50 protein-coding genes (1 of these 50 running past the window's edge) are annotated in these 57,671 nt (G+C 50.6%); 33 read left to right on the top strand and 17 right to left on the bottom strand.

From position 1 onward, the window contains the following. On the bottom strand, positions 1-1,251 hold the 5' portion of the coding sequence (locus QCB44_RS08970; protein WP_279409554.1) for a cation-transporting P-type ATPase. Its footprint begins 1,431 nt before the window's first position; the window shows 1,251 of its 2,682 coding nt (coding positions 1-1,251); it begins with the start codon at positions 1,249-1,251; its stop codon lies off the left edge, out of view. Next, positions 1,251-2,018, bottom strand: coding sequence for a universal stress protein (locus QCB44_RS08965; protein WP_279409552.1), 768 nt, complete (start codon positions 2,016-2,018; stop codon positions 1,251-1,253). The genes QCB44_RS08970 and QCB44_RS08965 overlap by 1 nt, the downstream gene beginning before the upstream one ends. Positions 2,019-2,212: 194 nt before the next feature. Between QCB44_RS08965 and QCB44_RS08960 the strand changes: the two genes are divergently transcribed. Continuing rightward, the gene (locus QCB44_RS08960; protein WP_279409550.1) at positions 2,213-3,127 is read left to right on the top strand and encodes an alpha/beta hydrolase; all 915 of its coding nucleotides are present in this window, start codon (positions 2,213-2,215) and stop codon (positions 3,125-3,127) included. A gap of 117 nt (positions 3,128-3,244) precedes the next feature. Here QCB44_RS08960 and QCB44_RS08955 read toward each other — a convergent pair whose 3' ends face one another. The 5 genes from QCB44_RS08955 to QCB44_RS08935 all read right to left on the bottom strand — a co-directional run bounded on the left by QCB44_RS08955 (position 3,245) and on the right by QCB44_RS08935 (position 7,565). Beyond that, complete coding sequence (locus QCB44_RS08955) at positions 3,245-3,715, bottom strand: CopD family protein (protein WP_279409548.1); 471 nt, start codon at positions 3,713-3,715, stop codon at positions 3,245-3,247. 195 nt (positions 3,716-3,910) lie between these two features. Beyond that, positions 3,911-4,354: a cyanase gene (gene cynS, locus QCB44_RS08950; RefSeq protein ID WP_279409546.1), complete on the bottom strand. Its 444-nt coding sequence runs from the start codon at positions 4,352-4,354 to the stop codon at positions 3,911-3,913. Between the two features lie 30 nt (positions 4,355-4,384). Then, positions 4,385-5,236, bottom strand: a complete 852-nt coding sequence (locus tag QCB44_RS08945) for an ABC transporter ATP-binding protein (RefSeq protein WP_279409545.1) — start codon at positions 5,234-5,236, stop codon at positions 4,385-4,387. 8 nt (positions 5,237-5,244) lie between these two features. Beyond that, positions 5,245-6,075: a nitrate ABC transporter permease gene (ntrB, locus tag QCB44_RS08940; protein ID WP_279409543.1), complete on the bottom strand. Its 831-nt coding sequence runs from the start codon at positions 6,073-6,075 to the stop codon at positions 5,245-5,247. Positions 6,076-6,092: 17 nt separating this feature from the next. Continuing rightward, positions 6,093-7,565 carry a CmpA/NrtA family ABC transporter substrate-binding protein gene (locus QCB44_RS08935; protein WP_279409542.1) on the bottom strand — a complete coding sequence of 491 codons (1,473 nt, stop codon included), beginning with the start codon at positions 7,563-7,565 and terminating at the stop codon, positions 6,093-6,095. Between the two features lie 293 nt (positions 7,566-7,858). Here QCB44_RS08935 and QCB44_RS08930 point away from each other — a divergent pair, with 293 nt between their 5' ends. Next, the gene (locus QCB44_RS08930) at positions 7,859-9,742 is read left to right on the top strand and encodes a sigma 54-interacting transcriptional regulator (protein WP_279409540.1); all 1,884 of its coding nucleotides are present in this window, start codon (positions 7,859-7,861) and stop codon (positions 9,740-9,742) included. A 117-nt stretch (positions 9,743-9,859) separates the two neighbouring features. Here QCB44_RS08930 and QCB44_RS08925 read toward each other — a convergent pair whose 3' ends face one another. Then, entirely contained in the window at positions 9,860-10,576 is a 717-nt protein-coding gene (locus QCB44_RS08925; protein ID WP_279409538.1) for a YebC/PmpR family DNA-binding transcriptional regulator, read from the bottom strand. Between the two features lie 207 nt (positions 10,577-10,783). Between QCB44_RS08925 and QCB44_RS08920 the strand changes: the two genes are divergently transcribed. The 6 genes from QCB44_RS08920 (at position 10,784) to QCB44_RS08895 (ending at position 21,012) form a co-directional block, all read left to right on the top strand. After that, positions 10,784-11,902: an efflux RND transporter periplasmic adaptor subunit gene (locus tag QCB44_RS08920; protein WP_279409537.1), complete on the top strand. Its 1,119-nt coding sequence runs from the start codon at positions 10,784-10,786 to the stop codon at positions 11,900-11,902. Between the two features lie 3 nt (positions 11,903-11,905). Then, positions 11,906-15,025: an efflux RND transporter permease subunit gene (locus tag QCB44_RS08915; RefSeq protein WP_279409536.1), complete on the top strand. Its 3,120-nt coding sequence runs from the start codon at positions 11,906-11,908 to the stop codon at positions 15,023-15,025. Positions 15,026-15,127: 102 nt separating this feature from the next. Beyond that, positions 15,128-17,524 (top strand): HD domain-containing phosphohydrolase, encoded by a 2,397-nt coding sequence (locus QCB44_RS08910; protein WP_279409535.1) that lies wholly within the window; start codon positions 15,128-15,130, stop codon positions 17,522-17,524. 92 nt (positions 17,525-17,616) lie between these two features. Further along, positions 17,617-18,057: a hypothetical protein gene (locus QCB44_RS08905; RefSeq protein ID WP_279409533.1), complete on the top strand. Its 441-nt coding sequence runs from the start codon at positions 17,617-17,619 to the stop codon at positions 18,055-18,057. A gap of 144 nt (positions 18,058-18,201) precedes the next feature. Continuing rightward, positions 18,202-20,265 (top strand): copper resistance system multicopper oxidase, encoded by a 2,064-nt coding sequence (locus QCB44_RS08900; RefSeq protein WP_279409531.1) that lies wholly within the window; start codon positions 18,202-18,204, stop codon positions 20,263-20,265. A 21-nt stretch (positions 20,266-20,286) separates the two neighbouring features. After that, complete coding sequence (locus QCB44_RS08895) at positions 20,287-21,012, top strand: copper resistance protein B (RefSeq protein ID WP_279409530.1); 726 nt, start codon at positions 20,287-20,289, stop codon at positions 21,010-21,012. A gap of 122 nt (positions 21,013-21,134) precedes the next feature. Here the strand turns inward: QCB44_RS08895 and QCB44_RS08890 are convergent, their stop codons facing one another. The 4 genes from QCB44_RS08890 to QCB44_RS08875 form a co-directional block, all read right to left on the bottom strand. After that, complete coding sequence (locus QCB44_RS08890) at positions 21,135-23,750, bottom strand: methyl-accepting chemotaxis protein (RefSeq protein WP_279409528.1); 2,616 nt, start codon at positions 23,748-23,750, stop codon at positions 21,135-21,137. A 172-nt stretch (positions 23,751-23,922) separates the two neighbouring features. Next, positions 23,923-24,585, bottom strand: coding sequence for a hypothetical protein (locus QCB44_RS08885; protein ID WP_279409527.1), 663 nt, complete (start codon positions 24,583-24,585; stop codon positions 23,923-23,925). Between the two features lie 73 nt (positions 24,586-24,658). After that, on the bottom strand, positions 24,659-24,811 hold the full coding sequence (locus tag QCB44_RS08880; RefSeq protein WP_279409526.1) for a hypothetical protein: 153 nt from the start codon (positions 24,809-24,811) through the stop codon (positions 24,659-24,661). 84 nt (positions 24,812-24,895) lie between these two features. Next, the gene (locus QCB44_RS08875; protein WP_279409525.1) at positions 24,896-25,867 is read right to left on the bottom strand and encodes a transcriptional regulator; all 972 of its coding nucleotides are present in this window, start codon (positions 25,865-25,867) and stop codon (positions 24,896-24,898) included. 169 nt (positions 25,868-26,036) lie between these two features. Here QCB44_RS08875 and QCB44_RS08870 point away from each other — a divergent pair, with 169 nt between their 5' ends. The 11 genes from QCB44_RS08870 to QCB44_RS08820 all read left to right on the top strand — a co-directional run bounded on the left by QCB44_RS08870 (position 26,037) and on the right by QCB44_RS08820 (position 35,433). Then, positions 26,037-27,032 carry an HlyD family efflux transporter periplasmic adaptor subunit gene (locus QCB44_RS08870; RefSeq protein ID WP_279409524.1) on the top strand — a complete coding sequence of 332 codons (996 nt, stop codon included), beginning with the start codon at positions 26,037-26,039 and terminating at the stop codon, positions 27,030-27,032. After that, entirely contained in the window at positions 27,029-27,994 is a 966-nt protein-coding gene (locus QCB44_RS08865) for an ABC transporter ATP-binding protein (RefSeq protein WP_279409523.1), read from the top strand. Before QCB44_RS08870 ends, QCB44_RS08865 begins: the two co-directional genes overlap by 4 nt. Then, entirely contained in the window at positions 27,991-29,088 is a 1,098-nt protein-coding gene (locus tag QCB44_RS08860) for an ABC transporter permease (RefSeq protein WP_279409522.1), read from the top strand. The genes QCB44_RS08865 and QCB44_RS08860 overlap by 4 nt, the downstream gene beginning before the upstream one ends. Before the next feature lie 84 nt (positions 29,089-29,172). After that, positions 29,173-30,564, top strand: a complete 1,392-nt coding sequence (gene atpD / locus QCB44_RS08855) for a F0F1 ATP synthase subunit beta (protein ID WP_279409521.1) — start codon at positions 29,173-29,175, stop codon at positions 30,562-30,564. Between the two features lie 11 nt (positions 30,565-30,575). Next, on the top strand, positions 30,576-30,974 hold the full coding sequence (locus QCB44_RS08850; RefSeq protein WP_279409520.1) for a F0F1 ATP synthase subunit epsilon: 399 nt from the start codon (positions 30,576-30,578) through the stop codon (positions 30,972-30,974). Between the two features lie 22 nt (positions 30,975-30,996). After that, on the top strand, positions 30,997-31,272 hold the full coding sequence (locus QCB44_RS08845) for an AtpZ/AtpI family protein (RefSeq protein WP_279409519.1): 276 nt from the start codon (positions 30,997-30,999) through the stop codon (positions 31,270-31,272). A gap of 12 nt (positions 31,273-31,284) precedes the next feature. Further along, positions 31,285-31,998: a F0F1 ATP synthase subunit A gene (locus tag QCB44_RS08840; protein ID WP_279409518.1), complete on the top strand. Its 714-nt coding sequence runs from the start codon at positions 31,285-31,287 to the stop codon at positions 31,996-31,998. Between the two features lie 3 nt (positions 31,999-32,001). Further along, the gene (atpE, locus tag QCB44_RS08835) at positions 32,002-32,268 is read left to right on the top strand and encodes an ATP synthase F0 subunit C (RefSeq protein WP_279409517.1); all 267 of its coding nucleotides are present in this window, start codon (positions 32,002-32,004) and stop codon (positions 32,266-32,268) included. Positions 32,269-32,310: 42 nt separating this feature from the next. Further along, positions 32,311-33,066, top strand: a complete 756-nt coding sequence (locus QCB44_RS08830; protein ID WP_279409516.1) for a F0F1 ATP synthase subunit delta — start codon at positions 32,311-32,313, stop codon at positions 33,064-33,066. Then, a complete protein-coding gene (locus tag QCB44_RS08825; protein ID WP_279409515.1) occupies positions 33,047-34,546 on the top strand; it encodes a F0F1 ATP synthase subunit alpha in 1,500 nt (499 codons plus the stop codon). Before QCB44_RS08830 ends, QCB44_RS08825 begins: the two co-directional genes overlap by 20 nt. A gap of 5 nt (positions 34,547-34,551) precedes the next feature. Then, the gene (locus QCB44_RS08820) at positions 34,552-35,433 is read left to right on the top strand and encodes a F0F1 ATP synthase subunit gamma (RefSeq protein WP_279409514.1); all 882 of its coding nucleotides are present in this window, start codon (positions 34,552-34,554) and stop codon (positions 35,431-35,433) included. Positions 35,434-35,479: 46 nt separating this feature from the next. Here the strand turns inward: QCB44_RS08820 and QCB44_RS08815 are convergent, their stop codons facing one another. Then, entirely contained in the window at positions 35,480-35,833 is a 354-nt protein-coding gene (locus tag QCB44_RS08815; RefSeq protein WP_279409513.1) for an antibiotic biosynthesis monooxygenase, read from the bottom strand. A 149-nt stretch (positions 35,834-35,982) separates the two neighbouring features. On the opposite strand from QCB44_RS08815, the gene QCB44_RS08810 reads away from it, so the two are divergent. From QCB44_RS08810 to QCB44_RS08745, 14 genes are all read left to right on the top strand, one after another. Further along, positions 35,983-36,855 (top strand): methyltransferase, encoded by an 873-nt coding sequence (locus QCB44_RS08810; protein ID WP_279409512.1) that lies wholly within the window; start codon positions 35,983-35,985, stop codon positions 36,853-36,855. An 80-nt stretch (positions 36,856-36,935) separates the two neighbouring features. Beyond that, positions 36,936-37,127, top strand: a complete 192-nt coding sequence (locus QCB44_RS08805; RefSeq protein ID WP_279409511.1) for a hypothetical protein — start codon at positions 36,936-36,938, stop codon at positions 37,125-37,127. Between the two features lie 201 nt (positions 37,128-37,328). After that, on the top strand, positions 37,329-38,204 hold the full coding sequence (locus QCB44_RS08800) for a DNA/RNA non-specific endonuclease (protein ID WP_279409510.1): 876 nt from the start codon (positions 37,329-37,331) through the stop codon (positions 38,202-38,204). A gap of 38 nt (positions 38,205-38,242) precedes the next feature. Further along, a complete protein-coding gene (locus QCB44_RS08795) occupies positions 38,243-39,442 on the top strand; it encodes a murein transglycosylase domain-containing protein (RefSeq protein WP_279409509.1) in 1,200 nt (399 codons plus the stop codon). Between the two features lie 94 nt (positions 39,443-39,536). After that, positions 39,537-40,280: a carboxy-S-adenosyl-L-methionine synthase CmoA gene (cmoA, locus tag QCB44_RS08790; RefSeq protein WP_279409508.1), complete on the top strand. Its 744-nt coding sequence runs from the start codon at positions 39,537-39,539 to the stop codon at positions 40,278-40,280. A gap of 119 nt (positions 40,281-40,399) precedes the next feature. After that, a complete protein-coding gene (cmoB, locus tag QCB44_RS08785; RefSeq protein WP_279409507.1) occupies positions 40,400-41,389 on the top strand; it encodes a tRNA 5-methoxyuridine(34)/uridine 5-oxyacetic acid(34) synthase CmoB in 990 nt (329 codons plus the stop codon). 313 nt (positions 41,390-41,702) lie between these two features. Then, entirely contained in the window at positions 41,703-44,147 is a 2,445-nt protein-coding gene (locus tag QCB44_RS08780; RefSeq protein ID WP_279409506.1) for a methyl-accepting chemotaxis protein, read from the top strand. Positions 44,148-44,328: 181 nt separating this feature from the next. Next, positions 44,329-45,300, top strand: a complete 972-nt coding sequence (locus QCB44_RS08775; RefSeq protein ID WP_279409504.1) for a MoxR family ATPase — start codon at positions 44,329-44,331, stop codon at positions 45,298-45,300. A gap of 20 nt (positions 45,301-45,320) precedes the next feature. Further along, positions 45,321-46,295, top strand: coding sequence for a DUF58 domain-containing protein (locus tag QCB44_RS08770; RefSeq protein WP_279409503.1), 975 nt, complete (start codon positions 45,321-45,323; stop codon positions 46,293-46,295). Positions 46,296-46,319: 24 nt separating this feature from the next. Further along, positions 46,320-46,826, top strand: a complete 507-nt coding sequence (locus QCB44_RS08765) for a DUF4381 domain-containing protein (RefSeq protein WP_279409501.1) — start codon at positions 46,320-46,322, stop codon at positions 46,824-46,826. Then, a complete protein-coding gene (locus QCB44_RS08760) occupies positions 46,823-47,848 on the top strand; it encodes a VWA domain-containing protein (protein WP_279409500.1) in 1,026 nt (341 codons plus the stop codon). The genes QCB44_RS08765 and QCB44_RS08760 overlap by 4 nt, the downstream gene beginning before the upstream one ends. A gap of 3 nt (positions 47,849-47,851) precedes the next feature. Continuing rightward, on the top strand, positions 47,852-49,816 hold the full coding sequence (locus tag QCB44_RS08755) for a VWA domain-containing protein (protein WP_279409499.1): 1,965 nt from the start codon (positions 47,852-47,854) through the stop codon (positions 49,814-49,816). Positions 49,817-49,854: 38 nt separating this feature from the next. Beyond that, complete coding sequence (locus QCB44_RS08750; RefSeq protein ID WP_279409497.1) at positions 49,855-51,543, top strand: BatD family protein; 1,689 nt, start codon at positions 49,855-49,857, stop codon at positions 51,541-51,543. 116 nt (positions 51,544-51,659) lie between these two features. Beyond that, the gene (locus QCB44_RS08745; RefSeq protein WP_279409496.1) at positions 51,660-52,523 is read left to right on the top strand and encodes a hypothetical protein; all 864 of its coding nucleotides are present in this window, start codon (positions 51,660-51,662) and stop codon (positions 52,521-52,523) included. Between the two features lie 83 nt (positions 52,524-52,606). Here QCB44_RS08745 and QCB44_RS08740 read toward each other — a convergent pair whose 3' ends face one another. The 4 genes from QCB44_RS08740 to QCB44_RS08725 form a co-directional block, all read right to left on the bottom strand. Further along, complete coding sequence (locus QCB44_RS08740) at positions 52,607-54,772, bottom strand: AMP-binding protein (RefSeq protein WP_279409495.1); 2,166 nt, start codon at positions 54,770-54,772, stop codon at positions 52,607-52,609. A gap of 53 nt (positions 54,773-54,825) precedes the next feature. Next, positions 54,826-56,178: an MFS transporter gene (locus tag QCB44_RS08735; RefSeq protein WP_279409493.1), complete on the bottom strand. Its 1,353-nt coding sequence runs from the start codon at positions 56,176-56,178 to the stop codon at positions 54,826-54,828. A 125-nt stretch (positions 56,179-56,303) separates the two neighbouring features. Further along, positions 56,304-56,999, bottom strand: coding sequence for a hypothetical protein (locus tag QCB44_RS08730; protein WP_279409491.1), 696 nt, complete (start codon positions 56,997-56,999; stop codon positions 56,304-56,306). A 2-nt stretch (positions 57,000-57,001) separates the two neighbouring features. Further along, on the bottom strand, positions 57,002-57,574 hold the full coding sequence (locus QCB44_RS08725) for a sigma-70 family RNA polymerase sigma factor (RefSeq protein ID WP_279409490.1): 573 nt from the start codon (positions 57,572-57,574) through the stop codon (positions 57,002-57,004). Between the last annotated feature and the right edge of the window lie 97 nt (positions 57,575-57,671).

Raw genomic sequence — 57,671 nt, 5'->3', positions numbered from 1 at the left:
TTTATGGGCCGCCGCCAATAAAGCCGCCTCTGTCGGGTCTCCGCTCAGCGTACGTTTGTCGGCATCAATCGTCGCCCGGGTATTCCAACCCGCGGCATGCAACAGGGTCTGCAAATGCTGTTCGCTCTCTGACGAGACTTGACGGGAAAACGCATAGTCGCCGCCTTCAAAATAGCCGTTGCCGCTAAAGCGGACCTCACTGCCATCGGCCAGATATACCTGTTTGACCGTGATCTGGTTTTTCGTCAAGGTTCCGGTTTTATCGGTACAGATGACCGTTGCCGACCCGAGCGTCTGCACCGAATTAAGGTTCTTGACCAGTGCTTTGCGCTTCGCCATACGCTGCGATGCCAGAGACAAGGACAAGGTAATTGTGGGCAGCAACCCTTCCGGTACGTTGGCAACGATCAGCGACAGCGCAAAAATGGCCGAAATCAGCAGACCTCGGTCGGAAAACCACCCCAAACCGAAAAAGACCAAGCCGGCCGCCAAGGCAAGCAATGTCAGAATGGCGGTCATATGCTTAATTTCTTTCTCGATCGGGGTCACCGTATTGACCACCTCGGTGGTCATCAGTGCGATCTTGCCGAATTCGGTCGCATCGCCCGTCGTCACTACCACAGCAACGCCGTTGCCACGGGTCACGGCTGACCCCGCAAACAGCATATTGTGGGCTTCCAGTTCGCGTTTCGCCTCCCCCGCTTCAAGATGGCGCTCCACCGGGGTCGATTCGCCATTGAGCACGGAAAGATCGAGATAAAGCTCATTTACTTCCAGTAAAATCGCATCGGCGGCGACCTTGTCGCCCTCCTCCAGCTGCAAAATATCTCCGGGCACGACCTCTGCGGCATCCACGGTCAATATCTGGCCTTCACGTATCACCTTGGCTTCCGACTTCACCAGTTTCAGCAGCGCTTCCATCGCCTTGTCGGCCTTATATTTCTGCCAAAAGGTAAAGGTGGCATTGACAAACACCGCACCCAAAATCGCGTAGCCCAAAACGTCATTGCCCTCACCGGGCTGAAAATAGTCGGCGACAAAGGCGAGTAACGCTGCTGTTTCCAGCAAAACAGGGAAAAACCCGATGAACTCTTTGAGGTATTCAATGCGGTAATTTTTAGGCGATTTACGGCGGATCTGGTTGGGCCCAAATCCTTCCAAGCGTCGATGCGCTTCCTGCTGAGACAGACCGGAACGAGAGGTTCTAAGGGTATGAAGAATGTGTTCAACGGACTGCTGACACAGCATCATCAAGACTTCCGTGGGTAAAACAGAATACTATTGGTGGCGGTTGCATCCGTCACCCGGTTGAGCAGCTTCTGCGGGTAAGCCGCGGCATCAAACAGCACCAGATCAAAACAGTTCACTAGCAGGTAGTTATAAAGTTCTGTCGCATTATGCGGCTGCAATACGCTCACCATTTCCACATTTTTATGCAGCATGCGCGCCAACTGCAAAAAGGGGGCTGCAATATATTGCCGTTTGCTGGATGAGTCTGTGCGCCTAAAGCCATGATAACTTCGGGGGGTCAAGCACAGTTTGCCCAGCACGCTCTCGTCCTCCAGCAGGCCAAGCCACAGCAGAAAAGCGCGCGGATGAGGCGAATCGCCAGCGGCAAAAAACACGCGACGATACCCTCTGACCTTGGGCACGCTTTTGATTTTGACCACGGCAACGTCCGTTTGCAGACCCGCTTTGACGATCTTGTCACTAAACGAATGGTCTTTGGTGAACTTCCGTGTGGCGCAAAACAGGGTGTCAATCGCATAGAGGCGGGAAAAATGCTGCAACTGGGTTAAGGTATCGCCTTTTAGAGTCACGCTCTCCACCTCCACCTCCTGAGAAGCGGCCAGCTCTTTCAAACTGCTAACGGCCAGGCGATGCTTTTCCAGCGACTCATCACCATTGTCAATAAACAACAGCGTCAAGGGCAACTGCATCGATTTGGCGTAGGTGATGGCATAGAGCGTCGCCGCCTCAGACAGTAAGGAGCCGTTAACCAATGACACCACTCGCATGCGTATCCTCCCAACGGCGGTTCTAGCCGCTTCACCCTATGACACAAAAACGCAACACCTATCCGTACAATAACTTAATCCACTAAAAATACAAATACTTACGCAATAAAATTTTGTGTATCACCGGTCATGTCTCTGCTAATATTTTAGGCATAACACCCCACCCATCATGGAATAAAAAAGAGGAAAACACCATGAAAAAACTGATCGCCCTGTTTGCCCCTGCTCTGCTTGGCAGTTACTTGCTCGCAGCCGCTCCAGCACAAGCTGCGGAAAAAAAAGAGATTAAACAGACCTACAACGGCCTGACGGTCAACGCCAATTTGATGATGGCTGACGGCAAAGGCTATGGTGACGACATGGTGCTGCTGACGCACGGCACCCTGACCCACAAAGACCGCTCCACCTACGCCCAGCTGCAAAAAAACCTCGCCGCGCAGGGTGTCAGCTCGCTCGCGATCAACCTCTCTTTGGGTCTGAATGACCGTCACGGCGAATACGACTGCGCGGTGCCGCATACCCACAAGCATACCGATGCGCTGAAAGAGATCGACTTCTGGTTAAACTGGCTTAAATCTCAGGGCTCTGAGCAAGTCACCTTGATGGGCCACTCCCGCGGCGGCAACCAAACCGCCTGGTATGCGGTGGAACACGACAGCAATGCGATAAAAAACGTGGTACTGATTGCGCCGGCCACCGGCGAACAGCAGTCCGCGGCTGAGTATGAAGAGAAATACGGCAAACCGCTACAACCGATTCTGGATAACGCCAACAAAATGGTGGCCGCAGGCAAGGGCGACACCATGATGAAAGACGTTGATTTCATCTACTGTAAACAAACCCAAGTCACCGCCGCCGCCTTTGCCGACTACTATAACGTCAAACCACAATTTGACACGCCAACGCTGCTGAAAGCAGTGAAAAAACCGACTTTGGTGGTGATGGGCAGCGCGGATACCGCCGTACCGAATTTACCGGAAAAAATCCAGCCATTGGCGGATGCCGGTAAGGTACAGACGCTGACATTGGAAGACGCGGATCACTTCTTCCTGGATTTTGCCAATGAAGACCTCGCTGCCGCCGCCGCCGAGTTTATGGCGCAAGAATAAACCATTGAGCAGGTTGTTTTCGGCACTTCTGCCGAGAAACCGAAACTAAAAAGCCCGTATAAAACGGGCTTTTTTATGTCTGAAGCACGCCTTTTGAACAGGCCTGTTCGATTTCGTTTAGCTCCAAAAAGGACCGGAAGCGCCGATCACCGCTTCCGATACTCCCAAAAACAGGTTCAGGGCAATAATCGGACGCATTTGCTTATTCATCACCTGTCCCGCTTCAACAAAGTCGTAGCTGAGCACCAGGTTCTTAAAGCGGGCAAACGGCACAAAATACAACCAGGCAAACAGAAAAATCATCACCCAGCCAATCAAATGCATCACATGTAGATAAAAAGGCGCCGCTTCAAACCCGCCGAAACGCACCATCCAATCCCAATACCCGGACACAACCAACACCAGAATGAATCCCCAGACCCAGGGAAAAAAACGGTTGAACACCCCCATCCACAGAGATAACCTTTCAGAAGGCTCCAATTGCATGGCGGCGGGACGCAAGACTCGATAGGCTAAAAAAATGCCACCTATCCATAACACCGCGGTAACGGTATGCAGGGAGGTGGCCACTAAGGTTGACAGATTCATAGACAATTCTCTTGATGTTGGCGTGTGGCGTAAAATGAAGGAGAAGGGGCTTTAATCAAGGCCCGCTCTAAACTTACATTCTGCATACCGCGCGCTGCAAGTCAAAAACAACGATTGTCTGCCTTTTTACAAAATTCTACAGACTCCCTTTCCTGCGACCCACCCACTTGTCTATCTGACAAATGGATACGCCTTCTACCAAGCCTTGTAGGGCAGGAACTTACCGTTCATGGTCACCACCACGCGATCACCCGCCGGGTTCTCTTCCTTATCAATATCCATCGAGAAATCGATGGCGCTCATAATGCCGTCACCGAACTTTTCATGAATCAGTTCTTTCATGGTCGGCCCATAAACCCCAACGATTTCATACAGACGATAGATCAACGGATCGGTCGGTACCGCCTTCTCCCAGCTCTTATGCGGGAACGCTTGCAATGCCGTAGAGACTTCGCTGTCTAAACCTAAAAAGGCACACAGCTTTTCTGCGGCTTCCACTTTCAGACTGTTCATGCCTAAACAAGCGGAAGTGGTAAAGACTTCACTCAATCCGACCGCTTCGGCAATGCTCTGCCAGCTCGCTCCTTTTTCGGCTTTGGCCAAAATAATGGCTTCGGTCATTTCTACTTTGGACATCATCTCTTTTTCCCCTTATTCCTTTTCTTTCCTTTAGCGTGCAAAACTGACCGTCGTCGGCTGACGATTCGGATCAATCTCTTCCTGGTCCCTGGCGTACTCTTTAGAGCGATTAACCAGGAAATCGACTAAATGGTTACGAATTTTATAATAGTCATCATGGTGAATGACTTCGGTACGCTTCCGTGGTCGGGGGATCGACACCTCTACCGACTCCGCAATTTGCGCTTTCGGACCGTTAGACATCAGCAGAATCCGGTCGGAAAGCAGAATCGCCTCATCCACATCGTGGGTAATCATAAAAACGGTTTGCTTGGATTCACTCCAGATCTTAATCAACTCTTCCTGAATCACGCCCCGGGTCAAGGCATCCAGCGCGCCAAACGGTTCATCCATCAGCAGCATCTGCGGTTGAGTGGCAAAGGCACGGGCAATACTCACGCGCTGGCGCATTCCGCCGGACAACTCCGACGGCTTGCGGTGCTCTGCGCCTTTAAGGCCGACCAGATCCAAATATTTCATACTGTGTTCGACCACCTGGTCCTTGCTCCATTGCGGCCAGCGTGCCTGAACCGCAAAAGTGATGTTTTGCAGCGCCGTACGCCAAGGAAGCAGGCTGTAGTTCTGGAAGACCACACCACGTTCCAAGCTGGGACCCGATACCTCTTTGCCATCCATAATGACGACGCCGTCGCTGGCTTCGTCCAAGCCGGCCAAAATATTCAAAATCGTTGATTTACCGCAGCCCGAGTGACCGATCACACAGACAAACTCCCCCTTTTCAATCTGGAAATTGGCGTGCTCAAAAATCACCGCTTCCGGGTGTTTGCCTTTACCCGGATAGCTTTTCTTCAAACCTTGTACTTCTAAAAAATGCGCTGTCATTCAACCTCCTATTCCCGATACTCGATCCAGCGGGCCGCACCCCCTAAAATAAGGTCAAGCAGCATCCCCACGACCCCGATCATCAGAATCGAGAAAATCACACTGGCCAGGTTTAGGTTGTTCCACTCATTCCACACGTAATAGCCGATTCCGGTTCCCCCCACCAACATCTCTGCAGCCACGATCACCAACCAGGCAATCCCGATGGAAATACGCATCCCCGTCAGAATGGTCGGCGCGGCAGCCGGCAGCACCACATACCACGCGGTTTTAAGGGCGCTTAACTCATGCGTCTTCGCGACATTGATCCAATCTTTGCGGACATTAGCGACACCGAAAGCGGTGTTCAGCAACATCGGCCAAATGGAACAGATGAAGATAACGAAAATCGCTGACAGCTCGGAATCCTTGATCACAAACAGCGCCAAAGGCATCCAAGCCAGTGGCGAGATCGGTCTTAATACCTGAATATACGGGTTCAAGGCGTTATACATCACCGGTGACATGCCAATCAAAAATCCGACCGGAATGGCAATGAGTGCGGCTAGCAAAAAGCCCATTAACACCCGGTAAATGGAATACCCCAACTGAATGCCGATCCCCTTATCATTCGGGCCTGCGTCATAAAACGGGTCACTCAATTCTTCGTAACCCAATTTAATGATTTCGGAAGGTGGCGGCACTCTCGCTTCTTGAGAGGCACCACCCATCAGCATTTCGTATTCTGTCAGCGGCTTGGTATCGGCCGGGATTTGGTTCATCCATTCCCAGCCCCCTAACAAGATCACCAACAGAACCAGAGAGACCAGTGTCGACTTGAGTCTCAATGCCTTAGACATAAATTTCCCCTTGTCTCCTATCTACGGATTGTAAAACTGTTCAAATACTCTTCTGGTTTGGTGTAGTCGAACTCTTTACCCATGATGGTGTAGTTTTCATAGGTTTTATCCGGAGGGGTATAGCCCAGCTCTTTCATCACCGCACCGGTTTCAGAGGCCAGATACACTTCTTCAGCGATCTTGTTGTAGTCGATATCGCCTTTGATATAACCCCAGCGCTTCATCTGCGTCAGAATCCACACACCCATCGAATGCCAGGGGAACGGGTCGAAATCGATACGGTCCGGTACATCTTGTACCCCGCCCAAACCGTCTGCATAGCGCCCAGTCAGAACCTGCTGTACCACCGGCACCGGCTGGTTCAGATAGTTCTTCGGTGAGATCGCTTCGGCAATTTCTTTACGGTTTTCCGCCTTGGCCGAGTACTCCGTCGCATCAATGATCGAGCGCAACAACGCGCCGTAGGTATTTGGGTTTTCCACCGCAAACTCTTTAGAACAGGCAAAAGCACAGCATGGATGGCCTTCCCAAATGTCTTTGGTCAAAGTGTGGATGAAACCGACTTTTTCCCAAACCGCACGCTGATTGAATGGATCCGGAGACAGATAACCGTCCAGGTTACCCGCTCTCAAGTTCGCAACCATCTCTGGTGGCGGAACCACACGAATCTGAATATCCTTGTCTGGATCCAAACCGTGCTCGGCCACGTAATAACGCAACAGGAAGTTATGCATGGAATACTCGAACGGCACACCGAATTTGAAACCTTTCCACTGTTTTGGATCGCGTTTGTCTTTGTGATCGTTATGCAACACAATCGCCTGACCGTTGATGTTTTCAACCGTCGGCATAATGAATGGTTTTGCCGTCGAACCCGCACCCATCGACATCGCCAATGGCATTGGGGTCAACATGTGCGACGCGTCATACTCTTTGGCCAGCGACTTATCACGCGCCACCGCCCAACCGGCGGTTTTAATGACGTCAACGTCCAGACCGTAACGCTCATAGAAGCCCATTGGGTGCGCCATGATGATCGGCGTTGCACAGGTAATCGGCACAAAACCGATGTTGAGTTTGCTCTTTTCCAGCTTGCCAAGACCCATCGTCTCTTTAATGGCGGCCTTCGCTTCCGCCATCGGGAACACGCTGCCCAATACCGCTGCCGCAGTACCGCCACCAATCATGCTCAGGAACGAACGACGGCTCATTTCGTTATGACCGAACACCGAACGCACCACCGCACTCTCAATCGCACGGTCCATAATCGCTTCATTCGAATCCAACGCCGAATCCATCGTGGCATCCATATGTGCCGTTTTCGCACTCATTCCAGACTCGTAAACGGATTTTTCAATCGCTTCCTGTTTTTGGGATTCCGACAAATGCGCCGACTGCTTTTCGGTTTTACAAATCGGACAGTCACAGTCTGACTTATGCAGCAGACTCTTATTAGGATCAAACGGATCGCTTAAGCTTTTAAAAGACATCTCAACACCTCGCACAGTTTAGGTTAGAACTTGATCAAAATCAGTGCAGCAAACACACATCTCATTTCGCAGACCATCAAATCTCTTTCCTAAAGAGCAGCGTGTATGCCAGTCGCCTAATGCAAATACAACACGTTGTTTTACATCAATATTTTAAGAAAAACACCCCTCCCAACGCGCCACAACTTTTCGGATTAATACTAAATTTCGTACCTATGCCTACGAATCTTCGTAGGCAGTTGGTTCGGTTTTTGTTTTAACCTCAAAACTCACCGTTCCAAATAGGAAACATGATGAATATTTTCTCTGACCTCTTTAGGCATAACAGCGAAGCAATGCTGATTGTTTCGCCGTTTGAGAACCGAATTATTCAAGCCAATAAAGCCGCCGCTTCACTCTTCGGCAAACCCCTTGCCGAACTATTGAGCGTTTCCGTCACCTCGATTTTCAGGCCCAGCCTCTCCAAACTCGTCGTCTTTACCGAAGAAGCACTGGAAACCGGACAGGCCTGGTCGAATGAACTGCAAGCACTCAGTCATCAGACAGTATTGGACATAGAAACCTCTGCCTCCCGCATTCAACAGACAGAATCCCCTGCGGAACCGCTGTTAGGGTTTACCCTGCGCAATAAAAAAACCCTTGAACAGCTCGAACGCCTTGCCGATGCCAACCGCCTGCATCGCGATGGTTTGCAAAAGTGGAAAACGATCGAAAACGTCTTCCGCGAATTCGAACATGAAAACCAGTTGATTCTGCAAGCCGCCGGCGAGGGCATTTACGGCGTGGATACCGATGGCAACACGACCTTCATGAACCCCGCGGCGGAACGCATGCTGGGTTGGAAAGCCAATGAATTGATTGGCAAAAATATGCACGCCATGATTCACCACAGCCATGAAGACGGCAGCGAATACCATGGTCGGGATTGCCATATCTATGCGGCCTTCCGGGATGGCGAAGTACGCCATGTCGAAGATGAATTGTTTTGGCGCAAAGATGGCAACGCCATACAGGTGGAATACACCAGTACCCCCATTGTCGACAACGAGCGTCTGGTCGGCGCGGTGATCATTTTTCGCGACATCAGCGAACGCAAACGCGCCGAGGAACAGCTTCATGCCGCCCTAAAAGAGGTGCAAAGCCTTCAACAGCGCCTGGAATTGGAAAACGCCTATTTGCAGGAAGAGTACCGTGCCGAACACAACTACAAAGAAATCGTCGGCAAAAGCGCGGCCATTCACAAAATCATTCAACAGATTGAGCTGGTTGCCCCCACCGACGCCAACGTCTTCATTCACGGCGAATCCGGCACCGGTAAAGAGTTGATCGCACGCGCCATTCACGAAAGCAGCGGCCGCAAAAACCGCCCGCTAATCCGGGTGAACTGCGCCTCCATTCCGCGTGAACTTTTCGAGAGCGAGTTTTTCGGCCACATTAAAGGTGCCTTTACCGGCGCGGTCAGCGATCGCGCCGGGCGCTTTGAACTGGCCGACGGCGGATCACTGTTTCTCGATGAGGTCGGGGAAATTCCCATGGAACTGCAAAGCAAACTGCTGCGCGTGCTTCAGGAACAGCAGTTTGAACGGGTTGGAGAGTCCAAAACCCGTTCGGTGAATGTGCGCATCATCGCCGCGACCAACCGAGATTTAAAACAGGAAGTACAAAATAAAAACTTCCGCGAGGACCTCTATTTCCGCTTAAATGTGTTCCCGATCGAGTCGAGCCCGCTACGCGAACGGAGCGAAGACATTCCGTTACTTGCAGATCATTTTTTGAAACTGGCGTGCACCAAGTTCAACAAGCCGCCAATGACATTGACGCTGGGAGACATTCAAAAAATGCAGGCTTATAACTGGCCCGGCAACATCCGGGAACTGGTCAATGTGATTGAGCGCGCGGTGATCCTTTCCCACGACACACGCTTGGAACTCAATTTGCCACAAACACGCGAGCTTCCACTCTCCATGAGTGAACAGGCAACAATCTCGATGGACATTCAAACCAAAGAAGATCTGCAAGCATTAGAAAAACGTAACATTATTAATGCCTTAAAACACTGTAACGGCAAAGTATTCGGCAAAGACGGTGCTGCAAGCCTGCTCAACATCAAACCCACTACCTTAAGTTCACGGATTAAGAAGCTGGGAATCAACCGCCATCACTATATTGAGGTGTAACCCGCCAGCAGAGCTGAAGCGGAGAAGTCCCCAAACGGAACAGGCCTGCTCCGTTTGGGAGGTTACCGCACCCAGACAAGATGCGGTGAAAAGGAAAACCATTAAGCGCAATAACGCCTACAGTTCAACGTCGTAATAGATGTTCTGGACATCGTCGACGTTTTCCAGCAGATCGATAAACTTCTCGAACTGTTCCAGGTCTTCACCTTCCAGGGTTTTGAACATCTGAGGAATAAACTGGATTTCGTCCACTTCGAATTCAATGCCGTCAAACGCGTCGGTCAACGCTTGGCGGGTTTTGGCGTATTCCGTATTCGGCGCAAATACGGTAATTTTGCCATCTTCCGCTTCAATGTCACTCACGTCCACATCCGCCATCATCAAGGCTTCCAGTACCGCCTCTTCATCGTCACCGGCAAACACAAAAATCGCGCTGTGGTCAAACATGTGGCTGACGCTGCCTTGCGTACCCAATTTCGCTTTGGCTTTGTTGAACACCCCGCGCAAATCGCCGAAGGTACGGTTAGGGTTATCGGTCAAACACTCTACAATCACCATGGAATTGCCCGGACCGTAGCCTTCATAACGCGCCACCGCAAAATCTTCGCCGCCGCCACCTTTGGCCTTATCAATCGCTTTTTCAATCACGTGCGCCGGCACTTGCTCGCGCTTGGCGCGTTCGATCAATCCGGCCAGCGCCAAATTAGCACTGGTTTCCACGCCGCCGTTTTTGGCGCACATGTAAATTTCTTTACTGTATTTGCTGTAAACCTTGGCCTTCTGATCGGAAGTTTTGGCCATGGACTCTTTACGGTTTTGGAACGCTCTACCCATTTTTGCTACTCGGTTAACCAAAATAAAACAGGGATTTTAACGCATTCAAACGCTATTGGGGATAGCCACTTCTTCTGAAAAGGTTAAAACCATTGAAAAATTGACGTTTTTCTCCAAAAATAACAGGCTAAAAACGCTAGTCAAACCTCTCTAAGAGTCATAAAATTAATTCTTATTCTCAACCCTATTTAACGGACTAATCACCTTATGTTTTCCGTGACCTCATCACGCCCATTTGCACGCCTGTTGCTATTTTTTTCGATCTGGCTAACGGCTTTCATTCTGCCGGCACAGGCCGCCAAGCCGCCGATTGAAATCATCGCCTTTAAAGTGCCTAAAATCGCACAACCTCAGGCCATTCAGGTACTTGGGCAACTTCAAGCCAAGCAGTCGGTTGATCTGACCGCCAATGTCACCGATACCATTCAGGCCATCCACTTTAAAGAGGGGGAAACGGTGCGCCAAAGCCAGCTGCTGGTAGAACTGAATTCCGCCGAAGAACTGGCGCGCTTGGAAGAAGCGAAAGCACTGGCCGAAGAAGCCTGGTTGCAATACAAGCGCGTCAAAGAGGTCGTCGGCCGTGGCTCGGTCACCGAATCAATGGTCGACGAAAAATATCGTGAATGGCAAACTGCGGTGGCTCAGCGTAAAGTGATTCAAGCCCAAGTGGCCGACCGGCGAATCTATGCACCGTTTTCCGGGCAACTCGGATTCACTTCTCTGTCGGTCGGAGCACTTGTGTCACCCGGCACCCAAATTGTCAGCTTGGACAACACTCAGGAGATGAAACTCGATCTCCTGGTACCGGTACGTTTCCTGCAAAACCTCACCCTTGGCCAAACCGTCACTATCCGCAGCAGTGCCTACCCTAATGAGACCTTTCACGGCAAAATCAGCGCCATTTCTCCGCGTGTCGAAGCGAATGTGCGTATGGTCAAGGTACGTGCATTGATCGACAATCCAGACCATCGCCTCAAAACCAATATGTTGGTCGAAGCGGAAATGGCACTGCCCACCGAAGCGCAATTGCACGTGCCGAACAGTGCCGTGCTGATGCTGGGCGACAAAGAATTTATCTACCGCCTGGTTCCATCCAAAGAAAATTCTGGGCTCTATCAGGCACAAAAAGTCGAAGTCACAACCGGACGAATCGGCCCCAACTATACCGAAGTGTTAACCGGCCTGAAGGAAGGCGATTTGGTGGTTAGCCAGGGCGTCATGCGCGTCAACAGCAAACAGCCGATTAAAATCAAGGCGATGCAGGACCAACAATCGCAAGAAACCTTGCTCAAGGCTTCCGACACTCAAACAACGCAGGAGCCTTAAAGCATGTGGTTATCGGATACTTCGGTCAAGCGACCGGTACTGGCCACGGTCGCTTCCTTGTTGCTGCTGGCGTTTGGTCTTATGGCCTTTGATCGCATGAGCCTGCGCGAGTACCCCAATGTCGATGCACCGATCGTCACCATCGACACCGAATATCTCGGCGCCTCGGCGCAGGTGGTGGAAAACCGCATCACCAAACTGATTGAAAACCGCATCTCCGGTATTTCCGGCATTCGCTTTATTGAATCCACCTCCAGCGACGGGCGTTCGCGGATTAAGGTGGAATTTTCTATTGATCGCGACATCGATGCCGCGGCCAACGACATTCGTGACCGGGTGTCACGCATTGCCGACAACCTTCCGGAACAGGCCAAACCGCCTGAAGTGGAAAAGGTGGATGGCGACGAAAGCGTCATCATGTGGTTTAACCTCAACAGTGATCAGATGAGCATTCCTGAACTCACCGACTACGCCGAGCGTTATTTGGTCGATCGCTTTGCGGTGTTGGATGGCGTTGCCCGTGTTCGCGTCGGCGGCGGCCAGTCTTATGCCCTGCGCATCTGGTTGAATCCTCAGCAAATGGCGCTCTACGGCATCAGTGCCCAGGACATTGAAAAACAACTGCGCGCCTCCAATATCGAGTTACCGGTAGGCTCTTTGCAGGGCGAACATATCCTGTTCAGCCTGCAAGCCGACAAACCGCTTAAAACCATTGCCGATTTTGAAAACATGGTCATTAAACAGGACCGTCAAATCGGGCAAGTAACCTTAAGCCAAGTGGCGGAAGTCCGCTTGGGTGCGATTGAACGTCGCCGCCTGTTCCGTGGAAACGGCCAGCCGATGGTCGGCATCGGGATCGTCAAACAATCCAATGCCAACACTCTGACGGTGGCTAAGCTCGCACGTGAACGCCGCGTTCAGATCAATGAAACCCTGCCGGAGGGGCTGCATTTGGCGGAGAGCTTCGACTCCTCGGTATTTGTTGAACAGGCGGTCGACGAGGTTTATAAAACGCTGTTTATCGCCCTTGGCCTGGTTTCGTTGGTAATGCTGGTGTTCTTGAAAAACTGGCGCGCCGCTCTGGTGCCGATGGTGACCCTACCGGTGTCTCTGATCGCCACCTTTGGCGTCTTGTGGATGCTCGGCTTTTCGATCAACCTGCTGACCCTGCTCGCGCTGGTACTGGCCATCGGTCTGGTGGTGGACGATGCCATCGTGGTGCTGGAAAACACCCAGCGCCATCTCGATAAAGGTTATGTACCCATCGCCGCCGCTTATCTGGGCACGCGACAGGTCGGTTTTGCAGTCATTGCCACCACCCTGACGCTGATTGCCGTGTTTCTGCCGATTGCTTTTTTGGAAGGACAGATCGGCCGTCTGTTCTCGGAATTTGCGGTCACCTTGGCGGTCGCGGTGATTTTTTCCAGCTGGGTAGCCCTGACCCTCTCACCTGCGCTAGCGTCAAAAATCCTCAAACCGGCTCGCCAGCTAAAACCGAACCCCTCCCAAAATAAAACCCAAAAAATCGCTAAATCAAGACCATCCTCCCATATCTTTAAGAGAATTTTAATCAAAAACCTGCGCCATCCCTGGGTGGCTGGAATGGCCTTTATCGCCTTGGTCGGTTCGGCCAGCTATTATGCGCAACAGATTCCTCAAGAATATGTGCCTAAAGAGGATCGCGGCGCCTTTTTCGTCATGGTAAAAGGCCCCGAAGGCGCGACCTTTGAATACATGCAAAGCTATATGAATGAAATCGAAGAGCGCTTAATGCCGCTGGTGGAAAACGGGGAGGCGAAACGCCTGCTGATCCGTACACCGCGCTCTTTCGGTAACAGTGAAATCTTTAACAGCGGTTTTGTGATTGTCGTCCTTGAGGATTGGGCCAAACGCCGTTCCGCTTATGTGATTATGGACGAAGTACGTGAAAAACTGGCTGATCTCACCGGAGTCAAAGCGGTTCCGGTCATGCGTTCGCCGATTGGCGGGCGCATCCAAAAACCGGTGCAGTTTGTCATCGGCGGCTCCAGCTACCAACAATTGGAACAGTGGCAAGTATTGATGGATCAGGCGATTGCCGACAGCAATCCAGGCCTGACGGGAATGGATTGGGATTACGAACCTAATAAACCGCAGCTACGTCTCAGAGTGGATTACGCCAAAGCGAAAGCCTTGGGCATCTCCCACGAAAACCTGACCGAAACCTTGCAGATACTCCTCGGCAGTAAGCGCATCACCACCTACCAGCATCAGGGTGAGGAGTACGACATTCTGGTCAAGGCGGATCACCAGTGGTTCCGGTCACCGCAAGACTTGGAACAGATCTATCTGCGTTCCGACGACACGCAACAGATGATTCCTCTGTCGGCGATTACCGAATGGACGACGGCTGGTGTCGCCTCCAGTCTTAACCGCTACAACCGGGTACGCTCGATGACGCTGTCTGCAAAACTGAATGATTCCTTGTCGCTTGGAGAGGCCTTGGATTACCTAAACCAACTGACCCGTGCCACCCTGCCTGAAGAAGCGATTATCGACTACAAGGGGCAGTCGCGTGACTTCCAGACGGCGTCGAGTTCGTTTTATTTTGTGTTTCTGTTTGCCATCGTGGTGATTTTCCTGGTACTGGGAGCACAATTTGAAAGCTTTATTCATCCATTGGTCATTCTGTTTACCGTGCCTCTGGCCCTGGCTGGCGGGCTGTTTGCGCTGCTGGGCTACGGCATGACGCTGAACATCTACAGCCAGATTGCACTGGTGCTCCTGCTCGGTTTGGCCACCAAAAACGGCATCCTGATCGTCGAATTCACCAACCAGCTGCGCGATCGCGGCCTGCCGCTGTATCATGCACTGGTCAGCGCCACTCAGCTGCGCTTACGCCCGATTATTATGACGGCGGTCACCACCATCGCCGGGACCGTGCCGCTGATTTTATCGAGCGGTGCCGGCGCGGAAACCCGTTACATTATCGGTATCGTACTGTTCTGGGGCGTGGCCTTCTCGACCCTGCTCAGCCTGTTTGTGATTCCAGCCGTGTATGCCCTGCTTGCAAAACGCAGCGGCTCGCCGTTAGCCAACACCCATCGACTGGAAGCCGCTTTGAAAACACCTCCGGCAAAGTGAACAGGCCTGGTCAGTTTAACGCTGGCCACGGGTTTACAGTGAAAATGGGAGTCGTTATAGTGGCGTATAGATATTACCTTTTAACCTTAAGACAGGCTTGTTATGGTCAGAGTTCTCGGCGCTGCTGGCAGCCTCGACAAACATCGCGGTTGCACCTCTTTTCTACTAAATGGGCGGTTGCTGATTGACGCCGGCAATGTGATGCGTGAACTCGGTGAAGAGAGTAACGCCATCGAGCACGTTTTTCTGACCCACGCCCACTTCGACCATATTCTGGATCTGCCGTTTCTGATTGAAACCCATTTTGAAAAACGCGCCGTGCCGCTCAAGGTCTATGCACTGCCCGAAACCATCAAAGCGCTGGAAGAGAACCTGTTCAACGATGTTGTGTGGCCCCGGTTTCAGGCCATTGAGCACCCGCTGCAAAAACAGCCCATGCTCTCATTCGTTACACTGGAATATGAACAGCCGATTGGCATAGACGACTTGGAACTGACGCCCATTCCGGCTAACCATTGTGCCGGGGCCTGTGGCTTCTTGGTTCGCCGTGAGAAACAGAGCTGGTTGTTTTCAGGAGACACCGCGCTGACGCCGCAATTGGTCGATCGCATTAACGCCGACCCGCAGTTACACAATATCGTCATCGAAACCTCATTTCCTTCCTATATGGAAACCCTGGCCGAACACAGCCATCATCTGACACCACGGAAACTCACTGAACTGCTTAACCAACTTAATCATCCAGTGAAACTCTATCCATACCACCTTAAACCGGCCTATGAAACGCAGATTATCGACGAACTCAACCACCGCCAGCTCAAACCCTTTATTGGTAAAATTCTGCAGTCGGGAGACTGCTTGGACCTGTTTGGTTCTGATCCTGTCGTCACCCAAAAGCGTTGCGCGCACCACGAAAATGACGAAGCCCAGCAACTGAAATCTCTGTTAAGTATCGCTCAGGCTCTATCGGCGGAAACCAGCGTCGATGATCTAATGGTGATGATTCTTGAGCAGGCGATGGCCTTTTCACATGCCGATGCCGGCACCCTGTATCGTATTTCCGACGATCAACAATCCTTACTGTTCGAAGTCGTCATCAACCGCACGCTGAACATCCGCAAAGCGCGTACCGATAAAGTTAAAGAGTGGGAGAGCTTACCGCTCTATTTAGAAAACGGCAGTCCTAATACCAAGATGGTCGCCGCTCTGTGCGCCCTGAACAAAAAACCGATCAATCTGGAAAACATCTACGATTCACCACACTTTGACTTCAGCGGAGCCAAAGAGTTTGACCAAAAAACCGGTTATGAATCACGTTCCATGTTGGTGATTCCGCTGTTGGATCGCGAACAAAAACTGCTGGGCGTCTTGCAGTTGATCAACAAGCAGGACGTAGCTGGGCACACGGTGCCCTTTAGAGAAAAAGATCTGCAAAATGCGTTGGCGCTTGCCTCTCAAGCGGCCATTTCACTCGCCAACAGCCTGTTAATCCAGGAAATGGAACGCCTGTTTGAATCCTTTATCGCGACGATTGCCAAAGTCACCGATGAAAAATGCACCTTTACCGGTAATCACGTGCGCCAAGTATCCGAACTGGCGATGATTATTGCCGAAGCAATCGATCGTGACCGCACCACCTATCCCGAGGTGCATTACGATGCCGAAGAGTTGCAAACCATTAAAATGGCGGCACTGCTGCACGATGTCGGCAAAATCGCCACGCCCGAGTTTGTCATGCAAAAAGCCAGCAAATTGGAAAAAGTATGCGATCGGATTGAGATGATCGGAGATCGAATCGAGGTACTGAAACGCGACCAAACCATTCAGCATCTTAGGCAAGCTCTGCAAGAGGCGATTGGCAAGGAACAGTACACAAAAATGGAACAGGCCTGGTCGGAATCCCCGCAACAGCTGGATGACGATTATCAGTTCTTGAAACGCATCAACACCGGCAATGACCTCCTAACCGATGAAGAGTTAGAGCATATTCAACGGCTTGCCGAATTGCGCTATGACAAGGCCGGCCAGCCTTCGCCCCTGCTGCAAGAGGATGAAGTGCTCAATCTCAGCATCCGCAGTGGCACCCTCAACAGCATGGAACGCGAAAAAATCATGGATCATGCGCGCATCTCTCTGGAAATCCTGCAAACGCTGCCGTTTCCGGACAAATACAGTCGCATTATCGATATTGCCGCCAATCACCACGAAAAACTCGACGGATCCGGCTATCCGCGCGGCTTGAAAGCCGAACAGTTAACCCTGGAGGACCGCATTCTGATTCTCGCCGATCTCTATGAAGCCCTCTCCGCCCAAGACCGCCCCTATAAGGAGCCGCATTCGCTTTCAGAAATTTTCAGAATTCTCTCTTCCATGAGTCAGGCGGGACTGATTGACGCAACCCTGCTGAAGTTCTTTATTGAAAGCGGCGCTTACAAAGCCTATAACCGTTTTTTAAAACCGGGGCAGATTGACGATAACGAACTGCCGTCCATGCAATAAAACGCCTTATAGTTGACAACATCACTTGGTTTTTACTAAGCTTAAAACAGATTTAAACTTCGATTGTCATAATTTATAAGACGATGTCTCCGATGAAACGTGTGCTTTTTATGTTTTTTGCGCTATTGATTTCTATTCGGCCGGCGCTGGCTGAAGGCATCATGTTGCACGTTACAGAGCCGCATCAAAAACACCATTCTCAGCACGTTGACGAGGTCCGCGTCATGGATCACGCTCTGGCAATGCAGCACCAGTTGCACCATCCACACCAAATGGCTAACACCCAGCATCACGATTCTAGCGAAATGGCGTGCTGTGATTCCGCTTTCTCATTGTTGCATCAGTGTGACGGCCACTGCGGCGAAGGCCATTGTGTCGTCATTTCCGCCGCACCGATGATGGCCTACTTAAATAGCGTACAGATTTCTCCGATGCTGCTTAGCCAAGCACAACCTACTTCACACGACGCCATTACCGAGCGCCCGGTTCCTCCGGAGTTACGTCCCCCTCTGTACCCACTCCTGTCTGTTTAACAATCTAAGGCTTGCATCCGGTTAATCACGGATTCAACAGGCCTGTTCAGGAATTCTCGAACGCTTCACAAAGTCACTATCCAGCCAACGTTTGTGCCGTTTCTGGGATTTCCTGATGGCGTATTTAATTCAGGAGTATCAAAGATGAAATTACCATTTTCAAAGATGGGTGAAGAGGCCCGTCTGTCTCGCCGCACCTTTATAAAAGGGGCCGTTGCCGGCTCTGCTTTAGCTGCAGTCAATCTGAAAACCGCCCTGGCAGCCATGCCTGATTCCATTCCACAAGCCTCCAGCCCTCAGGTTCTGAGTGGAACGGAATTCCATCTGGACATCGTGGAAGCCCAGGTCAATTTTACCGGCCAACCGCAGATCGCCACCACCGTCAATGGCATGCTGCCCAGTCCAACACTCATGTGGCAAGAAGGGGACGAAATTACCCTGCATGTCACCAACCATCTCCAGGAAGACAGTTCAATTCACTGGCACGGCATTATTCTGCCGTTTGAGATGGACGGCGTTCCCGGACTGACTTTTGACGGCATTAAACCGGGTGAAACCTTTACCTACCGCTTTAAAGTGCAACAACACGGCACCTACTGGTATCACAGCCATTCCGGCTTTCAGGAGCAAACCGGCATGTATGGGGCCATCGTCATTGTGCCCAAAGAATCGGACCCCTATGAATATCAACGGGACTATGTCATCCAGCTTTCCGACTGGAGTGACGAAGATCCGCACACCATCCAGGCTAAACTGAAAAAAATGCCGGCTTACTACAACTTCAAACAGAGAACCTTGGGAGATTTTTTCGGTGAAGTCAGTCAAAAAGGCTTTATACAGGCCTTTAACGACCGAAAAATGTGGAATGAGATGGCAATGTCTGACCGTGATCTCTCTGACGTCACCGGTTATACCTACACCTTTTTGATGAACGGCATCAGCCCCGCCACCCACTGGAGAGGCCTGTTCAAAAAAGGGGAAAAAATCCGTCTCAGGTTTATCAACAGTTCGGCGATGACCTTTTTTGACGTGCGCATTCCCGGACTCAAAATGACCGTGATTGCGGCTGACGGCAATCTGGTTCAACCGGTAGAGATCGACGAATTCCGCATCGGTGTCGCCGAAACCTACGATGTTCTGGTAGAACCACAGGACCAAAGCGCTTACTGCCTATTTGCGCAGGCCATTGACCGTTCCGGTTACGCCGTAGGCAGCCTGACCACCGACACCGCTATCACCGCCGAGATTCCGGAGATGGACCCCCTGCCAATTCTGACCCACGCCGATATGGGCATGGGCATGGGCGGCCATCATATGGGCCACATGTCGCATGATGAGGCCATGCAAGACGACATGATGGATAGGCGCCTGTCAGCCATGGACCATTCCGCACACGACGACGTGGCCATGTCGAATGACGGGCCACAAATGGATCATACCGCGCACGTCGAGATGAATATGTCCGATACGACACCAACCATGGATCAACCAATGGACCACTCCATGCATTCCGGTCACGCTAATATGAACCACACAATGGACTCGATGAGTGACCCCGACTTCCCTGTGGACGACGTGATGTCTAGCGACAATATGAACGGTACCGGTATGGATGCCGAAACCCACCTTGCCATGGGACACGATTCCCACGCTATGACGATGGTGGATGCGAACACCTTGCCGCAAAATTGGCCGGTCGAAGAAGCGCAAGTCAAATGGGGCGCGCACACCAACATGCGGGCCGAAAGTCCGCAATACCGTCTCTCCGATCCCGGTGTCGGGTTGCGCAATAACGGACGCAAGGTGCTCACCTATGCGGATCTGAAAAATCTCTACACCACACGCCATGACCCGCAGCCGGATCGGGAAATTGTGATGCATCTCACCGGCAATATGGAACGCTATATGTGGTCAATTGACGGCGTACCCTATTCTGAAGCAGAACCGATGCATTTCAAGTACGGCGAACGGATCCGTATCACCTTTATAAACAACACCATGATGAATCATCCGATGCACCTGCACGGCATGTGGAGCGACTTGGAAAGCGGTGATCTGAACTATCTGCCGCGCAAACACACCGTGATTGTCCAACCGGGTTCCAAAATCAGCTATCGCGTGACCGTGGACGCCAAAGGCGTCTGGGCCTACCACTGCCATATGCTGTTCCACATGTCCGGCATGTTCCGCAAAGTGATTGTGGCTTAACCAAAAAATCGGAGAAAAATCATGAAAACCAATTTAATAACGAAAAAAATGACCAACCCAGCAGGCCTGTTCACTTTGTTATCTCTGCTGCTATCGATGTTCTCAGCCCCCAAAGCCTATGCCGGCATGATGGAGGAACCGGTCGTCAGCAAACTGATGATCGACAAACTCGAACTCAGCGACCAGAAGGATACCCCTCTAATCTGGGAAACTGAGTTCTGGGTAATGAAGGGCCTCAAAAAAGTCGTACTCGAATCCAGTGGGGAATCGGTTTCCGGAAATACTGACAGCGAAAACCGCTTGCTCTACAGCCAAGGCGTGGCGCCTTACTGGGACCTTCAAGCCGGATTTGGCCATGATGTGCATGAAGACAATACCCATAACTGGGGGATTATCGGCTTTTCAGGCATGGCGCCCTACTTCTTTGAAACCAAAGCCCATGCCCTGGTCGACGGCGATGGTACTCTAGGGGTGCGTTTGAGTGCAGAATATGAAGCCTTAATCACTCAGCGTCTGATTCTCACCCCCGAAATCGAAGCCGAAGCCTACAGTGACGACATTCCGGAGCTGCAAATTGGTTCCGGGCTGGCATCGGCGGCTCTGGGATTAAGACTGCGTTATGAGATACGGCGCGAGTTTGCGCCCTACATTGGCGTGGAGTGGCATAAAACCTTTGGCGAAACCGCCGACTACCACGACGACGATCTGGAAACCGCCTATGTCGCCGGGCTTCGGATTTGGTTTTAAACCGTTTTAGCGCAACACCCAAGTTCGGCAATTCCTTGTTGCCGAACGTTACATCAAACAGGGTTCACCACATCAAACGGGGGAGCCCCTGTTTTAATCTTTCTCTTCCCTTATTTGCGTGATCATGCCTGAAGACTTTTAATCGCTTCACGCTGATTCATACCGGCCATATCCTCTTCGATCGCATTGATAAAGCCGATTACTTCCCCGCTTAACCGCTCCAGTTCATCTAAACAGGCTTCAGCGCCCTCATTATCACCAATCTCTTTGAGTTCAATGATTTTACCAATATGAGCATGCATCGCCTGATGCGTCATTTCCAATTTCTGATAATTCGGATCATTACGATACTGAATCCCTTCACCGTAAATCCACTGGCCCAGTTCACAGGCGGTTGGATCCATGGCCTTTTGTGGGTCAACCCCCACATCAAATCCATGGATATATGCGCGGGCTTTGGCCCGCCATTGACGATGCGCCATACGAATACGGACAAAATTAATTTCCACACCCAAGGCCGTTTCATGCCCACGAGACTTGATTTTAAATGTCTCCGCATTCTGTTTCATTGTGTAGGTCAGCGTTTCCAGTTGCTGAGCGACTTGGCTGGTTTGCTCTGCCATGGCAGCATTCTGCTGAACCGCTTCATCAATCTCAGACATCGCCTGGTTGACCTGAATAATGCCCTGGCTTTGCTCCTGACTGGCCTGAGAAATTTCATCAATAATGCCCTGCACGCCATTAATCGCATCCCGGATTTCATTCAGCGCTTGCCCCGAATGATTAACGTAACCGGATCCCTGTTCTACCTTGCCCAATGTATCTTCAATCAAGCCGCGAATCTCTCTGGCGGCTTCGGCTGATTTGCCGGCGAGGTTGCGCACTTCACCAGCCACGACGGCAAACCCACGTCCATGCTCTCCCGCTCTGGCCGCTTCAACCGCGGCATTAAGCGCTAAAAGGTTGGTTTGAAACGCAATCGAATCAACCAAACCGATAATATCCCCAATGCGCTGACTTGACGCATTGATCGCCTCCATTGATTCAATTGCCTGGGCAATGATCAGAGCCCCATCTTCCGCTTTTTTAGCCGCCTCATGTGCCTGTATCGCTGCCGTTTTCGCACTTTCAGCACTGTTGGTCACAGAACTGGTCATTTCTTCCAACGAAGCGGAAGTCTCCTCAATCGAAGCAGCTTGACTTTGCGTGCTCTCGCTCAGATGAGCACTCGCTTCACGAACCTCCTGACTGTCACGACCGATCCACTCGGATACCTCTTGCACCCCCGCAAGAATATCAGAAATATTTTCCATACTGACGGTCAACGCTTCTTTGACTACACCAAAGTAGCCGGGAAAGGATTCGGTTATGTTCTTTTGAAAGTTGCCAACGGACATGGCAATCGCCACTTCCGTCGACATGTCGATCGAGCGAACAATCGAATCCAGTGTGGTATTTAACGCTTCTGCAATGGGGCGAACCGATTCATGCGCTTTTTCCATATCCACACGATAAGACAAATCCCCCATCAACACCCCTTCGTGCAGTTTGCCGACCTCATTCAACAGGGCCGATTCCAGGGTCTTGTCTTCCCACTCCACCATAGAGCCGACATACATCCCCACTCGGTTATGAATGGGGACCATTTTCAAACTCACCAACAGGTCACCCATACTGAATTGATCATAATGAACCTCCTCGCGGTTGGTATTTAGGCACTCCTTTAGGTTTTTATCCTTGCCCAAATCAAACAAAGCGGACGATTGACCCATCACACGTTCGGGATCAAAACCGGGGATATATTTTTTAAACGTGTCCGCACGCTCTATTAAAAACGCCTTGAACTTTTCGTTTATGTAGATGATATCCTGGTTGACATCAGTCATCATCATATTTACCAAAGAGTGGTCCATCGCTAATTTTAGGCGATTCGCGTTATCCAAGGCACTGTCCGCTTCGGAACGATAGGCTCCCATTGCCAGCGCGGTTGAGTCGATAACACCGTTCAACTGACCGATGTAGCCCGGCGTCACTTCCAGGCTTAATATTTTTTGTCCGCCGGCTAAACGCCGTAATGCCGTTGTCGCTGCCTTTAAACTGCGCTGTAAAAAACCGCCCATTAACCAGGAGAGCAGTAAAATCAAAGCCGAAATGATCGCCAATTGCAATGGGGTCACTTCCGCAAAAGTATGTGTAACAATGAGAGGAAGCACTCCCACTAATAATCCCGCCACCAGCATTTGACTTCTGGGGCCTAAACGCGACCAAAGATTCCAGTCTTGCCAGCGAATCCCGTAACTGACCTGGCCGTGTTTAATGCGTGCTTTCCCTGTTGCAATATCACGATAAGCCTGGGTCGCCGCACGCTTGTCATCTTCCCCGACCACTTCACGTACAGACAAATAACCTACGGTTTTACCATTTTGGTCATAGACCGGCGTTGCATTTGCTCGAACCCAATAAAAACCGCCATCTTTACGGCGGTTTTTAACGATCTGTGTCCATGGCATGCCAGACTGCAACGTCTGCCACATATCTCTAAAAACAGCAGGAGGCACATCAGGATGGCGGACAAGATTATGTGGCTGGCCCAATAGTTCTTCTCTGGAAAACCCGCTGGCAATCTGAAAACTGTCGTTACACTCCACAATGGTGCCATGCAAGTCGGTTTTAGAAACCAGAATTAACCCCTTGGGAATGACGTACTCTTCATTCGTCACAGGTAAATTCTCGCGCATCCATGCTCCCCCACGATTTCAGCCTTAAAACCATTTAATTATTAATAGTTAATAAATAAGAATAATAACTTAATATTTACACAACAATAATAAGGTATTTTGTATAAAAAACACACCCATTAAGTAAAAGACTAAGTATAGAAAAGATATGGAATAAAAAGTGTCTACTGAATTAGTGGCGATTCACATCTTGCAACTTCTGAAAGCTAAGCACATTGTCAAAAAATTTAGGCAAGTTCTCATGAATTAACCTGAAAGAAATTGCTGTGGCATGTGCGTCTTTTGAATAGATATTTCTTCGATTTTCGTGAAACCCTGTGAAATAGGTTGTGAAGTTGCTAAACGTTTCTACAGTTGGAATTTCATCTTTCCGGTTTTGCGCAACCAGCCAGTTAATTAAGTCTTCTTTAATCAATTCTTTTTTATCAATTCTAGAAAAGCGCGTTTTATTCGACTCAGAGAAGCATTTAACCACTTGCTCTCGCAGGTTTTTCTGGATAGATTCCCAATTTTTAAGCGTTTTTTCGCGCTCTTCAACGTTAGCGGATTTCAGTGTTTTGTATGCATCAAAGGCTTGCTCAAGATCATTTTTTGTTACGTGCTCTGTGAAATACGCTAAGGATTCTTCAATAAAATCGCGGTGATAATCGTCAATAATTTCCTTAACCTTCTGGTAGTCTTGAGCGCGCTTCTCATCATCTGAAACAACTTGCTTCAGCCCTTCATTTTTAAAATCTTCAATAAACGAAGCCGTCTCTCCAACTGGCTTTAATTCAAAACGAAGTGTTTTTTGGAGTGAATACAGCCCCCAAAATTCTTGATCGAATGCTCCCATCAGTAACTCCTTTTAAAATGATCTATTTGACGCAGTAGAAAAACGAATCAACGATTTCAAAAATTAACAGCAATCAATTTAACACCAGTAAAGTCACAATAATCAGGCCGATTGCAAATGACTTTTTAAGCGCCATTTCAAAGCGATAAAAAGTAAAACTAAAAAGATTAAAATCAAAAACTCCATTACAATTTCTCTGTGAAAGCTGCGGCTCTTTTACTGTCATGGTTTTTTGCTTTCTTTTAATTGCTAAATTTTGGCAATTGCGCCTTGTCGAGTTGATCCTACCACTTCAGAGTGACAAAACCTGTCACTCAAAACGCTCACCATACACTTCCATTGTTTGCTTAATTTTTTTAATGACCTTTTGACGTAATTCCGGGGGGCTAACCACCTCAACTTCGGGGCCGAATTTGAGAATATCCTGAATCAATTCGGCATCTTGACCATAAGGTAATTGCAGTTCTAAACGTCCGTCCTCCAAAAGGCGTGAAACTTGCTGCGGGTGCCATTGCTGCTCTTTGATCCAACGTGCTTGATAATCGCTGAAACGGAGCACGGCCGTTTTGTTTGCCTGGCCGTTAAAAATCCCGTAAGCAGATTGATAAAATGCTTGCAATGCCTCTGTTTCAACCCGCTGAACAGGAGCATTCAATGACTTAATGTTTTGAATGGCTTCCAAAGAAAAGCTGCGCAGCGCCTCACGATGATGACAGTGTGCGTCCACAAACCAGCGATCCCGATAGCGCACCAATTGCAGGGGAGAGATTTCCCGCTCGCTCACCTGATTAGCATGACGGTTCCAAAATACGATTTTTAAGCGCTTTTTGCAGGCAATAGCGCGGGTAATTTTATTCAAGTGTTCGCTATGAATAGGGGGGCTGGCGATGGGAACAATTTTGACGTTACTCATCAAGTTTTGGCTATACTCTTTGGATCCCAAGACTTGAAGAATACGTGATTTAAATTCGGCAAAGTGCCCGGCTAACAGGCCTGCCGAAAGTTCATCGGTCATTTGATACAAAGCCAACAAGGAAAAGAGTTCTTCAGAGGTAAACCAATAGCCATACACCTCAATCTGATCTTGCCTGAGCTTATCCAAATGCACATATCCACCAATCACATACCATGGGGCATGACGCTCATCAAACAGCTCTTGTAGATAGCGCCTTACACTCCGCGTACTACAATCCAACTGTGTTGCCAGGTGTTTGATCGATACCGGTGCCTCATTTCTGGGCAAAAGTTTAATCAGTCGGGATTTACGCTCTACCTTATCCATACTCTCCCACCAGATACAAATTTATACGTATCATAATAGTTATAAGAGTAATCATGTATTGACAAAATGCAACAAATGGCTCACTTTCACCACAACATTTGCCTGAAAGGCTTGAGCGCAGTAGCATTAACCTATCCTCTTCTCTATTCCACTATTAAAGGTGGGCATTATGCTGTTAAATTCTTTTAGTTCCAGGTCGCTTTTGATGGCGTTTTTGAGTCTCGCTCTTTCAGGGTGCAGCCAAACCAACAATCAAAACACCGTTTTAGGCACCCTGGAATGGGATCGGGTCGAACTGGTAAATGAAGTCAGCGAACCCATCATTGCACGGCCCTATACCGAAGGCGCTAAACTCAAATCGGGTGACGTGATTCTCAAGCTGGATGAACGCCGTGCGCAAGCTACACTTGACCAAGCCATTGCCAACCGCGACCTACTGGCCGCTAAACTCCAAGAACTGGAAAACGGTCCGCTTCCCGAGGACATCGAGCAGGCCAGACAAACGCTTATCCAATCCCGAAGCCGGCTAAATTTGGCGCAATTGGAATACACCCGAATTAAAAAGCTGCACCAGCAGACACTGGTGAGCCAGGACGAGCTCGATCAAGCCCTGAACGAGTGGCAAAGCGCTAAAGCCCAATTGGCACTGAACCAGGCTAACCTTGATAAGCTGCAAACCGGTACCCGTAAAGAGCAAATTGAACAGGCCAAACAGGCCTTGCTCGCCGCCGATCAGCAGGTCAAACTGCATGAAATCAATCTGCAGCGTCATCAAATCAAAGCGCCATCTGACGGCGTTCTCGACAGCCTTCCATTCCAGTTAGGGGAGCAACCCAATGCTGGCAGCGTTGTCGCGGTGATGCTGTTTGGTAAGCAGCCCTATGCACGGGTGCATATTCCTGAAGAACTACGCGCTTCCATCCGCCCTGGCACCTCTGCTACCGTTTACATTGATGGCACCGAACAGGTTTTTTCTGCACGGGTACGTAGCATTCAAAACTCGCCGGACTTCACCCCTTACTACGCTCTAACCGAACATGAGCGCTCGCGCTTGAGCTATCTGGCTAAAATTGATCTGCAGGGCTCCGTAGAGAATTTGCCGGCAGGCGTTCCGGTTAGCGTCACTTTTGACCTGACGAAACCGGATACTCAGGAGGGATCTTGAACTCGAATTACGCCATTCAGTGCCAACAGCTGACCCGCCAGTTCGGTGACCGGGTGGCAGTGGATCACCTCGACCTCAGTGTCCCCAAACAGAGCATTTACGGCTTTTTAGGGCCTAACGGTTCAGGTAAATCCACCACCATGCGCATGCTCTGCGGATTGTTGTTACCCAGCAGCGGTCAGGCGGAGGTATTGGGGTTAAAGATTCCCAAACAAGCCGAACAGCTGAAGTGCCGAATCGGCTATATGACCCAAAAGTTTTCGCTCTACGAAGACCTCACTGTGCATGAAAATTTAAAGTTCATGGCGCAGGCCTATGCCTTGCCGGGCGGCATGAGGAAAAACCGGGTTGAGGAAGTGTTGCAACAGTTTCAACTGCAAACACAGCGCAAACAAATGCCGGCCACCATGAGCGGCGGGGAAAAACAGCGTTTGGCCCTGGCTGCCGCTACACTCCATCAACCGCAACTGTTATTTCTGGACGAACCCACCAGTGGCGTGGATCCTCAAAGCCGCCGCGATTTCTGGGAATCCTTGTTTGAATTAGCTGATTCAGGGGTCACTATTCTGCTCTCCACCCACTACATGGACGAAGCTGAACGTTGCCACCAACTGGCGATTCTGGATCACGGCCATAAAGCCATAGAAGGCGTGCCGAGCGATCTGATTGCCGATTTGAATGCCTGGGTCATTAAAATCGAGAACCGATCCATTGCGACATTAAAACAGCATCTTTCCCAGCTAGCGGAAGTGGTCAGTCTGTCGCAAATGGGCAACTATCTGCGTATCCTGATCCCCAAACACGTTACGGCGCCGCTTGACTATCTGCAAACCCATCTTGGCGACCTGCAACAACAGTCGATCCGCGCCACGGTGATTGACCCCTCTCTGGAAGACGTCTTTGTCATGGCCACGCACACTCAACCCTCCCAATTGAAGATGACTGGGGAACAGTCGATATGATGTCGTTCAGCCGCCTATTCGCCGTATTCCGTAAAGAAGTCTGGCAACTTAAACGCGACCGCCTGACAATTGCGATGATCTTAGGCATTCCGATCATTCAAATTCTTCTGTTCGGCTATGCCATCAATACCGATATCCGCTCGATTCCCACTCTCGTACTCAACCAGTCTCACACCCAACTTTCACGCGATCTTTTGTCCGACCTTGAAGCCTCTCAGGTGATCCAAATCAAAGGCTATGCGACGCACATTCAGGAGATCGAAACAAAGCTTAGGCAAGGCAAAATCAGCATTGGCATTGTGATTCCACCCGATTTCGAACGCCGCTTGCAGGACAACGAACGCTCTGCGGCTCAACTGCTCGTCGACGGCAGTGATCCGATTATTCTCGGTGCCGCCAAATTGCTCACCGCCATGCCCTACCACCATCACAGTCACCCCCCCAAACAACGAGGCAAACTGTTTGACGTTCGCCACTATTACAATCCGGAAAAGCGTTCCTCAATGAACACCATTCCCGGACTGATTGGCGTTATTCTGACCATGACCATGGTGATCTTCACCTCAATTTCACTGGTTCGCGAACGCGAACGTGGTAATTTGGAACTGTTGATTAACACCCCCATCACCACCAATGAGCTGATGCTCGGCAAAATGCTGCCTTATGTCCTGATCGGTTTCTTTCAGGTCTCGTTAATTCTTTTATTGGGACACCTGATTTTTGAAATTCCGGTACGCGGCCAGCTGAGCGATGTTTACATCGCCGCTTTAGTCTTTGTCGCCGCCAACCTCACCCTGGGCTTGCTGTTCTCAACCCTGGCCAACTCTCAGCTACAGGCTTTACAAATGGCCATTTTCATTATGCTGCCCTCCATTCTGCTGTCCGGGTTTATGTTTCCGTTTGACGGCATGCCGCAACTGGCACAATGGATCGCGGAAATTCTGCCATTAACCCATTTTGAACGCCTGATCCGCGGCATTATGCTGCGTGGGGCAAACCTACACGAACTGCTTGCGGAACTGCTGATCCTGATCGGGTTTACTTTGCTAACCTTAACCCTGGCAATCAAACGCTTCCGTAAACGCTTGGATTAAAGCCGAATCTTATGCAATAAAAACGCAACAGGCCTGGTAGATTCACTATAATGAAATTCTCTATTCAAGCAGATGGCGGCTGACATGAGCGCTCTTCATGAACCCCGACAAGACGAACCCATCGGCACCATTACCGAGGTGCATGGTCCGGTTGTGGTCATCGCCTGCCAGCAACTGCCGCCGATCAATCAGGCGCTCTACGCCGGAGACGGACAAAACACCTACCGGTTTGAAGTGCACCAACACCTTGATCAGCAGCACATACGTGCGGTCACGTTACATCCAACCAGTGGTCTATACCGCGGCATGGTCGTCTACGATACCGGCTCCCCGCTGCATGTCCCGGTCACACCGGACTGCCTGGGCCGAGTCTTAAACCTGTTCGGCGAACCGCTGGATGACGGCCCGACACTGCAAACCCATACCTACCGCAATATTCACGCCCCGCCTCCCGATCTCTCCGAAGCCACCGACGGCAGCGAAATTTTAATCACCGGCATTAAGGTGATTGACCTGCTCTGCCCGTTTGTTAAAGGCGGCAAAACCGGACTGTTTGGCGGTGCCGGCGTCGGCAAAACCGTGTTAACCATGGAATTTATGCATGCGGTCGCCTCCATACACAAGGGGGCATCTGTGTTTGCCGGAGTGGGCGAACGCATGCGCGAAGCCCACGAAATGTGGCATGAGATGGAACAGGCCGGCATCTTGCCGCAATCATTGCTGGTCTTCGGCCAAATGGACGAAGCCCCTGGGGTGCGTTTCCGCTTGGGACTTTCCGCCCTGACCTATGCCGAATACTTGCGCGATACCCTGCAAAAAGAGGTGTTGTTTGTCATGGACAATACCTTCCGTTTCGTGCAAGCGGGCAGCGAAGTCTCCAGTTTGCTGGGGCGCATGCCGGCCACGGTGGGTTATCAACCGACGCTGACTACGGAAGTGGCGGAGCTGGAAGATCGTATCACTTCAACCCGCCGCGGCAATATCACCTCGGTACAGGCAATTTACGTACCGGCTGATGATATGGGGGATCCAGCGGTAAATGCCATTCTCAGCCACCTGGATACCTCGGTGATCCTCTCACGCAGCCAGGCCGGAAAAGGCATTTATCCCGCCGTAGACCCGCTCAAATCGAGCAGCAAGGCCATGGACAGTTATACGCTGGGAGAACGCCACTACACCATTGCCGAAGGCGTGCGCGAACACCTGGCACGTTATCACGAGCTGGAAGATATCATTGCCATGCTTGGAGTGGAGGAACTCTCGCCCAAAGATCAACTGATCGTCAAACGGGCGCGGCGCTTGCAGCGCTATCTGACTCAGCCTTTTTGGGTCACCAGCACTCAAAGCACGCTCAAGGGGGTATCGGTCCCTTTGGAGAAAACCCTCGACGACTGCGAGGCTTTTATGCGCGGCGACTATGACGAGCTGAGCGAAGAAGAATGCTATATGCGCGGCGCCATGAGTGATCCCAAATAAGGAAAACCGCCATGAGTTTTGCACTGCACATTCATGACACCGAACATAGCCAAGCCTTTGAAGAGGTCACGTCTTTTGTCGGAGAGGACCCAAGCGGCCATTTTGGTGTGCTCAGCGGCCATGCGCGTTTTATGACCTCACTGATCATGGGCTTGGCACGTTTCAAGCAAACGGATGGAGAGTGGACTTATCTCGCCACCTCAGGTGCCTTACTCTATTTTGAGAACAATCAATTGACCGTTTCTACCCGGCATTTTGTCATCGACCGGGATTACACCCGTATCAGCGAGATCTTGCAACGGCAGATTGTTGAAGAGGAGCTTCTGCTGGCTCAACAGAAACAGAGTTTGCGACGCATGGAAGAAGCGGTGCTCAGACGGCTGTGGGAATTGAACAGGAAACCAACTTAATCTGATTTATCGGTGCGGTAATATGACAGATAAGCAAGCGCTTAAAGAACAGGTGGAACACCAGGCAGACCGTATCGATCAGGCGGAAAGATCCCGTTCAACCGTCTTGTCTCAAACCATCTATTTAGGCACTTTGGGGTTACTGCTGGTACTGCCGATCGTGGTTGGCGCTTATCTTGGCCAATGGTTGGACAAACGCGAAGGTTTGGGTTTCTCTACCAGCTGGACCATCAGTTTGATTTTACTCGGTGTCTTTATCGGTGCGATGAATGTCTATCTATTTATCAAGCGAAATTGAGTGTAAAACAGCATGAATCATTCAGAAATTGCCATTGAAAGCCTGTTTCAAATCGGCCCAATTGCGGTAACCAATACGGTGGTGACCACCTGGGCAATCATCTTGGGCTTAAGCGCTTTTATCTGGCTGTATATGCGCCATCTCGCTGGCGCACCGGGTAAATTGCAAACCGCAGTAGAAGCGGTCGTCATCGCCATGGAAGACGCCATCGCCGCCGTGGCACCGCAACAGGCCAAACGACTTCTGCCGTTTATCGGCAGCTTATGGATTTTCTTGGTGGTATCCAATCTGGCAGGCCTGATCCCAGGTGTACATTCGCCCACTCGCGATTTTTCAGCCACTGCGGCTTTAGCAATCTTGGTATTTGTTTCGGTACACTGGTTTGGCATCCGCATTTCCGGACTCAAATCTTATTTGCACCATTATCTGACACCCAACCCGATCATGCTGCCGTTTCACCTGGTCAGCGAAATCACCCGTACCGTGGCACTTGCGGTACGCTTATTCGGCAACATCATGAGCCTGGAAATGACCGCTTTACTGATCTTGCTGGTAGCTGGCTTTCTCGCCCCCATTCCCATTCTGCTCCTGCACATTGTCGAAGCGCTGGTGCAGGCTTATATTTTTGGAATGCTCGCCCTCGTGTACATTGCCAGCGGCATTCAAGCGCAAGCCCTAAGGCAATCCCAAATTGAAGACAAACACACAGCAAAACCGATGGAGTAATTTATGACTGATATTGCGACTTTTGTCACCGACTCAACCGTGATTGCGGTTCTAGGCATCGCCCTCGGCGTTTTGGGTCCGGCCATTGCGATGGGCTGGTCAATCAGCCGTGCACTGGATGCACTGTCCCGACAGCCGGAAGCGGAAACCTCGATCATGCGCACCCTTTTCATTGGTTTGGCGATGATCGAATCTCTTGCCATTTATGTGCTGGTCATTGTTTTGATTGTGCTGTTCCGCAATCCTTTAATGGAATACATTATCCAGTAAATACATGACCCGGGTTTGGTGCCAAACCAAAGGAGAACCGTCTTGGAATTCAGTCTTTCAACCTTCATCTTGGAAGTGATTAATTTCCTGGTCTTGATGTGGATCTTAAAACACTTTCTCTATCGGCCGGTATTGAATGCCTTGGAGAAGCGTCGAGCCTCCATTGCCGAAAAAATCAAGCGAGCCGATAACAAGATGGCCGAAGCGGAAGCGCTCCAAGCACAATATCATCAACGTCTGCAAAAATGGGATGCGGAAAAACAGCAACTACAGCAGACATTGCAGCAGGAACTACAGGAAACCCGTAAGGCCCAAATGACAAAACTGCAAAACGAACTCGCCGAGAAACGGGAAAAAAACCAGGTTAATCTGCAGCAGGAACTGGATCAAACCCTCAAACAGTATCAGTCGCAAGCACACCATCAGGGGGCGCAATTTGCCAGCAAAATTCTTCATAAAGTCGCCGGTCCCGAAGTTGAGCAGCACCTGCTGTCCCTCCTTCTAGAACAATTCACTCAGCTCGACGAAGACAAAAAAAACAGATTGAAAAAAGCCTGTCAGGAGGCCTCCCAACACATTGAAATCAGCAGCGCTTACCCCTTGCCTGACCAGCAACGCCAACGCTTAACCGATGCCTTGACTGAACTCTGTGAAGACCCCGTCACATTGAGTTTTGACGAAGATAAAGCGTTACTCGCCGGGCTGCGTATTCATATTGGCGCATGGAGTCTACGCCTGAATTTACGCGACGAACTCAACGGTTTTGTGGAGTTGGACAGTGAAAATCGCGCACTCTGAACTGCAACCCACCCTGTTTGACCGTATCGACGATTGGCTCGATCATTATGCGCTTGAAATCGGGCTCACGGAACGCGGCCATGTCATTTCGGTCGGAGATGGCATTGTCTGGGTCAAAGGACTGCCAACCGCCAAAATGGATGAAATCATTCTGTTTGAAGACGGCAGCCACGGCTTCGTATTTGAACTCACTCAAACCCTGATTGGGGTCATCCTGCTGCACGAAACCCGAACCCTCACCGCTGGACACAATGCTTATCTGTCGCACCGCATTCTCGATATACCCGTAGGAGACGGCTTGCTAGGCCGTATTGTGGACCCACTGGGCTTTCCTCTGGATGGTAAAAGCATTCCCTCTGGCAAAAGCCGACAACCATTGGAACGACGTTCACCGCCGATTGTCGCCCGCGACAAGGTCAATCAGCCTCTCTACACCGGCAGTAAGATCATTGATACCCTCATCCCCATCGGTAAAGGCCAGCGCCAACTGTTAATTGGTGACGAAGGGCTGGGGCGCAGCACTTTAGCGATTGATACGGTCATCAATCAACGCGGCAAAAACGTCAACTGTGTCTATGTGCTTATCGGCCAAAAACGCTCTACCATCGTCAATACCATTGAGCTTTTGCGCAAACACGGCGCACTGGACTACACCACAGTAGTGACCTCTCAAGCCAGCGCCCTTCCCGGCCTGCAATATCTGGCACCGTTTGCCGGTTGTGCCATTGCCGAATACTGGATGCAACAGGGAAAGGACACACTGGTGGTGTATGACGACCTTTCCACCCATGCCAAAATTTACCGGGAGCTGTCGCTGTTACTGCGCCGTCCCCCAGGGCGGGAAGCCTATCCGGGGGATATTTTCTATATCCATGCCCGCCTGCTGGAACGCGCCACCAACCTCAACGCCAAGCACGGCGGCGGCAGCATGACCGCGCTGCCGATTATCGAAACCGAACAGGGTGAAATCGCCGCTTTTATCCCGACCAATTTGATCTCCATTACCGACGGTCAGATCTACCTGGATCGAGAATTGTTTGTTTCCGGTTTTCGCCCTGCCATAGATATTGCCCGCTCGGTTTCACGCATCGGAGGCCAGGCCCAACATCCGCGTATTAAGGAAGAAGCCGGCCACATGAAACTCGACTATCTGCAATTTATGGAGCTGGAAGTGTTTACCCGCTTCGGCACCCGTTTGGAAGCCCGGATTGAAAAAGCGATTCAACGCGGCCGTACCCTGCGTGAACTGCTAAAACAGGGACATCTGGCACCCAAACCGATCGAATTTCAACTGGCCTGGTTGATCGCCTTTAACGACCATCTGTTTGATGACATCGCCATCGAAGAGCTGGCCGCGACAATGGCGCTGTTGGAAAAACAGGTGGTGCAATCCCAGCTGACGATCGACAGTCCGCGTGACCTATGGAAAAACAGCCTACTAGAGTGGTTTGCTTCACGTGAAACGATGGCTAAGGAGTGACCATCATGGCTAGGTACCATGAACTTCGCCTGTATCGTTCCAAGCTGGAAGATATTCGCGAGATTATGCACTCCATGAAGACCTTGGCGCAGATGGAATCGCACCGTTTAACCCGACATATTCAACAGCAACATGCAATTGCCGATCATATCCAACAGGTGGCCAACGATTTTTTGCATTTCTTCCCTGCCTCCCTGCCATCCACCGAATCACTCAACAAAACCGTTCTGTTGATTGGTTCGGAACGCGGCTTTTGCGGCGATTTTAATGGCGAAGTGTTGCGCTGCTATGAAGCAGACTTCTCGACCGAAGAGAACGTACAGCTCATTGCCGTCGGCCATAAAATGACTTCCTTGGTGGAGAAACAACACGCTGTCACTGCATTGCAGGGAGCGAACGTTACTGAAGAAATCAGCACTCTGGTGGAAGAGGTGATACATCATTTAGCGACCCAAAAAGAGGTCGCTTCGCTCTATGCTGTCTATCAAAGTGACCTCACCGGTGAACCGGTCGTGGAAACACTGCTGCCTGCATTTACGGATCTGGAAACCGCAAACACAACACTGCGCCACCCGCCCGATTTAAATCTGCCGCCACAAGACTTTTTGCTCGAGCTGACCGATCATGCCCTGCACCATGCCCTGCACCGCCTTTTTTACAGCTCCTTGATGGCCGAAAATCAACGGCGAATCCACCATCTGGAAAATGCCACTCAACACCTGGATCAAAAAACCGAACACCTTCAGCGGCGCATGAACGTTTTGCGTCAGGAAGCCATTATTGAAGAGATTGAGGTCATTTTACTCAACCAAGCCAACCTGAATTCACCGGAACATCCGTTTGGAGAGACTGATAACGGTTTTGTGAATAACGACGCCAACCACTAACGACACCTTCAAAACCACTCTTCAAACAAAGCGGCCCCGTTCTGACCTATACAGGCAACTGCGGACGATCATAACTTTCCGGTTCATCGGAATAGACGCACACATTCCAATCCTCTGCCAGACCCTCTTCGGCCACGCAGTAGGTATTGAAAAAATCGACGATCTCCTGGCGCTGACAGTGCGCTTCGAAGGCCGCCATATTGGCCCAAATTTCGTTAAACACGATCGGAAAACTTTCCCCTTCTGCAAACGGGCTGCTAATTTGGCGCGTTACCCGATATTGAATGCAGCCGTCCTCGCGCAAGGTATTCGGTTCCAAACTCTGCAAGACTCTGAATAACTCCGCCTCTTTGCCCACTTTGGGTTTAAATTGCGCCAGACAATACACTTTAGACGACATCTTTTTCTCCTGTTTTTACAGCAAGACCGATTAAAATAGCAAACTAACGGCATCCACCCGATTTAATCTGCACAGGCCTGTTCAGTTTGAGCGGGTTATGAACAGAGCCGATCTTACCCTCTTCACCCAAAAGCGCCCAGTGTACCACTATGACCGATTCGAAAAAGCCAATCACCCCCCCCAAGCCCACCGCTAAACGGCTTCAAGACCGCAACTTTGACAAGCTGGTCGATAAGTTTGAAGCCAAAATTTACAATACGGTTAAAGGCGAATGGCGTTTAAAACTGCTTAAAGAGGATCTGCAAGCTTTAAGGGATGGCGTTGAGCCTCAGCAGCAGTCACAACCAAACGTATCAGGCCTGGTCAAACCACCACTGCAGGTGTGGGACGCCGGCTGTGGCTTTGCCCAGGTCAGCCAATGGTTAGCGGAAGCAGGGCATCAAATCACGCTGTGCGATCTCTCCTACCAGATGCTGCTCCGCGCGCAACGCGAATTTGCCGAAGCCGGTCTGCACGGCCAGTTTGTTCACGGTGCGGCACAGGACCTTGCCCCCACTCTGCCGCAGTTCGATCTGGTGCTGTTTCACGCCGTGCTCGAATGGCTCGCCCAGCCGCAAGAAACCCTTAACACCGTCGCCGAAAAGGTTAAACCCGGTGGCCATCTGTCGCTGCTGTTCTATAACCGCAATTCGGTGGTGATTCGCAACACCCTGCGCGGCGGCTGGCGCCTACCCTACATTCTGCATGACGACTACATCGGCAAAGGCAAGAAACTCACCCCGCCGAATCCCCAGATTCCCGAAGAGGTGGCTCAATGGCTGGAAGCGTGGGGATTTAAGGTCGAAATTCACACCGGGATTCGCGTCTTTCACGACTATATGACCCATGAAGTGCTGGAACAGAGCGACATCGACGATTTGCTGGCATTGGAATACCGCTTCTGCCGCCAACCGACCTATCGGAATATGGCCAGGTACATTCACTTACTTGCGAAAAAAAATGAACCTACCGATTCGGAGTAACACTTCGCTAAATTTATCCATTTAATGCCACAAATCCGAACGGACTAAGACGGTATTAATCTGAAAATAATGAAAGGGGCGTGACTTGGACCATTAAAGACGGTTATATCGGCAAGGCCATACTCCAACTGGACTACACTACAGGCGATGCTTCTGACAACCTCATCTCTTCAGAAACGCATCAATATACTATCGACACTGACGGCAATATCGAATATGTAAAAATTACGGGATTTGATGAAGAGTTATCTTTCTCTTTTTCAGGCCGTTAAGCTTACGGTAACAATTCAGAGATCGGGTTTAACATTAACACTGTTTTCCTTTAAAAATGCAGTTAAGGCCAAGAAATGGCTTCATATCCAGGCGAACGGCTGTATTTGAAAACCGCACCTAAGCTTGTCGCAGTCATTGATTGACTCGCCGCCTAAGCGCAATATAATGGCGCTTTTTTAAGCCTTAATCTAAACACCCCCATGAGTACCAGACAACTGCTGCACCTTTTGCGTCCACTGACCCGAGCACTGGTCAAACACCCCAAATATCTCCTTATAACGCTACTTGCCGGCGCGCTCTGGTATGGCTACGAAGTCTCCATCGCCCGCCCGGCGATGAGTTATATGGGATTGCCTCAAGCCACCAGCCAACCGGCCAACCACAGTTGGAGTCATGTACTGCGTAACCAAGGGTTTATGCTCGGCTATTCCGAAAAATTGGCCAACCCGCTCTGGGTGACCTACAAAGTAGGTGAAAAACGCTACGCCAGTGGCAAACGCCCGTCCGGCTTTTCAGCCGACTGGCGCTCCCTGTCGCACATTCGTCATGAGGATTACACCGGCTCCGGCTACGACCGCGGTCATATGGCGCCCAACTACCTGATCGCATCACGTTACGGACGCTCGGCGCAACTCGAAACTTTTTTAATGACCAACATCACGCCACAAAAGCCAACACTCAACCAGAAAAGCTGGCAGCGACTGGAAGAAGTTATCGCCGATGACTTTTCTCAATGGCATGGGGAATTCTGGGTAGTCACCGGCCCGATTTTTAGCACACAACCGAAAACACTCAAAAACAGCCGCGTAGCGATTCCCGACGCGTTTTATAAAATTTTGATGAAGCCTGGCAGCTCCGATCACCCCCCCAAAGCACTGGCGTTTATTTTTCCGCAAAATGCCAAACCGAATGCCAGCTTGCTGAATTTTGTCACCACCATTGACGAAGTCGAGCAGCGTACCGGTTTGGACTTTTTCCACCAGTTGCAGGATGATTTGGAAAATCGAATTGAAGGCAGCGCGACACCAGAGGCCTGGAGGCTTGAGGAAGTTGCACAACGCCCTTCACGTTATTAAGATGTCTGAAACCCTCTTAAACGCTTAAGGAGATCGGAGTGGCTTCAACCAACCGGTCCACTGACCACTCAACCAGCGAGCTGCCTCGACGCCAATGGCTAAAACAGTGTGTCTCGGCACTACCGGCTTTGTGTGGCTTAGCCATTCTTCCCGGTTGTACCGTTTCGGAAATACGTCGCGGCCTCACCACCAGCCAGCAACTCTATAACGGCAATGTCAGTGGAGTAATTTCCGCCCAAATACCGGGAACCGGCGTGCCTCCGGTTGATGGCCTGCTTAGGCAGCAGCTGACCTCATTTCTGACTCAACTCGGTAAGGAATGGGGGGAAGAGCGCATTGCCACTCCCAAAGAATTTGTGAAATACACCGATCACTATCAGAGTCGGGCGCTGATCAACTTCACCAACGGGCATATCCGCGTGGAAACGCTTGTCACAAACAACAGCAAACAGGCCCTTAAAGACGCCATCATCAACACTCTGCTGACCCCGCAAGATCCCAGTCAGATAGACTTGTTTAACACTCAGCCAGCCAAACCGGGAAAGACACCGTTTCTGCACAACCTGGTGCAGGATCAGGATGGCAAAGCCATACGCTATGCGTGGCGCGCCGGACGCTTTGCCGACTACCTGCTTCGCCATCGCTATAACGTCTACCAGAGCCAGGGTAAAACTCGCCATGCGGTGGACTTTGACATGGTTCAAAACTATCAAGGCAAACAACAACTTCGCTATCAGGCAGACGTGATGCGCCAGGCGCGACGTTTTAATATAGAACCCGCTCTGATCTATGGCATTATTGAAACAGAAAGTGCATTTAACCCCTACGCGGTCAGTTCGGCGCCGGCTTATGGACTCATGCAGATTGTACCCAGTACCGCAGGGCGGGATGTGCACCGCAAACTGCATCAACGTGACGGCATGCCAAGTAAGCAGACTTTGTTCAACCCGTCGCACAATATCGAATACGGTACCGCTTATCTCTCCATTCTGTTCGATCGCTACCTGTCCGGCATCCGTAACCGCCAATCACAGGAATACTGCGTGATTGCGGCCTATAACACCGGCAGTGGCAATGTGTTACGTAGCTTTGATCGTCATCGCCAACGGGCACTGGATAAAATCAATCGCATGACCAGCCAGCAGGTCTATCACCATTTGCGCACCCGACTGACTTACGCCGAAGCCCGCAACTACCTGGCAAAAGTGACCGCCAACAAACGCAACTACTTGGCCTGATCCAAACGGATCCCTCCGTTAACGCCACTTTCAACCCAGCAAGCAAATTGCAGTACAATAATGGCCTTGTTTCACTCTTCTACAAGAGCTTCTGATGAAAGAACTTTTGCCTACCCAGAAAGACACCATTTACGCCGAAGCACATGAAGCGGTCGGGGCGTTTCAGTTTGACGAATCGGTAGTCGCGGTCTTCCCCGACATGATCCAGCGTTCCGTACCGGGCTATCAAACCATTTTGACCGGTATTGGAGAACTCACCGAAACATACGCGCAGGCCGATTCCAATCTTTATGATCTGGGATGCTCTTTAGGCGCCGCGACGCTGACCATGCGCCGTAAACTGAAACAACCCAATTGCAAAATCATTGCTGTCGACAACTCCGAAGCCATGATCAAACGCGCTTCGGAATATTTGCACGCTTATCACTCAGAGATCGAAGTCGATCTGCGTTGTGCCGACATTAACGAGATCAGCATCGAAAACGCCTCAGTGGTGGTGATCAACTTTACCTTGCAGTTTATCGATCCAGAACTGCGTGAAGCCTTGTTGGCACGAATTTACCGCGGTCTTAAACCCGGCGGCATTTTGATTCTTTCGGAAAAGATCCACTTTGACGATAACAACCTGCAACAGGCGATTGAACACCTTCATCTCCAATTCAAGCGCGCCAATGGTTATTCCGAACTGGAAATCAGCCAGAAGCGCAGTTCACTGGAAAATGTCTTGATCAGTGACAGCGCAGACTTTCATATTCAACGCTTGCAAAACGTCGGCTTCCAATCCGCCGGCATTTGGTTCCAAGCCTATAATTTCGCCTCGTTTATCGCCATAAAATGAACAGGCCTGTTCATTTTATGGCCCTCAGAAAACGGGCAAGATGGAACGGAATCTAACTTTGAAACTCATAGCGCAAAAATTATAATAGCGCCTTTGTTCAACTAGACAGCAGGTTTCACGTGAAGCACCATTACGATTCATTTTGGGAAAAACTCGGTGACTCTCGTTTTGAGGAGTGGAAACAGCAACTTCCGGCTCTGATTGACACGGCACTTCACCCGCAAGGCAATGGAAACCTGCCCCGTTGGCTGGCGGCTCTGGAAATCCTCTATGACTTTCCAAGCGATCAGCCGTTTGAACTCAATGAATCAGTCGTACGTGCCGGCCAAGACACATTGGATGCTGGCCACAAAGCCCAGCTGGAAAGTGCCTTGCGCATCTTAATGCCGTGGCGTAAGGGCCCGTTCAACATCCACGGCATCCATATCGAAACTGAATGGCGTTCGGATTGGAAATGGGATCGAGTCCGTCCCCACCTGAGTCCACTGGAAGGCAAACGCGTGCTTGATATCGGCTGCGGTAGCGGCTATCACCTGTGGCGCATGGCCGGCGAAAAGGTCAAATTGGCGGTGGGAGTCGATCCCAGCCTGCTGTTTATGAGCCAATTCTTAGCCCTTAAGCATTTTATCGGCGAATCGGTTCCAGCCTATTTCCTGCCACTGACGTTAGAACAACTCCCGGTTTCCGCTAAAGGCGGAGTCTTTGACACCGTGTTCTCCATGGGCGTGCTCTACCACCGCCGCTCACCCATCGATCATATCCTGGATCTGAAAAATCAGCTCAAACCCGGTGGAGAGCTCGTTTTGGAAACCCTAGTGGTACCGGAAACTTACGGCCAGCTGTTGGTGCCCGAAGACCGCTATGCGCAGATGCGTAACGTCTGGTTTTTACCTTCGGTAGAGGAACTTCAACGCTGGATGGAGCGTTGCGGGTTTAACCGTGTACGCTGTGTCGATCTTAATCAAACCTCAACCGAAGAACAGCGACCGACCGACTGGATGCAGTGGAACTCTCTACCCGATTTCCTGGATCCGGAAGATCCCAATAAAACCATCGAGGGTTATCCTGCGCCATTGCGTGCGGTCATGGTCGCCAATAAGCCGGCTTAATTTTGACTTAGGCCGATCTGATGCCGGTCGGGTTGTTGATGACTGGCACAACCCGCTCTCACACTCAATATCATTTTTGACTTTTAAGCAATCGACTCACCTATTGGTTTAACCTATAAGTTTTCTTGCTATCCCCATTAAAACGAATGTGTTTATTCTTCACTTTAATATACAATAGTTGTGCTATTTATATACAATACCGTTATTAAAGACCGATCATTGTCAAACAAATTCTAATGTGTTAGTTTTTGCGGCCTTAAATCTTTCATAAAACCGTCATATACAAACACCGCGAGCCAACGGGGGTGCCGCCATGTTTAAGTCGCTTGGACTGCAATCCAAAATACTGCTGATCATTGCCTTGATTTCCACAACCGTGATTGTCGGACTGGGCATCAATGAATACGTCAAACTCGATGAGTCCTATCAGAAAACCGCCTCTCAGCTCGCGAAAGAACTGCGTATGGATATGCAACGCAGTATGGAAACTAAAAAGGCCGTGGGCATTACCAATGCCGTCGCTTTTTCCTCCAATAAGCAGTTGATTGAATCCGTAGTGAAACAGGATCGACCTGCGGTACTGGAAGCACTCAGTAAGGTTAAGCAAACCTATGCGGACAACACCGGTTTTAAAAACGTCAAAATTCACATCCATACCCCCGATAACCATTCCTTTTTGCGCGCTTGGAATCCGGAAAAACACGGTGACGACCTGTCCAGTTTCCGCTTCGGTATTGCCGAAGTCATCAAAAATAAAAAAGCGATTGGCGTACTGGAACTCGGACGCGCCGGCCTCGCTGTACGCGGTATCACTCCGCTATTTGATGAAGGACGCTATATCGGATCACTTGAATTCATCCAGGGCATGGCGAGTGTGGCTCGCAGTTACAAAGAACGCAATATGAACTATGCCCTGTTGCTCAACGATTACGCCCTTACCATCAGCACCAAAGCCAAAAACAATACCCGTTTCCACAATTATGTTTTGGGCAGCATGAATGCCTTCACCCCTGAAACCGTGCAAATGCTCCAAAAAATCGATTGGCCAACGCTGGAAAAACAAAGCTGGCTCGTGCAAGACGGATTACTGATTACATTACTCGAAGTGCAAGACCTTCAAGGCAAAACGGTTGGTGTGCAAATCCTGGGAACGTCAACAGCAGAGCTGGATGCGGCGATGCAAAACACCAAGACCACTCTTTTAAAAGAGATCGGTCTGCTGATCGGTATTGTCCTGTTGATGGCCATTGCTATTGTCTTGGCTACCAGAAAACTGGTGTTACTGCCGGTAACCCACTTGCAAAATACAATGGAAACCGTCACCCGCCAAGGGGATTTTTCCGCCCGAGCCCCGGTTTCAGATTCCAAAGACGAAATTGCTACCATGTCGCGCGATTTCAACCAGTTACTCGAAAACACTCAGCAGGTACTGCAACAAACATCGCAGACCATGGAGGCCATCGGCAATGGTGATTTAACCCAACGTATGCAAATGGAGGCCGTTGGCGATCTGGATGTGCTAAAACGTTCTATTAACCAGAGCGCGGATACTTTGGAATCCACCATGCAAAGCCTGGGGAGTGCGTTAACCGCTTTAGGGCGTGCGGATTTCAGCGCGCAAATTGCCGTTAACAGTAACGCCAAAGGCGCCTTTAAAGAAGCGATTGACAACGCTCATATGACTTTGAACGCGTTGAATGGGGCTATTTCTGAAATTAACCAAGTCGCTGCCTACATGGCGGATTCCGACTTCTCGCACCCGATTCAAATTGAACTCAGCGGGGATTTGAACACCCTGAAAGAGAGCATTAACCTTGCTCTGAACAATCTCAAAACCGGTTTCTCCAGCTTTAATGGCAGCCTCACCAATTTGATTGAAGGCGACTTAACCGCGCATGTCACCGGCGATTACAAAGGGGAGCTGGCGACCCTGCAGGAAACGATTAATACCGCGCTAAACAATATTGCTACGATTTTTATCGACATCAAAACCACGTCGGAGTCGGCTCTGGCCAATATCCAGCAGTTGGCAAACGGCAATGAACACCTCAATCAGCGCACCCAAAGCCAGGCGGCTTCACTGGAAGAAACCGCCGCTTCTATGGAGGAAATCACCTCTACAGTGCACAACTCCTTGAATAACGCCAAAGAAGCGAATCTTTTATCCACCCAAGCAAAAGAAGAAGCCAACCAGGGCGAGCTGGTCATGCAAAAAGCACTGGTTGCGATTGAAGGTATTCATGCTGCCAGCGCCAAGATTTCGGACATCACCAATCTCATTGACAGCATTGCCTTCCAAACCAATTTGCTGGCTTTGAATGCCGCAGTAGAAGCCGCCCGTGCCGGCGAACACGGACGCGGGTTTGCCGTGGTCGCCGGCGAAGTGCGTGCACTGGCTCAGCGCTCTACCGAAGCGGCCCGCGAAATTGCCGCACTGGTTGCCGACACCACAGCTCAAATCAACCAGGGAACCGAATTGACTGAACAATCCGGTGCCATGCTAAAGCAGATCAACCAGCGTGTTGGCTCGGTGTCAGAAATGGTTGAAGAGATCAGCCGCGCTGCAGAGGAGCAGTCTCTGGGCATAGGTCAGATCAACCAGGCCATCAGTTCCATGGACAGCGACACCCAACAAAATGCCGCACTGGTGGAAAATGTGGCCCAGGACACTCAACGTATGAACGATGAGATAGGCCACCTAGTGGAACTGATCGGCTCTTTTAAGATCGATACCAGCAAACTGCTTCCTAAAAAATAAGGTTCAGCCGGGCCAACTCAACGCCAAGTTGGCCCACCCTTCTCTCTTCAACTCCTTTATTTCACCCTCCTGAATAACAACTCAATACTCTGTTCAATGAGTCACTACACGACAGCTAAAACCTTTGGCTATAATAGAGAATCCTTAATCACCAACCCATCATGGACTCAAACGGTTTACTATGGACTCTAATGCCTTACTCGCCCAGCGTTTTCAATCACTGCAAGATCAGATTAACCGTCACATCATCGGCCAGCCGCACCTCACCGCACGGATGTTGATTGCCTTGCTCTCCGATGGTCACTTGTTGGTCGAGGGGCCGCCAGGCCTGGCCAAAACCAAAGCGATCAAGGTACTGGCCAAACACCTAGAGGGCAGCTTCCACCGTATTCAGTTCACCCCGGACCTGCTACCTTCCGATATCACCGGTACCGAGGTTTATCGTCCGGAAACCGGCACTTTCGAATTCCAGTCCGGGCCGATTTTTCACAACCTGATTCTCGCCGACGAAATCAACCGTGCTCCGGCCAAAGTCCAATCCGCCCTTCTGGAAGCCATGGCGGAAGGTCAGGTGAGTATCGGCAAGCGTACCCTGCCAATGGATAAACTATTTATGGTCATGGCCACCCAAAACCCACTGGAACAGGAAGGCACCTATCCGCTGCCGGAAGCGCAACTGGACCGTTTCATGTTCCACGTCAAAATCGACTACCCAACGGCTGAGAGCGAATATGAGATCTTGGAGCTGGTGGAACAGGAAGCCCGTAGCCAACAGGAAGAAGAGGGTGAACACCTGACACAACAGGATTTGTTTGCCGCCCGCGAAGCGATCCTAAACCTGCATATGGCCGATGCAGTCAAAACCTATCTGGTGGAATTGGTGATGGCGACACGCAACCCACAAGCCTATAACACGGAATTGGCCGGCCGCATCGCCTATGGCGTCAGCCCGAGGGCCACATTGGCACTGTCACGCGGGGCACGGGCCCACGCTTGGCTGCAAGGTAAAGATTTTGTCAGCCCGGATGATGTGCAGGCGGTCGTCCACGACACTTTCCGCCATCGTTTATTACTGACGTTTGAAGCCGAAGCCGAAGGCATCAGCGTGGATCAAATTACCGATCAACTGCTGCAACTGGTTGCCGTTGTCTAAGTGCCATATCCGGGAACGCTATGAGCCAGCAAAACCACAAAGAGCAGATTCAGCCCAAAGCGCTTTCTTCTGAGGAAGCTTTGGCTTCTTTATACAGTTCGCTCGACGACTTAGTGGCTTTAAGGTTTCACGTGAAGCAATATAAGCTTAACAGCCAGCAAAAAGTGCTGGAACAAACCAGTGGCGGTCATCCCAGTCTGCGAAAAGGCAGCGGTATGATTTTCAGCGAAGTACGCCAATACCAGCCCGGTGACGACATTCGCCATATCGACTGGCGCGTCAGCGCGCGCACGCAAAAAGTGCATACCAAGGTCTTCAGTGAAGAGCATGAAAAGCCGGTGTTGTTGGTGACTGAACAGTCGCCCGCGCTGTTTTTCGGCAGCCGCGTACAGCTTAAGGCGGCGCAAGCGCTGAATGTGGCCGCCCTGCTCGGCTGGATTGCGCTGCATCAAAACGATCAAGTCGGCGGCATGGCATTTAATCAAACTCAACAGGCCTGGATAGCGCCCAAACGCCAATCACGCACGCTGCTGCAATGGTTTCATCAAGCTCTACATCTGCAACACCAGCTCAAACAGCCCGGCACCACCACACCGGAACCGTGGCAACAGGCCTGCCAACAATTAAGCCGTCAATTGCGTCCGGGGAGCAAGATTTTCCTGATCGGTGATCTGCTCAACTTCAATGACGCCACCCTGGATCAGTTGCGCAATCTGCGCAAACAGGCGGAAATCACCGCCATTCACATTTACGATCCGTTGGAGAAAAACCTGCCGCAACAGGGGTGGCTCTCCTTTACCAGCGGCTGGTTCAGCGACCGCATTCTGCCGCTTAACAGCGCACAAAAAACCATTCGCAGTCGCTACCGACACAACTATGTCAGTCGTTGGCAAGCTTTGCAAAAACGCTTGCAAACCCTGCACATTCCACTGGTCGAAGTGAGCACTCAACAAGCGGCACTGCCACAGTTGATCCAACACCGAGTGATTCAGTAGGACAAAAAAGCGATGAACTCGACGATGAATTCTCCCATGAACCCGCAAAACGCACACCTGCTGGCCCAGCTGCAAGACATTCAACTGCCGGATCCGGTCGGCTGGTGGCCGTTGGCCTTTACCTGGTGGGTGCTGTTATTGAGTTTGGGCGCCATGCTACTGGCGCTAATCTGGTTCTGGATCGAACGCCGCCGCCGCAACGCCTATCGGCGCGAAGCGTTACAGCAGCTGCAACAACTTATCGATCAGCCCTACTCGGACCCCAGCGCGCAACAAGCGGCTATTTTGCAAATCAATGCTCTGCTTAAACAGGTGGCCATTACCGTCTATGGCCGGGCAAAAGTCGCACCCTTATATGGACAGGCCTGGTTGGATTTTCTCAAAACCAATGCCGAATTCATCGCCCAACCGCAAGAACTGCTCGACTGTTTGCAGCTGGCTTATCAGACCGCATTAGAAACTGAAAGCCGGCAGGCATTACGTGTTTGGCAGGATTACGCCAAACAGTGGATACGAGGGCATCACCTGTGAGTACCCTGAGCGTTTTGTGGCAACAATTTGAGTTCTTATGGCCGTGGATGCTCGCCTTTCTGCCATTGCCTTGGCTGGTACGCTTATTGGTGAAACCGGTTTCCAAGCAGCATAGGCCATTATTGGCTCCTCAAATCATCAACCGGGTAGCCGATGAATTTGCCGCCGATTCAATGCTGCAGCCCCAAAAGCGCAAAAGCCGTATTCCACTTTGGTTTATCCTGATTTGGCTGTTGCTGATTGTCGCGGCCATGCGTCCGATCTGGTATCTGAGCCCAACGCCGTTTAGTGCCAGCGGCAAAGACTTGATTCTCGCCGTGGACCTCTCCGGTTCCATGCAAAAAGCCGACATGTATCTGGGCGGCCAAGATGTTGACCGTCTGACCGCGGTAAAGCATGTGGTGGCGGAGTTTATTGAGCAGCGCCGCGGGGATCGCATGGGGCTGATTGTGTTCGGCAGTCAGGCCTTTTTGCAAAGCCCGCTTACCTATGACCTGAATACAGTGAAAACACTGCTAAATGAAACCGCCATTGGCATGGCCGGCAAAAATACCGCCATCGGCGACGCCATCGGACTCACCCTGAAACACCGCGTGCATCAATCTCAAGCCGCCACTCAGGAATCGGTGCTGATTCTGCTCACCGACGGCACCAACACCGACGGCATCGACCCCATCCAGGCGGCGGAAAAGGCACGCGATTTGGGCCTTAAAATTTATACCATCGGCGTTGGCCGGGTTGAACACCGAACCGGGCTGGATGCCTTCTTCAACAGCAGCCGCAACGACATGGATACCGCTACCTTGAAAAAAATCGCCGAACTCACCCAGGGCCGCTTCTTTCTTGCCAACGACACCCAACAGCTGGCGGAAATCTATCAAGAGATTAATCGCTTAGAGTCGGTCGAGCATGAAGTATTCAGCTATCGACTGCGCAGTGAATTGTATGTCTGGCCGTTAGGTTCGGCGTTTCTTCTCAGTCTGCTGTTAGGCTGGCGTAAACTGAAACAGTGGGGAGCTTAAGACATGTCGATACATATCGAATTTTTGCGCCCATGGTGGTTTTTAGGTCTGATTCCCGTTGCCTGGTTATTATGGAAAGCGTGGTGGATTCAATCGAATCAAGGGGCCTGGCAAAACGTGATCGAACCCAAGTTTCACAAACTGCTGCTTGGCCAATCCTCCGATAACCAGGGGATGAGCGCTTACCGTCTGGCGCTCGCCGGTTTGGCGGCGATCTGGATTATGGCGGTGGTGGCGTTGGCCGGACCCAGCCTGAAATCGGTGAAATTGCCCGCCCAAAAAACCCAGCAGGGCACGGTGATTGTATTTGACCTTTCACTGTCTATGCTCGCCGACGACCTCAAACCCAATCGTCTCAGCCGGGCGCGTTTCAAATTGATCGATCTGCTTAAAGCGCATCCGGAAACCGCATTCGGAATGGTCGCTTATGCGGGTTCGGCCCATACTATCGCCCCGATTTCCGAAGATAACCAAACCCTGTTGGCGCTGATCCCCACCCTTGATCCGTTGATGATGCCAAGCTACGGCTCTAATCCCGTTAAAGCGATGGAGATGGCAGATTCCCTGTTTAAAGGGGCCAACATCACCCATGGGCATATTATCTGGATGACCGACGATCTCGAAACGGAACAACAGACAGACATGATCAAATGGTTTGCCAAACACGATTACCACTTAAGCATACTCGCCGTCGGCACTCGCGAAGGCGGCAGTGTTCCGGTACCGAATTACGGCCTGTTAAAAGACAGCAATGGCGCCATTGTTTTGCCAAAACTGCCGTATGAGCGGCTGGAAGCCCTTAGCCGACAGACCGGTGCGGCGCTCACGCCACTGACGCTGGACGACAGCGATCTGCAAAGAGTGCTGCCCTCCTTTTTGGGCGGCATGCAGGCCGTTGACGACCAAGCTCAAGCGGAAAAAGAGGTGTTGTATCGTCTGGATGACGGCACCGCGATTATCCTCGCCATGCTCCCTTTGGTGGCCTTGGCCTATCGCCGTGGCTGGCTTTTTTCCCTGGCCGCATTCAGCCTGCTTCCTGCAACCGCCCTGACAATGAGCGTACTTGCAATGTCGGCGTTGTACGCCCCGCCGAGTTATGCTGAAGCCAAGTTTTCCGATCTGGCGGATGTCTTCCAGACGCCCGATCAGCAAGGTTACAAAGCCTGGAAAAAACAGGATTACGATGCCGCCGAATCCCTGTTTGAATCTCCCGCCTGGAAGGGCGCGACGCTCTATAAAAACGGCAAATACAAGGAAGCGGCGGAACAGTTTAAGCGCGATCGAACCGCGCGCGGTCACTACAATCTGGGCAATGCGTTGGCACAGCTCGGCCAGTACCAAGGCGCTCAGCAGGCCTATGAAAAGGCGCTACAAATGCAACCGGATTTTACCGCCGCACAACACAATCTGGAGCTCATTAAACAACTGCAGAAAAACCAGCAGGCCTCTAACCAGAACGCAAATTCAGACAACGCCATGAATCAGCACGGCCAGCAAGAGAATGCCCAAAATGCGTCTCAAAACCCGCATTCTAACGGTAGCCAAGCGGCTGATTCTGAAGCCTCTCGCACCGAACAAAACCAACAGGCCTCCCCTCAAACGGATCAGAAGAGCGGCCAGAAAACGGATGCACAACAAAATACAAACTCCAAACCTGAGAACGCTTCCGGACAACCTACGCAAAACCAAGCTGAAGAACATGCTCAGGAATCTGATTTAGCAGCAAAAGATTCCGCTTCCGAGCAGACGGCTAAACGTTTGAGTGAAACCAAAACGGCTAAGGAAACCGAGTCGCCAGAGCAATTGAGCGAACAGCAACTCGCTACGGAAAACTGGCTCAAACAGATTCCCGATCAGCCTGGACTGTTTTTAAAGCGTAAATTCGATTATCAGTACCGTAACGCCTCTCCGGAAAATACGCCGGATTCGATAGATTCAACCCAATCGTCACAGAAAAAAATATGGTAACTTCAACCCCTTTTAATTTTCTTCACCGAGTGCATTCCATGGCATGGCTTTGCCAGCGCCATTTGATGTTGGTATTCAGCGTGATCGCTCTGAGTCTTGCCAGTTTTGCCGTGCAGGCAAAAAGTCTGACGGTCAGTGCGGACCGCCAAACCGTGGAATTCGGCGACATCATTACCCTCAATATCGTCGCCGATTTCCAGAATAATCTCGCCCAACTCGACCTCTCATCGCTGGAGGATCAGTTTGAAATTCTCGGCAGTCAGCGCAGCAATCAGATTCAAATGGTTAACGGCGACTTTGAAACCAGCACCCGCTGGCTGATCCAACTGCTGCCGAAACAGGTGGGAGAATTGATGATTCCGCCGTTTAAACTCGGTGATGTCAGCAGCGCGCCCTATCCTGTAACCGTAAAACCGTTACAGAAGAGCCTTCAAGGGGATCTGGAGCCGTTTTTTCTGCAATCCGAGGTCAATATAGCCAAACCTTATATTCAGCAGCAGGTGATCTACACATTGCGTTTTTACCATCAAGGGCGCACCATCTCCGGGAATATCCGCCCGCCGCAGTTCGGCAGCGCACAAACCGAATTATTAAAAGATGGCGAAGCGTTCAGTAAACAGATTAACGGTATTCCCTATACGGTGTACGAGTGGATCTATGCTGTCTATCCGCAAGCCAGTGGAACCCTCACCATCAGCGCCCCCAGCTTCCAAGGCCGGCTGCAATATCGTGGCCGTTTAAAACAGGTGGAGGTCAAAGCCAAAGCGCTTGAACTGAATGTGCAAGCCGAACCGTCAGCCTTTAAAAACCAAGCGACTAACCCGTGGCTACCCGCTGCAAACATAGAAGTGACTCAGCAATGGCAACTGCCGGACGGGGATATCCATGTAGGCGATACTTTAACGCAAACCGTTACCCTGAGAGCACAGGGGCTGATGGCCAACCAACTGCCCGATCTGCGCTTATCCGAAAGTGGTGACTATAAGATCTATGCCGACCAGCCAGTCACCAGCCAGCAAAAAACCGCCAGCGGCATTCACAGCGAAAAACAGTTTAAACGCGCGCTGATTCCATCCCGAAGCGGAGAAGTCACGATTCCGCAACAAACCGTATATTGGTGGAATACGCAAACGGATCGCCTGGAAAAAAGCGTCCTCCCCGGCAAAACCCTGACAGTGCGGCCTGCTGTCGGCAATGACCAACCCCATCAAACCATGCAAGCACATGACCTGCGTACCCCGGATGCCCAGCCCCAAGCTACACAGGACGCTTCCGAACGGTTATGGCAAGGCTTCACCGCACTGTTTGCCTTGCTCTGGCTGTTCACCTTGGGAGTATGGTGGAAAACCCGAAGACAGTTGGCAAAAGGGGTTTCACAACAAACATCGCAAGCATCGGCTAAAACAGCTAAAACGGCTGAAGAGACTGAACAGGCCTGGTCGGTAAATGCCTCTCTGGACACGCTCTGCCAACTCCCTCTGGCACAACTCTATCCGGCACTGTTGAACTGGCTCAAACAACATCATCAGCTCAACCATTTGGCGGAACTGGCCGATCCGGCTTTAAAGCAAATCCTGTTCAAACTCGAAGCGTGTCGTTATCACCAGGCCGACTTCAGCGAAACCGACCGAAAGAGGTTATGCGCCAACCTCAAGGCTTTTGATCACAAAAGCCAAACCGAACAGGCCGCCTCCAAACTGAAACCGCTCTATCCGACACACCTATAAACAACAGGGATTTTTGTATTTATACGTAGTTTTTGGATAAACTAGAACTCAATCGCCAAACCCAACTCCGCATCCAGATGAAATTGGGGCAGAATTGGCTGGCCTGAGGAGAGTATATGAATCCATTCGCGTTTAAACCTGTATCCACAACCCTCTTGCTTACCCTGCTCGCATCCACTTTAAGTGCGTGCGGCAGCGGCGGGGATGACAACACCACTGAATTGATCTATGAAGGCTCTACCGCCCCGGCGACATTGACGTCAACCGATCAGGCCAATCACTACCTATCGAGCTACCAAGCCTTCTCCAGTGCCTTGGATAATTCAACCGACAGCGCCAGCAGCGTTCGCACCGCGAATGCAACAGCACTGAAAACACTCTATGACTTAAATGATCAGCAGGTTGGCGAGTGCGGCGGCACCCTAAGCTATTCGGGAAGCTATGACGATCTCTATGGCTATATGGATATGGATTATTTTGCCGATGACTTCTGCAATTATGACGTCGTCCTTGATGGCTACTTTGGCCTGATCGGGTATGATGACGACTTTACGATGACATTCAATCTGTTTTCGATGCGTGATACCAGCAACACGGTTAACCTCACCGTGCAGGGTGAGGTCAATTACCTCGAAAGCCTAAATAGCACCAAAACCACCGCCAATCTGATCCTAAAAAACAACCTGAACGATCAAAATCTCCGTTTTGAAAACTGGGTGGAGACGTTATATACCTCCAGTTTTCCGGAAGAGTTGGCGGTGTCGGGTAAACTTTACCACCCTGTTTATGGTTATGTAACGGTGACCACTTTGGAGGCGATGACGACCGACTATTATGGCCAGGCGGATTCCGGTAAAATCCGCCTTCAAGGAGACAACTCAACGGCCTATATTACCTTTTACGCCTCCAGCCATCTGGTTGAAGTGGACAGCGACAACGATGGCATCATCGACGACAGCCAGGTCTATAACGACAACTGAAACTCATAACCCGAAGCCTTTTTATTTAGCCATTAAAAAAGCCGTCATTAAGACGGCTTTTTTGTTGTCTGATTTCTCATTCTTCAACTTTTGAAATGGCGTTCGGCGATTTTCTGCACTTCCGGGTAATTGGTTTTGCCTGTACCCAATACCGGCACCGCCTCCACCAGAATCACCGTTTTCGGCACCATAATATCCGCCACCTGTTTGGTCTTGGCGGCCTCCGTGACGGTACTGCGGCTCAAGGTTGGGTCATCGGTCACCAATACCAGTTGCTCCCCTTTGCGTTCATCCGGCACCGCCACCACCACATGGTGGCCTTCCGGACTCGCTTGGTTTATGTAGTTCTCTACCGCGGTCAAAGAGACCATTTCCCCGGCGATTTTGGCAAAGCGCTTGGCACGGCCTTTAATCCAGACAAAGTTGTCTTCATCGACCTCGACGATATCACCGGTATCATGCCAGCCGTCCTCCGGCGGCACCAATACCCCAGGATTGTCCGGTAGCAGGTAACCCAACATGATATTCGGTCCCTTAACCAACAAACGCCCGCCTTTCTCAATTCCTGGGACTTCACCAATGCGGTATTCTATCGCCGGCACCAGTTGGCCGACCGAACCGTTCTTAAAGGCCGTTGGGATATTCACCGCCAAGACCGGCGTGGTTTCGGTCACCCCATAACCTTCATAGATGGAGGTATGGAATTTTTCCGCATACAGCTGACGGGTTTCCGGACGCAAGCGTTCCGCCCCGGCGACCATCTCTTTAACGCTGTAAAAATCGTAGGGGTTGGCCTTGCGCGCATAGCCGCTAAAGAAGGTGTCGGTTCCGAAAATAATGCGCGCATTGGTCTGATAGACCATTTCCGGCACCACCGCATAGTGCAGCGGGGAAGGATACAAAAAAACGCGAGCACCCTTCAAAATCGGCCACAAAAGCCCAGCCGTAAGGCCAAAACTGTGGAAAGTCGGCAAGGCATTAAACAGGCGCTCTCCCGGCATCAAATTGAGCATGGCGCTGATCTGTTCGATATTGCTGACGATATTCTGATGAGAGAGCACGACCCCTTTAGGCACGCCTTCGGAACCGGAGGTAAACAACACTACCGCTTCGCTGTGAGGGTCGCACTTATAGCCAGGCAAAGCCGATTTGACTTTGAACAGGCCTGCCAACTTTTGGGCCACACCTATGCGTTCACGTACCTCCTCCAACAGAATAAAACGAATGCCTTTCTGCTCCATCTGCTCGAGTACAGGCTGCAAACCAAAAGCGTCAACAAACTTTTGCGAAGTGATGATCGTTTTCAGCTCAGCTGTCCGGCAAGCCGACTCCATAGCGTGCAGACCCGCGGTGAAGTTCATCATCGCCGGCACATGGCCGTACGCCTGCAAAGCAAAAAAGGTCGCCGGCATGCCCGCTACATTCGGCAGCATCAGACCGACGCGCTTCTCGTCGCCCAGCAGCCGGTGCAGCTGTTTGCCCAGCACCGCCGACGCCAGCAGCAGTTTTTTTAACGACAGATGTTGGTCATTAATGTCTTCCACACAGGTCTCTGAGGCGTGGAAAGTCGCTTTGGCTTCCACCAGCGACTGAAACAGGCTTTTCTCACGCACACGGCCGTAATAAGCCATATCGCGCATCAGAGTAAAAATCTGCTGTTTTTGCGCATGGTGACGGCCATGCCCCTTGGTTCCGGCTGGCGGTGAAATGGAGTGCGCCGGCTGAATCGTCAGGGTGATTTTAGGAAACCAAAACTGTTTGATATAAGAATAGAAACGCCCATTCAGATAAGAAAACTTCGACAGCTCGGCGCCTTCGATATAGACCGGCAGAATCGCAGCATGGGTTTTATCCGCCACCATCGCCGTGCCTTCGTACACCTTCATTAAACCGCCGGTTGTGCTGATACGCCCTTCCGGAAAGATCATACATTGCTTGCCCTTTTTGAGCTCGGCAATCATATGCTTGGCCGCATAAGGGCTATTGAGGTCTACAGTGAAAAAACGCCCGAAATAGAGCACAAACTTACCATACCACTTTTTGGCGTGGTTCATGCCCACCATAAAAGTAGTCTCACCCGGCACAAACAGGTCAATCAGAGGGCCGTCCAGTAGAGAAACATGGTTAGCCACAATCAACAGAGGCCGCTTGGACTGATCCACTGCATGGTAGTGCTCCAAACCGCGCACTTCAACGCGGTAGAGCAGTTTAAATAATCCCTTCACTAATGATTTCACCAACCACTTCATCGTGACTCCCTATTCTTATTTTTATTGTTTATGGTTTTTCTATAAGCATTGCATTATTCAACGGTCGGTTTTCCCTGATAGCGGTAAAAACCGGCCGCGACAAATAGATTCATTATGGCCATCACCACCAACATGGTTGGTAAGCTCAAATCAAACAGATAACCCAGCATGATCAGCAGTGACGACACCGCCATCAATAACGCATTTAAAATATTATTCACCGCCACCATGCGCGCACGCGACTCGGCCGGGGTCTGTAACTGCAAGTGGGTATACAGCGGCACAATATAAGCCCCCCCAATCACCGCCAAGGCAAACAGAAACAACAGAGATAAATTCTGCGGCCATTGGCCAATAAACTCACTTAGCCCGATCAAGCTCCCAGCTTGCATAATATGCAGCGCATCTTGAGCAAACCTATCCGCGACCCAAACACTCAATAACAGCAGCAGAGTCATCAACAACAGCATTAACGGATGCAAGCTCAATTCAACCTTCGATCCAAAGAGTTTGGCCACCAAACCGGCCCCCAGGGCAATTCCCACCGAAAACAGGGTTAAAAACGCCACTACAACAGACTCGTCGGCAACTAAGGTGTATTTTACAAAAGCCGGAATCTGGCTAAGCAGCACCGCACCAATAAACCAGAACCAAGAGATGGCTAATACCGCAAAAAACGCCTGTTTGTAGCTACGTCCACACCGGATCATCTGCACCGTGCTGCGGAAAATATTTCTATCAATCCGTAAGGCTTGCGACTGGGACATCGTATGCGGCACCTTTAAGCTGGCCAAATAGCCTAAAAACGCGGTCAATACCACCGCCAGCGCCATCCATTGGGTGCCGTTTTCCAAAGACACCACCAAACCGCCAACCAGGGTGCCCAATAAAATCGCAATAAACGTGGAACCACTGAACCAACTGTTACCACGTTGCAATTGCTGCTCGCAAAGCACCTCCGGCAAAATTGAATACTTGATCGGCCCGAAAAAGGCGGACTGCACGCCCATTAGAAACAGAGAAGCATACAGCCATTCCATTTGTAAACTGAGCAGGCCTATGGCACCGCTGAACATAATCAGGATTTCCGCCAATTTGATTTTGCGAATCAACACGGTTTTCGGAAAGTGATCGGCCAACTGACCGGCTAATGAAGAGAAAAGAAAAAACGGCAGAATAAACAGGCCGGCCGCCAAAGTGATATAGAGTCCGGTTTCCTCGCCCGACCGACTGAGCTGAAAGGCAATCAGCATCACCATCGCATTTTTGAAAAGATTATCGTTAAATGCGCCTAAAAATTGCACCCAAAACAACGCAAAGAACGATCTGGAAAAGAAAAAACCGCGATCGGAATCCGCAGGATCAGCAGCTTTCAAAGAGGGAGAATTAGGTATTTTGGTGGACATAAAAGAGGGTAAACCGCATCTTAATCGTAAAACAACGTTGCTTCGCGTGAGCGTACTAAGTATAGCTGTTTTACGCCTAAGTGCCTAATATTCAGCGTGTTTACCCTTTTAGGCCGATATGCCGATTATATTTTGATGTAATTCCAACCGGCATTCATACGCTCGGCCATCGCATCCACAGCAGGCTTATCATGTTTCACCCGTTTCAAAACCTGGATTGTTTCCCCTTTTTTCATTGCCCGTTCTATCGCCCTGCTGCAGGCATAAAGGGTTAAGCCGCTGTATTGATCCAGCAGGCTTTCCAAACGCTGACTATTGGGGCTTTTAACATCAAACAGCTTAACCCCTTGCGAGTTGGAAATCACATCCACTTTAAGGCTGGGCCCCTTCTGAGCATACAGCGATTCAATTTTTTGCAACGCCAAAATCTGTTTATCCAAGTCACCCGAATCGATATGAATAATGTACTTATTCGATTCAACCGCCTGATTCGCTGCCAGTTGCCCAATATGGGACTCTCCAAAACCGCCTAACTGTACTGAAGAAATCCCCAATACCACACCCAATAGCAATGAGGCTGCGGCCGTTTTAGGAACCGACCAAACGCGTTTAGCCACTGAATCGGTTTTTTCTTTGTGTTCCGGAACTGGAATGTCCAAATAGGCCTGTTTTACTCTGGATTTTAACTCTTGAAGTTGAATCACTTCCTGGTTGATCTGAGCGTCCGATTCCATTACCGTTTCAATCTGCAAACGTTCTTCGGTTGACAACTCACCGTCCACATACGCCTGCAGTTGATAATGTTCTATTTTATTCACCATGTTCAGTGTCTCCTCAAAGGCACCACATTCGGTTGACTATCCTGTTTTTTCAACAGGCCTCTTAAGCGTTCACGGCCGCGCGAAATGCGGCTCATTACCGTACCGATCGGAGTCGCGGTAATCTCAGCAATCTCCTGATAACTGAACCCCTGCAAATCGGCCAGCAAAATCGCTTCTCGCTGCTCAAAAGGCAGCTTAGAAATGGCGACATACAGAGACTCGTTACGCTGCTTTTTAATCAGTTCGCTCTCATTACAGTGACTGCAATGATGTTCATCAATCTCCGATTCATCGGCCCACTCCCAACGGCGATTAAAACGCATTTCATCTAAAAACTGATTACGCATGATCTTGGTCAGCCAAGCACTTAAATGCTGCAAACTGTTGAGATCTTTTCGACTTTCTAGGGCTTTTAGCATTGTTTCCTGAACCAGATCCTGAGCCACGGCAGGCTGATGACACCAAGCGTATGCCAGTCGATACAGACTGTCATACTGCTGCTTGAGTGCCGCATTAAACTCTCTACGATCGCGTGATGCGCAAAACAGATCCGCTACTTTGCTAGACAGTTTCATCACTCTGTTTCTTAACCTTATGTTTTATCCTTTTTTCGATAGTAATGGAATTTAAAACCCGTTTGCAACAAAAAACTGGAATCTATTTTTGTTTAAA

Origin of the sequence: Thiomicrorhabdus sp. zzn3, assembly GCF_029767755.1 — a bacterium.
Classification (GTDB): domain Bacteria; phylum Pseudomonadota; class Gammaproteobacteria; order Thiomicrospirales; family Thiomicrospiraceae; genus Thiomicrorhabdus.
The sequence above is the reverse complement of the archived record's forward strand: the minus strand, read 5'-3'. Positions and strand labels throughout refer to the sequence as shown.

What these genes read in the sequence shown, in the direction of transcription:
- QCB44_RS08965 (WP_279409552.1), bottom strand. Translation starts at nt 2,018, where the DNA reads ATGCGAGTGGTGTCATTGGTTAACGGCTCCTTACTGTCTGAGGCGGCG.
- QCB44_RS08960 (WP_279409550.1), top strand. Translation starts at nt 2,213, where the DNA reads ATGAAAAAACTGATCGCCCTGTTTGCCCCTGCTCTGCTTGGCAGTTAC.
- QCB44_RS08955 (WP_279409548.1), bottom strand. Translation starts at nt 3,715, where the DNA reads ATGAATCTGTCAACCTTAGTGGCCACCTCCCTGCATACCGTTACCGCG.
- cynS (WP_279409546.1), bottom strand. Translation starts at nt 4,354, where the DNA reads ATGATGTCCAAAGTAGAAATGACCGAAGCCATTATTTTGGCCAAAGCC.
- QCB44_RS08945 (WP_279409545.1), bottom strand. Translation starts at nt 5,236, where the DNA reads ATGACAGCGCATTTTTTAGAAGTACAAGGTTTGAAGAAAAGCTATCCG.
- ntrB (WP_279409543.1), bottom strand. Translation starts at nt 6,075, where the DNA reads ATGTCTAAGGCATTGAGACTCAAGTCGACACTGGTCTCTCTGGTTCTG.
- QCB44_RS08935 (WP_279409542.1), bottom strand. Translation starts at nt 7,565, where the DNA reads ATGTCTTTTAAAAGCTTAAGCGATCCGTTTGATCCTAATAAGAGTCTG.
- QCB44_RS08930 (WP_279409540.1), top strand. Translation starts at nt 7,859, where the DNA reads ATGAATATTTTCTCTGACCTCTTTAGGCATAACAGCGAAGCAATGCTG.
- QCB44_RS08925 (WP_279409538.1), bottom strand. Translation starts at nt 10,576, where the DNA reads ATGGGTAGAGCGTTCCAAAACCGTAAAGAGTCCATGGCCAAAACTTCC.
- QCB44_RS08920 (WP_279409537.1), top strand. Translation starts at nt 10,784, where the DNA reads ATGTTTTCCGTGACCTCATCACGCCCATTTGCACGCCTGTTGCTATTT.
- QCB44_RS08915 (WP_279409536.1), top strand. Translation starts at nt 11,906, where the DNA reads ATGTGGTTATCGGATACTTCGGTCAAGCGACCGGTACTGGCCACGGTC.
- QCB44_RS08910 (WP_279409535.1), top strand. Translation starts at nt 15,128, where the DNA reads ATGGTCAGAGTTCTCGGCGCTGCTGGCAGCCTCGACAAACATCGCGGT.
- QCB44_RS08905 (WP_279409533.1), top strand. Translation starts at nt 17,617, where the DNA reads ATGAAACGTGTGCTTTTTATGTTTTTTGCGCTATTGATTTCTATTCGG.
- QCB44_RS08900 (WP_279409531.1), top strand. Translation starts at nt 18,202, where the DNA reads ATGAAATTACCATTTTCAAAGATGGGTGAAGAGGCCCGTCTGTCTCGC.
- QCB44_RS08895 (WP_279409530.1), top strand. Translation starts at nt 20,287, where the DNA reads ATGAAAACCAATTTAATAACGAAAAAAATGACCAACCCAGCAGGCCTG.
- QCB44_RS08890 (WP_279409528.1), bottom strand. Translation starts at nt 23,750, where the DNA reads ATGCGCGAGAATTTACCTGTGACGAATGAAGAGTACGTCATTCCCAAG.
- QCB44_RS08885 (WP_279409527.1), bottom strand. Translation starts at nt 24,585, where the DNA reads ATGGGAGCATTCGATCAAGAATTTTGGGGGCTGTATTCACTCCAAAAA.
- QCB44_RS08880 (WP_279409526.1), bottom strand. Translation starts at nt 24,811, where the DNA reads ATGACAGTAAAAGAGCCGCAGCTTTCACAGAGAAATTGTAATGGAGTT.
- QCB44_RS08875 (WP_279409525.1), bottom strand. Translation starts at nt 25,867, where the DNA reads ATGGATAAGGTAGAGCGTAAATCCCGACTGATTAAACTTTTGCCCAGA.
- QCB44_RS08870 (WP_279409524.1), top strand. Translation starts at nt 26,037, where the DNA reads ATGCTGTTAAATTCTTTTAGTTCCAGGTCGCTTTTGATGGCGTTTTTG.
- QCB44_RS08860 (WP_279409522.1), top strand. Translation starts at nt 27,991, where the DNA reads ATGATGTCGTTCAGCCGCCTATTCGCCGTATTCCGTAAAGAAGTCTGG.
- atpD (WP_279409521.1), top strand. Translation starts at nt 29,173, where the DNA reads ATGAGCGCTCTTCATGAACCCCGACAAGACGAACCCATCGGCACCATT.
- QCB44_RS08850 (WP_279409520.1), top strand. Translation starts at nt 30,576, where the DNA reads ATGAGTTTTGCACTGCACATTCATGACACCGAACATAGCCAAGCCTTT.
- QCB44_RS08845 (WP_279409519.1), top strand. Translation starts at nt 30,997, where the DNA reads ATGACAGATAAGCAAGCGCTTAAAGAACAGGTGGAACACCAGGCAGAC.
- QCB44_RS08840 (WP_279409518.1), top strand. Translation starts at nt 31,285, where the DNA reads ATGAATCATTCAGAAATTGCCATTGAAAGCCTGTTTCAAATCGGCCCA.
- atpE (WP_279409517.1), top strand. Translation starts at nt 32,002, where the DNA reads ATGACTGATATTGCGACTTTTGTCACCGACTCAACCGTGATTGCGGTT.
- QCB44_RS08820 (WP_279409514.1), top strand. Translation starts at nt 34,552, where the DNA reads ATGGCTAGGTACCATGAACTTCGCCTGTATCGTTCCAAGCTGGAAGAT.
- QCB44_RS08815 (WP_279409513.1), bottom strand. Translation starts at nt 35,833, where the DNA reads ATGTCGTCTAAAGTGTATTGTCTGGCGCAATTTAAACCCAAAGTGGGC.
- QCB44_RS08810 (WP_279409512.1), top strand. Translation starts at nt 35,983, where the DNA reads ATGACCGATTCGAAAAAGCCAATCACCCCCCCCAAGCCCACCGCTAAA.
- QCB44_RS08800 (WP_279409510.1), top strand. Translation starts at nt 37,329, where the DNA reads ATGAGTACCAGACAACTGCTGCACCTTTTGCGTCCACTGACCCGAGCA.
- cmoA (WP_279409508.1), top strand. Translation starts at nt 39,537, where the DNA reads ATGAAAGAACTTTTGCCTACCCAGAAAGACACCATTTACGCCGAAGCA.
- QCB44_RS08780 (WP_279409506.1), top strand. Translation starts at nt 41,703, where the DNA reads ATGTTTAAGTCGCTTGGACTGCAATCCAAAATACTGCTGATCATTGCC.
- QCB44_RS08775 (WP_279409504.1), top strand. Translation starts at nt 44,329, where the DNA reads ATGGACTCTAATGCCTTACTCGCCCAGCGTTTTCAATCACTGCAAGAT.
- QCB44_RS08770 (WP_279409503.1), top strand. Translation starts at nt 45,321, where the DNA reads ATGAGCCAGCAAAACCACAAAGAGCAGATTCAGCCCAAAGCGCTTTCT.
- QCB44_RS08765 (WP_279409501.1), top strand. Translation starts at nt 46,320, where the DNA reads ATGAATTCTCCCATGAACCCGCAAAACGCACACCTGCTGGCCCAGCTG.
- QCB44_RS08755 (WP_279409499.1), top strand. Translation starts at nt 47,852, where the DNA reads ATGTCGATACATATCGAATTTTTGCGCCCATGGTGGTTTTTAGGTCTG.
- QCB44_RS08750 (WP_279409497.1), top strand. Translation starts at nt 49,855, where the DNA reads ATGGCATGGCTTTGCCAGCGCCATTTGATGTTGGTATTCAGCGTGATC.
- QCB44_RS08745 (WP_279409496.1), top strand. Translation starts at nt 51,660, where the DNA reads ATGAATCCATTCGCGTTTAAACCTGTATCCACAACCCTCTTGCTTACC.
- QCB44_RS08740 (WP_279409495.1), bottom strand. Translation starts at nt 54,772, where the DNA reads ATGAAGTGGTTGGTGAAATCATTAGTGAAGGGATTATTTAAACTGCTC.
- QCB44_RS08735 (WP_279409493.1), bottom strand. Translation starts at nt 56,178, where the DNA reads ATGTCCACCAAAATACCTAATTCTCCCTCTTTGAAAGCTGCTGATCCT.
- QCB44_RS08730 (WP_279409491.1), bottom strand. Translation starts at nt 56,999, where the DNA reads ATGGTGAATAAAATAGAACATTATCAACTGCAGGCGTATGTGGACGGT.
- QCB44_RS08725 (WP_279409490.1), bottom strand. Translation starts at nt 57,574, where the DNA reads ATGAAACTGTCTAGCAAAGTAGCGGATCTGTTTTGCGCATCACGCGAT.